Here is a 56400-nt window from a genome sequence, read left to right as displayed (position 1 = left end):
GCATAGGCCGACGCCCGACGCGGCTCAGGTCCGGCTCGGTGCCTCACACGTGGCGCACGGTCACTCCGCGGAATGCCACCGCGTGCATCAAGCGTCGATTCTTTCAACGGGCCGCCGTCCGGCTCGAGTTCACGCCTACGGCAGGCCCTCTCCCCGGCCCACCACACGTGGCCGAGTACTCTGCCGTGGCTCCGCCGCTGCCCGTGGCGCTCTGCGTCGAGGGCGTGGACCGTACCGGTCCGGTCCCTGAACCACAGTCCCGCCATCCCTCAATTCCGGCCCTCCCCGCAGCCCTTGAGCGTCCCCGGCCAGGCCCTGGGCGTGGCCTCGCGCAGGCGTCACGGGCTGCCCGTGTCGCCCTTGGGACATGTCACATCTGCGGCAGGTGATACCGGTGACATGCCCTGTGCCCCGACCCGATTCTTTCGTACGGCGCATGACCTGACGCTGTACGAAAGGTGCTCTACAGATGGCATGGATCCGCCTGCCGGCGGCGATATCGACCGTACTGGTGGTGACGATCGGAGGTGTGTCGCCCGTCTCGGCCGAACCCGGCCCGAAGGACGCGGCGGGGTTCACCGACGCGGACCGGGCGGTTTCCGCCACGGTGCGACTGCTGACCGGCGACCGCGTGACCGTGACCTCGCTGCCCGGTGGTCGCCGTACCGCATCGGTGCAGCCCGGCTCCGGGCGCGAGCACATCTCCTTCCGGACTCTCGAGGGGGACGACAAAGCACTGACGGTGCTGCCCTCCGACGCCGAGGCGCTGGTGACGGCGGGCACGCTGGACCGTCGGCTGTTCGATGTGACCGCCCTCATCGCGGAGGGCTACGACGTGGCCCATTCGCGCACGCTCCCGCTGATCGTCTCCTCCGAGCCGTCGCCGGACGCGACCAAGGGTGCCGCGCGGGCGACGCGAACGGCCGCGGCCACCGCCGACCGGCTGGTGGCGTACAAGGCGCCCAAGACCACCGCCCGTGATCTCAGCAGCATCGACGCCCGGTCGCTGCACGTCGCCGGTGCCGATCTCGGCGGATTCTGGAAGACGCTGACCACGAACGGGACCACGGACGTCTCCCGTGCCGCGGTCACACCCCGCGTCTCCCTGGACGGCAGGGTCAAGGCCGTGCTGGACCGCAGCACGGCTCAGATCAACGCCCCCACCGCATGGAAGGCGGGCTACGAGGGCCAGGGTGTCAAGGTGGCCGTGCTCGACACCGGTGTCGACGCCGACCATCCCGACCTTGCCGGGCGCATCGCGGACGTGAAGAACTTCTCCGGCAGCGCCGGCACGAACGACGTCTTCGGTCACGGCACACACGTCGCCTCGATCGTCGGCGGCACGGGCGCCGCGTCCTCGGGAACCCGGCGCGGTGTCGCGCCGCGAAGCGACCTGCTGGTCGGCAAGGTGCTGGGGGACGACGGCTACGGCAGCGAGTCGGCGGTCATCGACGGCATGGAGTGGGCGACCGCCCAGCACGCCAAGGTCGTCAACATGAGCCTGGGTTCGGACGGCGCGACCGACGGCACCGATCCCATGAGTCAGGCCGTGAACACCCTGACCGCCTCCACCGACACCCTCTTCGTCGTCGCGGCGGGCAACGCGGGCGAGTCCGGGCCGAGTACGGTCGGCTCCCCGGGCGCGGCCGACGCCGCGCTGACCGTGGGCGCCGTCGACCGCGACGACTCCCTCGCGCCGTTCTCCAGCCGCGGCCCCCGCCCCGGCGACGGAGCGGCGAAGCCCGACGTGACCGCCCCCGGTGTCGACATCGTCGCCGCCCGGGCGTCGGGGACGAGCATGGGCAAGCCGTTCGACGCGAACTACACCGCCGCGTCGGGCACGTCGATGGCGACCCCGCACGTCGCCGGTGCCGCCGCCCTGCTCGCCCAGCAACACCCGGGCTGGGGCGCCCAGCAGCTGAAGGACGCCCTGATCAGCACGTCGCGCACGGTGTCCGGCACCAAGGTGACGGAGCAGGGCGGCGGCCGCATCGACCTGGCCACGGCCATGGGTCCGGTGACCGCCACCGGTTCCCTGATCCTGCCGACGGTCGAGGCCCGTGCGGCGGGGCGGCAGCAGACGGCCACGGTGCACTACACCAACACCGGTGACCGTCCGCTGAAGGTCACGCTGGCGGTCAAGCTGGCGACCGACTTCGGGCGCGCTCTCGCCGACGGGGTGGTCAGTCCCGGCTCCGACTCGGTGGAGCTGGCGCCCGGTGCCACGACCGATGTGCCGCTGCGGATCGACGCGGCGAACGCCACGCGCGGCGTGTACTACGGCTACGTCACCGCCACGTCGTCCGACGGCACCGTGCTGGCCCACACCACGCTGTCCCTGCTGGTGCGCGGCAAGCAGCACCGGCTGACCGTGGTGTACCGGGGCCGCGACGGCCGGGTCGTTCCGGACGCGCTGCCGAACATCTGGGGTGCCACCGACTTCGGCAACGGATTCGTCGACTACACGGACAGAGCCGCGGGTGTCGCCGTCGTCGAGGAGGGCACTTACAGCGTCAACTCCGGCTTCTACGACCGGGCCGCCGACGGGATCGAAGCGGGCGAGATCGTCAACCCCGAGGTGAAGGTCACCAAGGACATGACGGTGACGCTGAACGCGGCCGACGTCACCGAGGTGAAGATCCGTACGCCTCGCCCCGCCGAGCAGCAGGGCATCCTCAGCGACATGTTGTACCGCCGGATCGACGGTCGTGGCCTGATCCAGGGCCACATGATGTTCGACGAGGTGAAGCGTCTGTACGTCAGCACCGTCGCCCCGGTCACCGACGGCACCTTCGAGTTCCACTCGCGCTGGCAGATGGTGGCTCCCCGACTGCGGGCGCAGGTCTCCCGCGGGCGACTGGGGCTCAGCCCCTACTACGAGCAGGACTCCGCCGTCTTCGACGATCGCGGCGCACACCTGACCGCCGTGGACGCCGGTACATCGGCGGAGCCCCGCTTCCGTGGCACGAGCGGCGAACTGGCCGTCGTACGTGTCCAGTCCATCGCCGACGACACCCGGGCTCTCGCGCAGGCCGCGGCGGCTGAGGGGGCCAAGGCGCTGCTGCTGGTGTGGCCGGAGCACGAACCCTCCTGGACGCGGTGGCGGCCGAACGGCGTACGGACGGCGGTGCCCGCCGTCCGCGTCTCCTTCGACGACGGTGCGGCTCTGCTGAAGCGGGTCGAGAAGGGCACCACGACGGTGGACTTCTCCGGTACGGTGCGCAGCCCCTACCTCTACGACGTGATGCAGGTCTCCAACGGCTCCATCCCCAAGAACCTGGTCCACACCGTCTCCGAGCGCAACACCGCCGAGGTCGACGCCACGTACACCCGCACCGGCGCCTCGGAGTGGGCGAGCGAGCAGCGCTTCGCCTGGCGGCCGTACCAGGAAACCGCCTGGAACCAGTACAGCCGCTACGTTCCGGTGGGCGGGGAACGCGTCGAGTACGTCAGCAGCGGGGACACTCTGTGGAGCCACACCGTGCGCCACAAGGTCGCCGACGAACCCGACGAGCCCCTGCGGGTCGGCATGCGGGACACACCCCACACCTACCGCCCCGGGCAGCGTGCGACGGAGCGGTGGTTCGCGGGGCCGGTCCGTCCGTCGATCCCGCGCGGTGCGGCCTGGCCGTCGGTACGCGAGGGCAACACGCTCTCGGTGTTCGTTCCCGAGTTCACCGACTCCGGCGCGACCCACTACGCGTACGCCGAGGATCCCCCCTTCGGTGGTCTCGGCCGACCCGACACGGCCACGGCGACCTGGTACCGCAACGGACAGCGGATCGCCGAGTCCGACTACGGCGCGTGGGGTGACGTCGAAGTGCCCGCGGGCAGCGCCGAGTACCGGCTCGACCTGGCCACCGGCCGCGACTCGGACGACTGGAGCTTCGGCCCGTCCACCCGTACGTCGTGGACGTTCCGCTCGGAGACGGCCGCCCAGAAGTCCCTGCTGCCGCTGCTCCAGGTCGACTACTCCGTACCGGTCGACGCCCGGAACGCGGTGAGCCGGGCCCGCAAGCAGCAACTCGGCCTGACCGTCCGCATGCAGGACGGCATGGCGGCACCCCGTGGGGTGACGCTGAAGGTCGAGACGTCCTACGACGACGGGCGGACCTGGGACACCGCGGCGACCACGGCCCGCAAGGGCAATGGTTTCACCGCCGTCGTGCAGCGCCCGGCCCGCGTGCACGCGGACGCGTACGTGACGCTGCGTGTGACGGCGCAGGACGCGGTCGGCCACACCGTCCGGCAGACCGTGGACCGCGCCTTCCTGCACCCCGGCGCACGGTGATCCCGGCGGCGGGTCGTCCTTCCTGAATGTGCGGTGGGTGCCGGAGTACGTGGCTACGGCACCCACCGCACACTGCGCAGCAGCCCCTATAGTTCTGCCCTCAATGATCGACGTGGTCCACACCTGTGTGCGAACCCGGCTCGGCCAGGAGGAACCCGCATGCTCGAGGCAGCCGGCCTCACGACGGTCGAGGAGACCGTCTACCGCCTCCTGATCACCACCACCACCGCCTCGTCCGACGAGATCGCCTCACAGACCGGACTGACGCCCGGCCAGGCCCAGGGCATCCTCGCGGCGCTCGCCACCAAGGGTCTCGCCAGTCCCACCGACCGGCAGCCACGTCACTTCACCGCGTCACCGCCCGATGTGGCCCTGCTGCCACGGCTGCAACGCAACGCCGACGCGCTCGACCAGGCCCGCTCCGCGGTCACCGACCTGCTGGAGACCTACCGCAGCACCCGACGCCGACAGGACGCGGGGCAGCTCATCGAAGTCATCACCGGCGCGGGCGCGCTGCGCCAGCACCTGCGCCAACTCCAGGACAACGCACGCCACGAGATGCTCTGGTTCTGCAAGGCCCAGTACGTCGCCATGCCGTCGGGGAGCAATCGCGCCGAGTTCGACGCGCTCGCGCGAGGGGTCCGCTATCGCGTTCTGTACGAGCGGGCCTTCTTCGACGACGAAAGAGCCATTGACAACGTTATCGAGGGGGTCCGCGCAGGTGAGATCGCGCGCTCCGTCCCCCACCTCCCGCTGCGACTCGCCGTCGCCGACCGGAGGATGGCCATCTGCCCCCTGGTGCCGGGCGGCCCGCAGGGCAGTCCCGGCGAACCCACGGCGGCCCTGCTGCGCGAGAGCAGCCTGCTGGACGCGCTGACGGCCCTGTTCGAGCGCTACTGGGAGGACGCGGTACCGCTGCACGTCAGCAGTTCCGGCACCGTCGACGACACCAACGACACGGCCCCTTTGTCGGAGACCGACCGCAAGTTGCTCTCCCTCCTCGTCGCGGGCATCGCCGACAAGGCCATCGCCAGCCAGATGGGTCTGAACCGCCGCACGGTCCAGCGTCACATCCAGCACATGATGACCCTCGCCGGCGCCGCGACCCGTATGCAGCTCGCCTGGCAGGCGGCGCGCCGCGGCTGGCTGTAGCCGGGAGAGTCCGCCGGACGGGCCGATCGCACTCGTCGGCGGGACACCGTCGTCACAAGTCCCCCATGGTGGCGGCCACTCCGGGCAGTACGGAGCCGGCCGGGGTCCGCATGCCGTCCAGGAACAGCTGGAGGTGCCGGTGCACGAAGCGGTCGATGCCCTGGCAGGCGATGCCGGGCAGCGGCCGGCTGAGCTGGCCGAGCGCGATCATCAGGTCGCCGAACTCGACGTCGGGGCGCAGTTGTCCGGCCTCACGGGCGCGCGACATCAGCACCGTGACGAGGTCGGTGAACCGATCGCGCGCGGCGATCAGGTCGGGTTGGGTGTGGTCGAAACCCTCGGAGAACAACAGGCAGNGGCGTCGCCGCCCTCGGCGAGCGCCCGCTCGACCCACTCCGAGGTGCGGTCCATCACCGCGCAGACGACCTCGCGGGCGAGGGCGTCGCGGTCGGGGAAGTTGCGGTACACCGTGGCGTTGCCGACACCGGCCCGGCGCGCGATCTCGTCGAACGGCACCCCGGAACCGGACTCGACGAACATCTCGCGGGCGACCGCGACGATCCGCTCCCGGTTGCGCAGGGCATCGGCGCGCGGCCGGGCCACTCGACGCTCCACAGGCGTGGTGGTGTTCATGTCGCGCTCCTCGGCATCGCTGGAAGTCGGCGCCCAGAAGTCGGTGCCTGGACGGACCGTATGCGATCCGGGACCCACTCCCTCACCTCGCCCCCGGCCGGACACTCGCCGGCCTGACGACCGACCGCCGACCGTCCGGCCGGGGCACTGCGGCTCACAGGCACCACCGGACGAGCCGTTCGTCGGCGGAATACGTGTCCTTCGCCGGATCCGGGGCCCCGGCGGGCCGCTCTTCGACCGTCTCAGGCCGGCGCGGTGCCGGAGGTGCGCCGACGGGTCATACGGGGACGCAACGCGAGCAGGACCGCGGCGACACCGGCCCAGAGGGCGAGGGTGATCACGGGCACTGCCGCGTGGGAGCCGTTGAAGTAGCTCAGGTCGGTGATGGTACGGACGGCCGCGCCGGGGGGCAGCAACGCGGAGACGGCGTGGGCCGCGGAGGGCAGCAGATCGGCGCCGACACTGGCGCCGCTCGTGGCGTTGCCCACGGTGAGCAGCAGCAGGGTGGAGACGGGCACACCGATCGGACCGAGGTAGGTGCCGAGGAGCTTGGTGGTGAAGGCGGCGGCGGCCGCCAGCAGGGTGAGCGTGGCCGTCAGCGGGAGCAGCGGAGCCGGCACGGCACCCATGACGGGTCCCGCGATGATCGCGGCGACGGTGCCGATGGCGAGGGAGGCGCCGCCCAGCAGCCAGAACCGATGCCGCAGATGAAGGACGTTCGCCAGGACAAGTGCGTTCGAGCCGAGGACGAAGCCCGCCAGGGTCACGCCGAACGCCATGTAGAAGCCGGCCAGCCCGCGGGCGTCGAACCGGGTCAGCGGGACGACGTCCTCGGTGACGACGTGCCGGCCCGCTCCATGGGCGTAGGCGCCGACGAGGCTCTTCACCGCGGAGGTGGTGGACGTCCCCGCGGCTCCGGCGATCTCCAGACGCAGACGGTCCGGGCCGTCGGCGCTGAGCGCGGCGACGACGTCATGACGCTGCACGGCGTCACGCGCCGCCGGCGCGTCGGCCATCGGGTGCACGTCGACGGAGTCGCCGAGGGCCTGACGTATCTCGTGCGAGAGGCCGGGGCCGCTGACGGCGAGAGGGACACGGTGGGGCTGGGGATCACGTTGCAGGCCGACATAGCAGCTGACGAAGGCGGCCACGACGACCAGGGCGATGAGTGCCGGCTGAAGCCAGGCTCTGACCGGCGGCCGGCCTGCGGCCCGATGGGACCGTGAGGTGGGGGCCTCGGCAGCGGCGTACGAGGTCGGCTCACTCGCGGGAGCGGATCCGGGGGACGTTTCCATGGGGATGCTTTCCTGTGAGGGCGAGGCTCGCGGGACGATCCGGATGACACCGCGACACCATTAGGAGCATATGCTCCTAATGGCTGGATCGCAAGACCGGCCGGTACATCCTCCCCCCCGGGTCGACGAACGCCGAGCCTGTCGCACTTATGAGTATCTCCTCGTATCATGGACCGGACAGCTTCGGAGGAGACCATGAGCACCGCACCAGTGAACCCCGGCGACTTGTGCAACAACCTGGCCCTGCGGAAGGCCGCCCGCTACCTCGGCGCGACCTACGACAAGGCCCTGGCCCCCGCCGGTCTTCGCGCGACGCAGTTCAGCATCCTGCAACGGCTCGCCTCGGAGGGGGAGATGACGATCACCAGCCTCGCCGAGGCGATCGCCATGGACCGCACGACCATGGCCTCCAATCTGAAGCCACTCGCCCGCGAAGGCCTCGTGACCGTCGAGACGTCGGCGGCCGACCGGCGCGCACGGATCGCCGCCATCACGCCGGCCGGCCTGGACCGCATGAAGACGGCACTGCCCCTGTGGCGAGCCGTACAGCGTCAGTTCGAGGAGAGCTTCGGCCAGGACGAGGCGGCCCGGCTGCGCGGCGCCCTCGAAGCCGTCCGCGACACCGGATTCGAGCCCTGGGCCGAGTAGCGGACGGCCACCCGGGCGGCGCCGGGACGGCACCCGCGGCCGCGCCGCCTCGTCCCGGCCGCGGCCGGCTCAGCCGAATCGCTACCCCGCGTGACCGGTCGTCTTGCTTCAGTGGCGATTCGTCCGCTCCGTATCGAAACCGCGCCTTCGACGCGTCAGCGATGCGCCGCCGACGCCCGCCCGGACCCGCACATGAGGCCTGCCGTACGGCGAGGCGGTACGGGCGACAGGCTCAGGTCGCCGGCGGCCCGGTGATAGCCTCTAAGACGATCGCCCGCTTTGAATGACCAGGAGGCTTGCCGATGGCCAGGCCGAGTCTGCGCGAGAACCTCATCGCCGCCGCCGTCGAACAGTTCCACGGCCGCGGCTATGCGGCGACGGGCGTGAAGGACATCACCGATGCGGCCGGCGCCCCCAAGGGGTCTTTCTACAATCACTTCAAGAGCAAGGAGGCCCTGGCGGTCGTCGCTCTTGAGCGGTACGGGGCGACCCGCGGGCTGGACAGCCTGCTTGACCCCGCGGTGCCACCTCTGACCAGGCTGCGGCGGCATTTCGAGTTCCTGCGTGACGAGAACATCGACGCCGATTTCAGCCGCGGTTGCCTGGTCGGGGATCTCGCGATCGAGGTGGCCGACCACAGCGAGGCCCTGCGCACGTCGACCCGCAAGAGCTTCGAAGCCTGGGCCGGAGCGCTCGCGCATGCCATCACCGACGCCCAGAGGGCGGGCGATGTGTCCAAGGCCCTCGACTCCTCCACCCTGGCCGGCTTCGTACTCGCCTCGTGGGAGGGAGCGTTGATCTCGGCCCGCACGGAACGCTCGGCCAAGCCGTTCGAGACGTTCTTCACCATCGTGTTCGGCGTGATCCTTCGCTGACGGGACCCCTCTCGCAGGACGTCCCGTCCGCCAACACCCGCAGACCGGCGTGACGTTCGGCGCAGGCGCCTGCGACCGACGCTAGAGCAGCGTCGCGACGGCGGTCCGCCGCAGGAATCCCTCGGCCCGGTCCCAGGACCAGCCGTTCTCGACCACCAGGGTGCGCCAGCCGGTGGGTCCGAACCAGAACCAGAGCAGGTCGGCCGTCTCCTCCACCGGACACGACGGCGGCGACGGCAGCGCGTGCAGATGACGGGCGACGCACCGCAGCGCGTCCCGGTAGGCGGCGGTGGCGCGCGCCCAGAGGGCTTCGCCGTTCTCGTGGACGGGAAGCGCCTTGCGGATCGCCTCGTGGACGGTGAACTGCCCCTCGTTGCCCCTGCGGGTACCGCGAGCCAGCGCTTCGAGCACCGCCTCCCCCGTCTCCAGAGAGAGCATCTGCCGCACCGACCGCTCGTAGTCGGACGCGACGACACCCTGGTCCACGATCTTGTCGAGGATGTCGCCCTTGCTGCCGACGCTGGCGAAGACGGTCTTCGAGGCGACGCCGGCCGCCGAGGCGATGTCCGCCACGGTGACCCGGCCGTACCCGCGCTCGGCGAACAGGTCGGTGGCGCACTGCAGGATCAGCGCGCGGGTCTGGGCTGCGGCCTGCTCACGCAGGGGGGAGACGTAGGCGCGCTTGGGAGACATGCCGTCATCGTATCCACGTCGATCCATCACATGGTTTCCCTATTCATTAGGCTATGTATAACCTCAATATCGTCGACCTCGGAGACCATCCGGACCGCCCGCTCGGGCGGTCGGTCCGATCTCGATGCCGCACACCAGCGCTGCACAGATGAAAGGCACAGCCGTCATGGGAATGGACGCCACAGCCCTGGCCCACGGGCTCTTCCGGATCCTCGAGTCGGGGGATCCGGACCTGGCCACCGAAGTGGTGCACGCGGACTTCCACAACCGCGAATCAGCCGTCTCGCCCACGGCTTGCGCGATCCCCGGCCCGGCCGGTGTTCTCGCTTCGGGCGCCTGGATGCGCTCCGCTTTCAGCGACCTGCGCTTCCCCGTCCTGGGCGTCGCCCACAACGACGACGAGGTCTGGGTGCGCCTGCGGATGCAGGGGCGCCACACGGGCGCGTTCGTGCTCTTCCGCGACGGGAGCCTCGACCGCGCCGTACCTCCCACCGGGCAGGAGATCGACTTCGAGCAGGTGCACGTCCTGGGCCTGCGCGACGGCAAGGTCGTCCGGCACGAAGCGGTGCGCGACGACGTCACCATGCTGGGCCAGCTCGGCGTCTTCCCGCCGGCCCCGGGCACCGCACTGTCGATACTCGCCTGGCGGGCGACCGGACGTGCGACGCGTGCGGCGGCCCAGGTCTCGGCACGGGCCGCCGAGGCGGCGGCCTCGGTGCGGTCCTGAACGGGCGCGGGCGGCAGAGCGGAAGCGTCCTGCCGCCCGCGTGCACCACCCCTCGCGCATCGGACCTGCCGGCGCCCACGAAGGCCGCCGAGTCCCGCTCGGACCGGAACTGCCGACGCGACGGAGTCCGTCGAGCCCCGCCTGGATACAGAACCGCCTACGCGCGGCACCCACCGCCCGCGCCCGGCGCCCGGCCCGCCCCTCTGCCACTCCCCCGGACCACTCCACCGGACACGCATACTGTGACGCCCCTCACGCGTCACCTGTTTGACCAGTGACGCAATCTCCGTCACCATTTGAACAGGTGACGTCGAGGTGCGCTCCCTTCCGGGAACGCCTCGACGGCACAGGACAGGTCACCGTTTCCCACTTTCAAGAGGGCATGTAATGACGCAGAGCTACACCGCCGCTGTGGACGTCACCGGAGAGGGCCGCAACGGCGGCCGGGTCAAGTCCAGCGACGGCCTCCTCGACACCACGCTGGCCTACCCCAAGGAGCTCGGCGGGTCCGGCACCGCCACCAACCCCGAGCAGCTCTTCGCCGCGGGATGGGGCGCCTGTTTCCTGGGGGCCGTCCGCAAGGCCGCGGCCGAGCGCAAGGTGAGGCTGGCCGACACGAACATCAGCACCGAGATCACCCTGAACGAAGTCGACGGCTCCTTCAGCCTCTCGGCCACCCTCAACCTCGAACTCGCCGGTGTCGACCAGGACATGGCCACGGAACTCGCCCACGCGGCTCACCAGATCTGCCCCTACTCCAAGGCCACTCGCGGCAACATCCCCGTGACCATCAACGCGACCGCCGTCTGACACCGTCGGGGAAGCGGCCCGCGAGGCCGTCCTTCCCACCCGACCGGCATGCCCCACGCCTCACCCCCGGCGTGGGGCATGCTGCCGTACAGGGCCCGCGGCTCGGTCCCGTCGGCACCGACGCCGCACGGCTCACCGCTCGATGGCGGGGTCAGAGGTCCGTCACCAGGAGCCGGTAGCCGACATCGACGCTGTCGAGCGTCAGCAGGTCGGCGTGACGGCTGTGCCAACGGCCGGTCGCCAGGTCCTCGTCGAGCCGGGCCAGACCCGGGGCGAGGACGTCTTCTCCCGCCTGGGCGAACATGGAGATTCCGGCGCGCACCTGAGGGTCGAGGTAGGCGTGGGGGCGGCGCCAGTACGCTGCGCCGAACCCGTCCGTGCAGTCGTGCGGGACGAGGACCTGCTCCCGGCGCGCGCCGCCGAGCAGAGCGACCAGCCGGTCGATCGGGACGGCGCGCACGTCGTCGAGGGCGACGGTGTGCGGGAGGTACTCGCGTACGAGCCAGAAGCGCTCACGGAAGACCGGTTGGTCCCAGGTCAGGATGACGATGCGCCGACGGGCGACCCGGCGGAGTTCAGCGATGCCGGCTTCGAGGTCGGTCCAGTGATGGACGGTCAGCACGGCCAGGACGGCATCGGCGGCGTCGTCGTGCAGCGGGAGCCGTTCGGCGACCGCGCACACGGCGGGTGCGGACCGGGGGGTGCGCTGGGCGAGCATGACGTGACTCGGCTCGATGGCGAGGACGGTCCCGGGTGGCTCGTAGGAGCCCGTGCCCGCACCCACGTTGACCACATCCGCGGCGTCCCCGAGCGCGGCGTGAATCTGTGCGGCGATCCGAGGATCGGGTTGCCGGGTCCGGCCGTACGTCGCGCCGAGCGTGTCATAGATGGCCATGTCCCTCAGTATGCGGAAGGACCGGCATTGCGGCAGCGGTCCGTGCAGGGACCGCCGTCGCCGTCGTACGGGGGCGGCTCCGGGGCCGCCGTGGACGCTGTGCCCGGTCCCCGAGTCGAGGACGGATCGCGCCGACTGCGACGCACACCCCGTACCGACGACAGGGTGGTGGACGGTCACCCACCGCGACCATCCACCACCCGGCTTGTGTGCCCCGACCCGCTAGCGGAGGTACCGGAGCGCGTTGGACCAGTTCAGGAGCTGGTCCAGCATCGTGTTGAGCCCGTCGAGGTGAATGTCGCTGGGCCGGAACACGCTGAAGTTCTCGAAGTCGGTGAACAGGGACAGCGCGACCTGGGAGCGCACGTCGGCCATCTGGAGTTCGCCCGCGACCAGGCGCAGGTGCTCCACCGCGCGCGTGCCGCCGGTCGAGCCGTAACTGACGAACCCGACCGCCTTGTTGTTCCACTCGGCATAGAGGAAGTCGATGGCGTTCTTCAGCACGCCGGACGTGGAGTGGTTGTACTCGGGGGTCACGATGACGAAGCCGTCGAAGGAACCGATCTTGTCCGCCCACTCCCTGGTGTGCGGCTGGCTGTACTGCCCCAGAGAGGGCGGCATCGCCTCGTCCAGGTGGGGCAGCTTGTAGTCGAGCAGGTCAACTATTTCGAATTCTGCGTCGGTGCGCTGAGAAGCGATCGCGTGAACCCAGTTGGCCACAGCTTCGCCATTGCGGCCCGGGCGGGTGCTGCCGATGATGATACCGATGCGCGTCATGACACAGATCCTTCATTTCGAGAGTGACAAACCCTGGCGATTGATTGACGAGTCAAGCACAACATATTTGACACAGCAAGTACATCCCGAATCGGTGAGACGTACGTCTCTGTGCGGCGGACACGAAGTCCTTGTGCGGCGACCCGCAATCTCTGTGCACCTGACACGCCATCGCGGCTCAGGGGGAGACCGAGCGGGGCCGACGGCCCGCGTCGGCGAGCCGGTCGGCGACGATGCGCGTCGACGACGGCAGCCGCAACCCTGGAGTGTGCGGTCCGGCTTCCGTCCCGCTGCCGTGCCGTCGGTCGGCGGCGCTTCCCGGCGCCTGAAGCCGCGCGCGGCGGGAAAGGTGAACCTGCTTCAGGTGGCGATGCTCTGAAGAGCGGCGCCGAGCCTCTTGAGGTCCATGCCTTTGAGGTGGTCCAGGAAATGGCGACGGACGGACGCGAGATTGGTCGGCCACGCCTCCTGCAGTCGGGCGAGGCCGAGGTCCGTGAGGGCCGCGTTCCAACCCCTGCCGTCCTCCTCGCACTTGACCCGCTGGACGAACCCCTGCTTCTCCATCCGGCTCACGATGCGAGTCATTCCGCTCAGGGACATCTCGCAGGCGACCGAGAGGTCGCTCATCCTCAGGCGCCGGTACGGAGCCTCGGAGAGATGCATCATCGTCAGGTACTCGATGAGGGAGAGCCGCCGCTCCCGGACCATGTCGGCGTCAATGGCCCGGGGCAGGCTGTACATGACGCGACCGAGCGCCCGGATGACGGTCTCTTCGTCCGGAGAGAGGGGCTCCACCGCCTCCGGGGACCGCGTGACGTCTGACATGGCGCGAAGTTTACTTGCACAGCGAAGGAAATTGAACGGGCGATGCCGTCGTTCTTTCGGAAACGGCACTCCGGGATTCCCGCACACACACCTCGCCACAGTGCCCTCTCCGCCCGCCTTCCCCGAGCCCGCGTCGCTCGTCCCGTGGCGCGGACCACGCAGGCCGGCAGGGATCCGCTCGACAGTGCCGTCGCGATTCCACCGCTCGAGCAGCCGCACACCATGGGTGACGGTGGACGGCCTTACGGAAACGCCGACGCGAACACCCGGTGCGATCGGACTACTTCTCCTCCCCCGGCCATTTGGAATGGTTCCGCATCACCCATTCGCGGCGGACGTGGCCGGTGCGCATTCCCAGCCGGGCCTCCGGGTCCTGATAGGCCTTCCTCATATGAGCGATCAGGACAAAGGTGATGCCCCACGCCAGACAGTCGTGAACGAAAATCGCGCTGGTGCGGGAGATGAACGGGAGCCATCCCGTGAACCACATCAGCAGGCCGGTCGCCATCATCACCACGACAGCGCCGGCGATCCAGCCCGCATAGATCTTCTGACCGGCATTGAATTTGCCGGCCGGACGCGCAGTCGGCGACTTGAGCCGCCTCCGGGCCGCGCGCAGCCACTGCCGGTCGTAGGGCGCGAACCGGTTGAGGCGGCGCAGGTCGGCGCGGAAGGCGGGTGAGAACAGGCCGAGGAGCGAGGGAAGCGGCAGTAGGATGCCCGACCATTCGTGGACGGTGATCATGAGGTAGCGCCGCCCGACCAACTGGGCGACGGGTCCCAGATACAGGCACGCCGCAGTCACCAGGCACACCAGCATCAGCCATCCCGTGGCACGGTGCACGAGCCGCTCCGCACCGGTGAACCGCTGGACCTTGCCGGCCGGTTCAGGACGCCGCGGCGCCGCGGCGGTCGGCTCCGTCGAGCCAGCCGTCGACCGCATATCCACGCTCCTCCCAGTATCCGGGCACAACTTCGTCGGTGACCGAGACCCCGGACAGCCACTTGGCCGACTTGTAGAAATACATGGGGGCCACATAGAGGCGGACGGGGCCCCCGTGCTCATGGGTCACGGGCTTGTCCTGCATGTCCAGGGCGACCAGGACGTCGTCGCGTTGCGCCTGCTCCAGGGTGAGACTCTCGGTGTACGCACCGTCGAAGCACGTAAAGCGAACGGCCTTGCCCTCGGGGTGGACCCCGGCGGCTTCCAGGAGGTCCCAGAGCCGCACTCCGGAGAAGGGCGTGCTGTCCACACGCCAGCCGTCGGTGCACAGCACGTCGTGGACGATCCGCTTCTGCGGGAGCGCGCGAAGGTCCGGGAGCGTGTAGGTCTTCGGCCGGTCGACCAGCCCGTCGATCCGCAACTCGTAGTTGGTCGCGTCCTTGCGCGGCACGGAACCGACGACGCTGTAGTACCGGAATCCGCCGGGATTCGGCAGCAGGCCCGAGAGCCCGGTCGAGTCGACCTGGGAAGCAGCGCTCAGGACTCGCTCCCAGCCGCTCTGCAGATAGGGAGCGGCGGCGAGTCCCGCGCCGCCCGCGGCCATCATGCCCAGCATCGCCCGCCGCCCGACGGGGGTGCCCCCGGTCGAGGCGTTCGACCGCTTTGCCATGTTCACCAGTCCTTCGGCGTTGTGGGGGTCTCGGCGGACCACCGCGCGACGCCCTGGACGTCGACGCGGCGGCGGGCATGCGGTGTCGGCACCTGCACGGCCTACGTCCCCGAGTCGTCACCTGTTGAACAGGTGGCTCTGATGGTGACAAAGAGCTTGTCACCTGTCAAACAGGTGACGCAGGATTCGAGCGAGTGCGGGCGCACGCCCCGAGCGGGCCGGATCGGTTCAAGACGACCGATCATCTTATTCAGCGTAACCGAGCCCTGGCGTTCAGGGCGGGGTGCCGAGTCGGCTCTCCCCCGCGGGAGCGCCCGCGGACCCGCGCGCCGAAGGCCCACGCGCGTCCGCGCGTGACTAGGACGCCACCTTGAGAGGGGACACGTCCGCCAGGGGCGGCATCACCACAGTCCCGGGCTCGACCAGGCCGCTCTCGTAGGCGAAGGCGATCAGCTGGCCCCTGTCGCGCGCACCGACTTTGCTCAGCATGCGACTGATGTGCGTCTTGACCGTGAGCGGGCTGAGCCGGAGGGCGTCGGCGAGAGCCGCGCTGTCGTATCCCCCTGCCAGCAGCTGGAGCACCTCCTGTTCTCGGGGTGTGAACGTGGTCTCGACGACGGGGCGTACGTCGCTGTTCCTCGACGGGCAGGCCGACAGGGCGCTGTCCAGGGTGACCGTGAAACCGCCGGCCAGGACCGTCTCCACCGCATCGACCAGTTGCTGCGCGGTGACGTGGGCGCCGAGGAGGCCCGTCGCACCCGCCCGCAGGGCCGCGTCGACGTCCTGGCCGTCCCCCGCGCCGAACACGACGACGCGCGCTCTGGCGGCGACGAAGTGAACGAGTCGGGCGAACTCGTCGTAGCGGCTCCGGATCGAGCGGTCGAGGACGACGACGTCAGGTTCGTGATCATCCAGGAGAGGAAGGAGTTCGTCGGCATCGCCCGCCTCGCCGAGGACCTCACTGCCGGAGAGCCGCCCGACGACAGTGGCGAGCGCCGCACGCACGAGCCTCGGCCCGCCGGCGAGCAGGACCGTGCTCATGGGCACCTCCTCATGGTGATCCTCCTCCGTTCCGAGACATGTAATTTCCTCTTCAACTACATGCTCGCGAGAGAAGTAGACACGAATATGCTTGACACGTCAAGTATCTGATCGGTGTCGCATCCCGTCGTCGTCCACGTCGCCAGGCTCGACGTACGAGCCTGGCGACGTGGACGTGGAGGAGCGCGCCCCTACCGGGGCCGCACGCACACGAGGGCGTCGGGCCCGGCCGGGCCCTCGTGCGCATGAGTCAGCCGGCCCTGCCGGAGTATCCGCAGGGCCGAACTCGTGCCCGCCGGGCCGCTTTCGCGCGGTCAGCCCTCCGTGCGGGCGGGCAGTCGCCAACCCGGACGCGGGAAGTGGCAGGTGTAACCGTCCGGGTACCGCTCCAGGTAGTCCTGGTGCTCGGGCTCGGCCTCCCAGAAGGGGCCGACCGGCTCGACCTCGGTGACGACCTTGCCGGGCCACAGCCCGGAGGCGTCCACGTCCGCGATGGTGTCCTCGGCGATCCGCTTCTGCTCGTCGTCCACGTAGTAGATCGCCGAACGGTAGCTCAGACCGATGTCGTTGCCCTGGCGGTTCTTGGTGCTCGGGTCGTGGATCTGGAAGAAGAGCTCCAGGATCTGACGGTAGTCGGTCTTCTCGGGGTCGAAGAGGATCTCAATGGCCTCCGCGTGCGTGCCGTGGTTGCGGTACGTCGCGTTGGGCACGTCACCCCCGGTGTATCCGACCCGGGTCGCCGTGACGCCCGGGTGCCGGCGGATCAGGTCCTGCATCCCCCAGAAACAGCCTCCCGCCAGCACGGCCCTCTGCGTCTGCGCTGCCATTTTCGGCCCCTCCAATATCTGTCGTACCGGTCACCGGGGCCGCTCGACTCGTACACCGCCGACGGCCCCTGGCCTCTCGGCTTCATCAGCGCATTCGGGCCCTCAGCAATTCCTTGCCCGGCCGCGAGACCGCGGACACCCACCCGTGTTCCGCCCGCCGACGCGTGATGTGACGCACGGCGACCGTGCGAGGTCCGTCCGTGACCGAGGTTCGCGATCCCGCACCGCCCGGCCGGCGCGCGGCATCGCGGCCACCTCGGAGAGCGGGCGCCCCGCGGTGAGCGCGCGCCCCGCGGTCAGCGGCGAAGGGGCTCTGGGTGCCGCTGATGTGCTGGAGCAGTATCGTGAAGAAGTCTTTCCACCGCGACATCTCCGCCGCCCGAGTGCGGGAGCGGATACACGACGACTGTGAGTCCCGTCCGTTCGGAGCCGGTCGGTTTCGCGCGCCTTCCCCGCGTCACAGGTCAGGACATGCACGGGCGCGAGGGCACAGACTTCCCGGCCTCGAAGCGCCTCCGGACCGGGACCGGCGTTCCCGTGCAGTGGTCGTCCCGTGAGTCGACCCCGCTCCCTCCGTTGCACGACAGGAGAGGAATCCATGTCCGTGACCTTCGCTTCGACGGACGAACTGGCCGAGGCCCTCAGGCGAGCGGAACAGGCCCATGGGCGCTTCGAGCAGACGCTCGGGCACCGGGACGAGGACTGGCCGAGTTGGTACGCGCGCTTCATGGAGGGAGAGCAGACCTCGGAAGGCGGTGCGGCCTCCGACCGCTCCGGCGGGTGAACGCCGGGCACAGGGCCGCCGCACACCAGCGATGGGAGACTCACGTATGACCGCCAGTGTGGACCCGGACCGTTCCACGTGGGACGTCGTCGTTCTCGGTGGTGCCGCAGCCGGCGAGAACGCGGCACAGTACGCAAGCCAGTTCTCCGGCCTGTCGTCGGTCCTCGTGGAGAACAGCCTGGTCGGGGGCGAGTGCTCCTATTGGGCCTGCATGCCCAGCAAGGCGCTGCTGCGGCCGGTCGAAGTGGTGGACGCGGCCGCACATCTGCCAGGAGTGTCGGCCGGACTGGAGGCCGCCGAAGTACTCGCCCTGCGGGACCGTGTGGTCAACCATCGCGACGACACCTCGCAGATCTCCTGGGCTCTGAGCACCGGTATCGATGTCGTGCGCGGGTACGGACGGCTGAGCGGTGAGCGGACCCTCGTCGTGACTCACCCCGACGGTTCGACCCGGACCGTGACGGCCGAGCACGCCGTGGTCGTCGACACCGGGTCCCGTCCGTCCGTTCCGGACGTGCCGGGATTGCGTGCGGCCCTTCCGTGGACGTCGCGCGACGTGACCTCGATGGAGGAGGTACCACGTCGCGTGCTCATCCTGGGCGGAGGCGTGGTCGCCTGCGAGGCGGCCACCTGGCTGCGCGGACTGGGGGTCGACGAGGTGTCGCTCGTGTACCGCGACAGACACCTGCTGGCCCGTCAGGAACCCTTCGCGGGAACACTGGTCGCCCAGACGTTGCAGGACAGCGGTGTGCGGCTGTACCCGGAGCGCAACCTGGCCCAGGTCAAGCGCGCCGACCCCCGTGACACGGGGCACGGGCACGTCCACGGCGGAGAAGTCAGCGTGACGCTGGACGACGGGGCGACCGTGGTCGCCGACGAGATCGTCGTGGCGACCGGCCGCGTCCCGAACACCGACGACATCGGCCTGGAGACCGTCGGCCTGCGTCCCGGCGGATACATCGGTGTCGACGACCAGCAGTGTGTCGAGGGTGTGAGCGGGAACTGGCTGTACGCCATCGGCGACGTGTGCGGCCGTGCGCTGCTGACGCACATGGGCAAGTACCAGGCCCGTATCGCGGGTGAGGCCATCGCCGCGCGAGCACGTGGGTCCTCCGCGGAACTGCCCTCGTCCGCCGCCGGTCACGTCGGGCTGCCGCAGGTCGTCTTCACCGATCCGGAGGTGGGCAGCGCCGGAATGACCGAACAGCAGGCGCGCGCCGCCGGCAAGGACGTGGAGATCGTGGAGTACGACCTTGCCGCCCTCGCCGGAACCTACGTCCTGCGCCCGGACTACCGGGGCCGCGCCAAACTGGTCGTCGACCGCGCGGACGACGTGGTGTTGGGGGCCACGTTCGTCGGAACGGGCATCGCCGAACTGGTGCACTCGGCGACCACGGCGATCGTGGGCCGGATTCCGCTCTCCACGCTGTGGCATGTCGTCCCGAGCTATCCGACGGTCAGCGAGATCTGGCTCCGGCTTCTGGAGACCCTCCGCGCGCAGCGGCACCAGGACGACGACCGGGCGTGAACTCGGCGCACACCGACGGGAATCGCACCGCGTGCCGCGTCTGTCGCGGTGGGCCGGGACGTGCAAAGGTGGCTGCCCATGAGTCCCATGGTCGGCCGCGAGGCGATGGAGTCGGTGTACGGATCCGGGGAGTTGGTGACTCTGGACGAGGCGACCCTCACGCCCGTCGGTCATGAGACCACCCGTGCGTTCCTGCGAGATGTCGGCCTGCCCTCGTGGATGGGCTGGTTCCAGATGGACCGCCTTCTGGAGGAAGGGGACGTGCGGGTCGGCGGTGAGGCATGGCGGAACGTCGCGCGCCGCTGTCCCAGTTGCCCGTTGGACATGTCCTCCTGGCTCTCCCTGGGCGGAATCGCCCTCGACGACGTCGCCGTCGACACCGTCACGGGAATCGTCTACTGCATCCCGGAGGACGGGGCCCCGCACCGGCTCAACAGCGGCGTCGACGAACTGGCCTTCTTCCTCCTGGCGTTGGAACGGGAGCGTCCTCAGTACGACCCCGAGTCCGACACCGTCGAGGTCGATCCGGAGGGAGCCGCCGAGCGACTGCTCCGTCTGATGAGGGACGCCGAACCAGGCGTGATGGAGAATCCCGACTGCTGCTGGTTCTCGGTCCTCGGACATGTCCGCGACCTGCTGCGGGTCTGACCGTCCGCCGCAGGCACGAGCGGACCCGCCTCGACACGCGGCTGGGGCGATCAGCGGCCGGTACTGCCCGGCGGCCGGCGGCGCAGCCACTCGGAGAGCGTCCGCCGCCGCGGCCGGGCCACGATGTCGCCGCCGCGGGAGCGTCCGGTCAGTCGCACCCGTAGGCCGACGGGAGTGTCGGGGCCGGACGCCGACCGGATCTTGATGTCGCCGCTGCCGCGTTCCAGGCCGTCGGTGTCGACCTCGATCCCCGGCCTGGTCACCAGCGTCAGGTTTCCTCCGATGCGCAGGTCGACATCGACGTCCAGGGTTCTGTGGGTGATCACGGCATGGGTGAAGTCGAGCTTCGCGTCGCAGAACATGAGGCGGACCTCCATACGGCGCGGAACCAGCCAGCGGCCGGTGCGGGTGACGTCGCCGAAACGCTGGTCGATCCGGACCAGTTCTCCGGCCTGCGGCGGCATGCCTTCCGAGGGCAGGTCGGCGGTCAGCCGGGCCAGGTCGCCGGTGGTGCGGGCCGCCAACGCGGCGTCCAGGCGCTCGTCCAGTTCGGTGGCGGTGATCCGCCCGTCGCCCGCGGCGACCTGAAGGATCTCCACGACCTGGTCACGCTCCCGGTCGGATGCGCGCAGTTCGGGGGTCGTGTCATGCCCCGCGGAGTCGTCGCCCGGTCCGAGTGCACCCGTCATGTCCGCATTCTGGTGGACGGACCGGAGTCCCGCAACGGTGGTGATCTCCACCGGACGACGTGTCGGACAACGGCCGTTGGGCCCGGCCGTCGCGCGTCGGCCGGGCCCGGGGTGTCACGCTCAGCAGCGCTTGGACGTCGAGGCCTGCCCGGCCACCGGGTCACCAGGGGCACGCAGGGTGCCGATCGCCGCGGTGCACTCGCTCACCGTGGCGGCGGGGTAGGACCAGAACTCCTGCTGGTTGGTGGCGTTCCACCAGTCCTGGCCGACGACCTGGTCGCGCGAGTAGCTGTAGACGCCGGTGCTGACGTCGTAGTCCTTGATCTTGTCGCGGAAGCTCTGCCACACCCACACGTAGCCGTAGTTGCGCTTGCACGTGGGCGAGTAGAACTGCTTGACGGAGGCGACGTGCGCTCCCGCGCGGTTGATGTAGGCGGTGGCACCGATCTGGTACGCGTCGGAACACACGCCGGCGGCCTGTGCCTTGACGCTGAGCGGGTTGCCCGCCTCGGACGGGGCGGCGGAACGGGCGGTCAGGCTCTGCTTGCCGGGCGACGGGGCCGGGCCCGTACCGGCGACGGCCGAGGCCGCGGGGATCAGAGCGGCGGCCGACGCCGCCGCCACGACCAGGATTCTGCGAGCGCGCATGAGAAAGCTCCCCCTTGCTCTGGGTGTATGACTCCACGGGTGCCGATGGGGCACGCCGGACAGCGAACAGGGCAGGGCAAACCACCACGAAACATCGTCTAACCCTGTGAAGAGCACTGTCCACGCGTATCGGTCATCAAGTCAGACAGCCCGAGATACCGGATGGTTGTAGCGCAGACCACAACTGCTTCTCGGGAAGCCGTAGTTGCGCACGCGAGGGCTCCCACCGGCGACGCAGCCGGACACGTCGCGCCGAACGAGCGCGCCGTCCGGGCCGCCCGGACGCCCCTCGGCCCCGGGTGTGCCGCCGACCATGCCGACAGCCCCCGACGGACACCGTCACCCCGTACGCGGCAGCCGACGGGCAGGCACCGACGGTGGTGAACCGCCGATCCGCGACGGAAACACCGGCGATGCGGAGGGCCTCGGCGCCTTCTCCTCTCACTTGCCCGCCACGACTGGATATTCATCAGTCGCCGAATATTCTGGACCGCAGGCGGAGGAAATTCCTCCGCCTGCGACAAGGGGCGAGGAGGTGGGCAGGCGGTGCGCGTCGACGCCCAGCTCAACCGGGACAAGATCATTCAGGCGGCACGGCTGATCTTCGTGCACGAGGGCCCGGACGCGCCGCTGGAGAAGATCGCTCGCCGTGCGGGGGTCGGGATCGCCACCCTCTACCGGCGCTTTCCCAGCCGCGAGGACCTGGTCATGGCCGTCGCGACGGACACCTTGCGGAGTCTGAACACGGCGGTCCGCACGGCCGCCGAGGAGCAGCCCGACGCGTTCGGGGCCCTGCGTGTGTTCATGCACGCGGCTCTGGACCTCAAGGTGGGCGCGATCATGCCGTCACTGCTCGGCCGGATCGACGTCGAGGACATCATCGAGCGCTCCGGAGATGCCCTCGACCACGTCACCGAGCTGCTTCAGGCCGCCCAGGCGGCCGACGAGGTGCGGGCCGACGTCCTGCCCGGCGACGTCATCTTCATGGTCGTACGACTGACCCGTCCGCTGCCCGGCCGGGCAGTCGCGGAGGACGCCGCGCTCGCCCACCGCCAGCTGGAGATCTATCTCGACGGTCTGCGCTCCCCCGGGGCGTCGCCACGCCACGACGCTCTTCCCGGACCCGCGATCGGTTCCGCCTGGTTCCGTCGCATCCGGGCCCGCATGGCGGGCGTGGCGCCCTCGGCGGCACGCAAGGCGACGCGCGCCGCCTGACCCCCTGCCACCCCACCCCCCGACACACCCTTTCCCTGTATTCGAAGGTGAGTTCGTCATGTCTTCCGCCCCCCGACCCGCCGAGGCACGCACCCCGGTGCCGACTCCCGGGGACAACCCTCGGCGCTGGCTGGGCCTGGTGTTCATCGGCCTGGCCCAATTGATGATCGTCCTGGACATCACCGTCGTGAACATCGCCCTGCCGTCCGCCCAGCAGGACCTGGGCATCTCCGCGGGCGACCGCCAGTGGGTCATCACCGCCTACACCCTCGCCTTCGGCAGCCTGCTCCTGCTGGGAGGCCGGATCGCCGACTACACCGGACGCAAACGCGCCTTCCTCATCGGCCTGATCGGCTTCGCCTGCGCCTCGGCCCTGGGCGGTGCCGCCACCGGCTTCACGCTCCTGCTGGCCGCCCGGGCGCTCCAGGGGGGCTTCGCGGCACTGCTCGCTCCGGCCGCGCTGTCCCTGCTCAGCATCAGCTTCACCGAGAGCCGTGAGCGCGCCAAGGCCTTCGGCGTCTACGGTGCGATCGCGGCCGGCGGCAGCGCCATCGGACTCCTGCTCGGCGGTCTGCTCACCGAGTACCTCGACTGGCGCTGGTGTCTGTACGTGAACGTGCCCATCGCCGTGATCGCCGCCTGCGGCTGGTCCGTGCTCCCCGCGGACCGGCGCGCCACCGCCCGGGCGCGACTCGACCTTCCCGGTGCCCTGCTCGCCACCTCGGGCCTCGTCGCCGCCGTGTACGGGTGCAGCAAGGCGGAATCCGACGGGTGGGACTCCCCGCTCGTCATGGCGCTGCTGACCTCCGGCGTCTGTCTCCTCGTGGGCTTCGCCCTCTTCGAGGCCCGTTCCCCCCGGCCGCTGCTGCCGCTGCGGGTGGTCACGGACCGGACCCGGGCCAGTGCCTATCTGGCGGTCGCGCTGGCCGTGATCGGCATGTTCGGGATGTTCCTCTTCCTCACCTACTACATGCAGGTCGTCAAGGACTACTCCGCCGTCCTGACCGGCGTCGCGTTCCTTCCGCTCACCGCGGGTGTCCTGGTGTCCGCGGGCGGCATCGCCTCCCGGCTGCTTCCCCGTGTCGCTCCGCGCGCCCTGGTCGTCCCGGGGCTGCTGCTCGCCGCCGTGGGCACCGGTTGGCTCATCCCTCTGGAGGCCGACACCTCGTACGCGACCGGTGTCCTGCCAGCCGAGATCATCGTCGGTCTCGGCATGGGCCTGGTGATGGCGCCGGCGATGAACTACGCGACGCACGGTGTCCGGCCGGAGGACTCCGGAGTCGCCTCCGCCATGGCGAACACGTCCCAGCAGATCGGTGCCTCCATCGGCACGGCGCTGCTGAACACCATCGCCATCGACGCCAGTACGGACTACCTCGCCGGCCGCCGGCACACTCCGGACGTACTGCGGGAGGCCCTGGTCGAGGGCTTCTCGACCGCCTACTCGGTGGCCACCGTCATCCTCGTCGCGGCGGCCCTCGTCATCGCGGTCCTGATGAACGCACCCCGTCCGGCCACCGTCGGCGAAGCCCGCAGGGAGCCGGCCCCGCACATGGGCTGACCTTCCGTCCCACGGCCCGGACCTCACATGTCGCGCGCCGTCCGGTCGGCCGTCGGGCGTCGGCGCCCGACCGGACGGCACTCATACGGCGGGCGGACTGCCGGTGGGCCGGCGTACGGCGGCCGGACTGCCGGGCGCGGCCGTGATGCGTCCAGGGTCTCCCGCTCGGCCGTCGTGACTCCGGTCAGTGGTCACTCGTCACCGGTCGGCGTGTCCCGTCCCCGCCCCTCCGTCGTCCACGGACGGAGTTTCTCGGGGTTGCGCACCACCCAGATGTGCTTGATCCGGTGGCCCGTGACCTCGAACGCGTACACCGCGACGGTGACGCCGTCGTACTGGGCCACCAGGCCGGGCCGTCCGTTGACCGTGCGTTCCAGGATCGTCAGCGCAGGTGTCCTGGCCAGGATGTCGACCAGGTAGCGGGCGATCCGCTCGCCGCCGTCGATCGGCTGGAGCCTCGCGCTCGCCAGGCCGCCACCGTCGGCGACGGTCGTGGCGTCCGGGTCGAGGAGGGCGATGAGGGTCTTGATGTCCTTCGCTTCCCATGCCTGTTTGAAGCCCCTGACGAGGGCGGCGTGCTCGGCGGTCGGTCCTGCGGGAGCCTGCGAGGCGCGGACGCGGCGGCGGGCCGAGGAGGCCAGCTGCCGGCAGGCCACCGGAGTGCGGCCCACGATCTCGGCCACTTCGGCGAAGGAGTAGCGGAAGACGTCGTGCAGGATGAACGCGACGCGCTCGGCGGGGGTCATCGATTCGAGCACGACGAGGAAGGCCATGTTGACCGACTCGTCGAGGGTGACCCGGTCCGCAGGGTCGGTCGTCGTTCCGCCCGACGGCCCGACCGTCCACTCCGTGCGTTCCGGCAACGGCTCGGGGATCCATTCGCCCACGTAGCGCTCGCGGCGCGCCCGCGCGGAACCGAGCACGTCCAGGCAGATGCGGCTGGCGACCGTCGTCAGCCAGCCGCCGACCGACTCGACGGCGTCCCGCTGCCGCTGGGGCAGGGCGTACCAGCGTGCATACGTCTCCTGTACGACGTCTTCGGCCTCGGCCAGCGAGCCGAGCATCCGGTACGCCAGATTGATCAGCCGGCGCCGCTCGCTCATGATCGCGTCCAGGCTCGGGTCGGCCCTGCCGTCTCCTGGCTCGGACGGAGTGCTCATGGTGCGGTCAGCTCCCTCGGTCGCATCTGCTCTCACCGGTCCGACGACGCAGCGCACCGAATGGTGAGGCCGACCTGACACGGCGGCCCGCGCCTGATGCGGATGATGTGCCGGGTACCCCGGCGGATCCCGCCCGACGCGCGGTGACCGCGTGTCCGACGGGCCTCGGCGCGCTCAGTGCCGTGCCGCCTCCACCAGGCCGGTCAGCTCGGCCACCGTCATCGAGCCGGCGGCGCGGCGCTCCCGGGCGAAGGCGTCCGCGACCCGCTGCAGCACCTCGTTCACCGGGGTGGGAATCCCGTGCACGCGGCCGAGCAGGACGATCTCGCCGTTCAGGAAGTCGGCTTCGATGGTGCCCGTCCCGCGGCTCAGCGACTGCCAAGAGGACCCGCCGCGCGGGGAAGCGTCCCCGGGCTCGAAACGGAGCCTGGACCGCAGCTCGGCGGCCTCCGCGTCGGTCACGGTCTCCAGGCCCGCGGCGGCCAGGACCGTACGGCCCTCCGCCCGGGCCGCGCGGCACACGGCGCGTGCCTCCTCCGTGGTCACCGCGCCGGTGACGGCCTCGACCGAGTTCGCCAGATTGCCGAGGAGTTTGCCGTACTTCCACCGCATGACATCGTCGACGACGGGCGCGTCGAAGTGCGACTTCTCCAGGGCCGCCGAGATGCTCCGCACGGTCTCGTCCGTTCCGGAGGGGAAGCGCCCCAGGTGCAGGACGCCGGTGACGGGGGCGGACACCGCGGTGACCGAACCCGGCTCGACGTGGGTCGCCGGCAGCCAGACACACATCCCGTAGACGCGGCGGAAGCGGCGCAGCGCCAGGCGTTCGCTCTCGACGCCGTTCTGGGCACACACCAGCGGCAGCCTCTCACCGGCCGTGCCTCCGCCCGCCACCGGCCGCGGAGCCCAGGCGTCCAGGGCGGCGATGCTGTCCTGCGTCTTCACCGCGAGCATCAGGACGTCGCCCTCGCGCAGGTGCCCGAGCTCTTCGGGATGCCCGACGACGGGCAGTCGGTGGATGTGCGGCCCCTCCGCGGTCGTGAGCCGCAAGCCGTGGTCGCGCAGAGCCTCGTGGTGCGCTCCCCGCGCCACGAGGACCACCTCGTGCCCTGCCTCGGCCAGCCGGCCACCCAGCGCACCGCCGACGGCTCCGGCCCCGATGATGATGTAGCGCATGCGTCAAGACTCCCACGGCTCGGTGCCGGGCCGCGGCGATGTGAGCACGAGTCCTCAACTCCGGTGGCCGGCAAGGGATGTGCCAGACTCGGGCCCATGGGCCTTGATCAAGAACTCGTCGACGCCGCCGTCGACCTCATGGACCGGCGTTGGCCGTCGGGCGAGCCGGGCGGTGCGGCGGCCGTACGGCTGGCCGACGGCGGCATCCTGACCAGCGTCGGACTCGACAACCTGCACGCTTCGGTGGCCCTCTGCCAGGAGACGGGCGCCTTCATACAGGCGTACACGCAGGACCGTGCCGTCGTCGCCTCGGTCTGTGTGAGCCGGGACCTGGAACGGGACAGGGTACTGATCCTCCCGCCATGCGGTGTCTGCCAGGAGCGACTTGCGCTGTGGGGACCGACCGTGGAGGTCGCGGTTCCGCGGGAGGACGATCCGACCGTCTGGACGGCACGGACCCTCGCGGAGGTGAACCCCTACTACTGGGGGCGGCAGTTCGCCGACGGCGCATGGCCCTCGGTGGAGCAGCACACCGAGTGAGGACCACGTCGTGCTCACATCCGCCGGCGTCCTCGGCACCGCTGATCGAGGGGGCTCCTCGAAGCCGCGATCAGCGGTGCCGGATCCCGGGGTCCGTTGCGGCGACGGTGCTCAGCGCCGGGTGAGCCGGGTCTCGGAGGCGACGCGGGTCAGCTTCTCCGGGTTGCGGACGTAGTAGATGCCGGTGACGCGGGCGTCCTCGACGCGGACCGCCAGGACACCGTCCACCTCGCCGTCCAGGTGGAGGACGAGCGCCGGGTTGCCGTTGAAGACGGTCGTGACGGTGGTGATCTCGGCCTCGGCCCTGCCGCTGCCGCCGATGATGAAGCGGGCGACCTTGCTGGAACCGACGACCGGTCGCAGCGCGGCCTGCTTGACTCCGCCGCCGTCGCTCAGGAGGACGACGTCGGGCGCGAGGACGTCGAGCAGTCCCTGCAACTCACCGGTGTCGAGGGCACGTCGGAACGACTCCAGAACCGCCCGGGTCTCACTCGCGGAGACCACCTCTCGCGGTCGGCGGGCCTCGACGTGCCCTCGGGCCCGGTGCGCGATCTGGCGTACGGCGGCCGGGCTCTTGTCGACCGCGGCCGCGATCTCGTCGTAGCTGACGTCGAAGGCCTCACGCAGCACGAACACGGCGCGCTCCGTGGGCGACAGGGTCTCCAGGACGAGCATCATCGCCATCGACACGCTCTCGGCGAGCTCGACGTCCTCGGCCACGTCCGGCGCGGTGAGGACCGGTTCGGGCAGCCACGGGCCGACATAGGCCTCCTTGCGACGCGTCATCGTGCGCAGCCGGTTGAGCGCCTGCCGGGTCGTGACGCGGACCAGGTAGGCGCGTTGGTCGCGCACCTCCGTCAAGTCGACCTTGACCCACCGCATCCAGGTCTCCTGGAGGACGTCCTCGGCGTCGGCCGCCGACCCGAGCATCTCGTACGCGACGGTGAAGAGCAGGTTGCGGTGGGCGACGAACGCCTCGGTCGCCCGGTCGGTGGCCTGGTCGCTCATGTCTCGACTCTTCTCCTTCGCTGCCGGCACTGGTCGCCGATGATCTTCAACAGGGCACCCACAGTACGGGCGGCCGTGGCTCCGGCCGCCCGTTCGACGTGATCCGTCCGTCCCCGCGTGTGCGGCCGGTCCCGCGGCCGGTCCTGCGGCGGCGCCCGCGATGAAGGCGCCGCCCCACCATGGGAGTTCGTGGCGACGGTGGGCGGGAGCCGCCGTCGACGGCCGCCGCGGGTCGCCCGTTCAGCGGGCGACCGGTGTCGCGTCCCGCAGCGCCCGCAGCGACTGCTCGCGCGTGTCGTCCTTGGCCCAGGCCCAGCTGAGCGAACCGGGCTTGTGCGCCTCGTCGACCAGCTGCTTGACGGTTCCCCAGCACACGAGCTGCTTGAGCTTCGCACCGGCGCGTCCACCGACGTGGAGCCGCATCGCGGTGTCGTTCCGGTGGGCGAACTGGAAGATGCCGCCGCGGCGCCCCAGGCTGATGCACTGGCCGACGAAGCCGAGGGCGATGGGTTCGGGTCGCTCGCCCGCGATGCGGTGGAGCACGGTGTCGGCGGCGTGCGCGCCCAAGGGTCCCGCGGCCTGGCAGCTCATCCGGAACGGCAGGTCCGACGGCGCCGCCGAGTCCCCGCCCGCGACGATCCGCTCGTCGTCCACGCTCGTCAGCGTCTCGTCCGTGAGCAGGCGGCCCTCGGCATCGGTGCTCAGCCCGCTGCGCGCGGCCAGGTCCGGAACGCCGAACCCGACGGTCCAGACGGTGACCTCGCTCGGCAGGTCGCGGCCGTCGGCGAGCCGCACAGCCTCGTGCGTCACGCCCGTCACCTTCGTACCGGGACCGTCGAGAACGGTCACACCGAGCCGGGCGAGCCGCCCGGCGACCGAGCGTCGCCCCCGCGGGTGCAGGTAAGGGCCGAGCTCCCCGCCGCACACGAGGGTCACGGCGCGCCCCTCCTCGGCCAGTTCGGCGGCGGTCTCGATGCCGCTGGGGCCGGCGCCGACCACGGTCACCGCGGCCGTGGCGGGCGCCGCGGCGAGGACCGACCGCAGCCGTTCCGCCTCTTCGAGGCCGCCGAGCGGGTAGGCGTGCTCGGCCGCTCCGGGTACGCGCGGGACGGCGCTGCCACTGCCCACCGCGTAGACGAGGTAGTCGTAGCGGACCGTGCCACCGCCCGCCAGCGCCACGCTGCGCCCGGCCACGTCGATGCGTGCCACGGTGTCGACCACGAGCCGGACGTCCTTGCCCAGCACCTTCGTGTACTCGACGACGGCGTCGTCCGATCCGGCCACGAGCTGGTGCAGGCGGATGCGCTCGACGAAGGTGGGGCGCGGGTTGATCAGGGTCACTGTCACGTCTGCGCGCTGTGTCAGGCGATTGGCGGCCATGACACCGGCGTAGCCTCCGCCGATCACGACCACATCGGTGTTCTCGTTCATCGTCTCTCCTTGGTTCCAGGGGGTCCGGCCTCAAGACACCGCGCGGTCGGCCGCTGTGACAGCCTGTGACTCGGATCACTCCGAGGCCGGGGTCGATGGATGGATCTGCCGGTCAGGCGGTGAAGGACTCGGGGCCGAAGCGCCCCCATGCGATGAAGGCCGCGAGGGCGAGGTAGACCAGATTCAGGGCGACGAACCTGTCGAGGCCGCCGTGGCGGAAGTGCGTGATCATCGCGCCGATCATCAGCAGGACCCAGCAGACGGCTGTCACGGGCACCAGAACCGGTGCGATGTCGACCACGGCGGGGAGTATCAGGCCCACCGCGGCGGCGAGTTCGAGGAATCCGAGTCTCCGGACGAAGCCGGCGCCGGCGTCCGCGGTCCATTCGCCGCCGGGCGCCTCCGCCAGTCTTTCCCTGGGCACGAACACCTTGGTGATGCCGCCGGCCAGGGCGACCACGGCGAGCAGTGCGGTGGCGATCCACAGCGCGAGATTCATGAGGTGCTCCTTCGTGTCCGGTGTCCGGCCCGCTCCACGGGCCTGCCGTTTCCATGGGTGCGCCCTCAAGACACCGCGTGCTCGGCCGCTGTGACAGCACGTGACGCGGATCACTGCGCCGGCAGTGGATCCCGTACGGGACGGCCGTGGGCCACCGTCACGGGGCGGCTACTCATCGGACGTCACGGGAGCCGCGGGTACGCTCACGCAGGCCGGAGCCACGCCTCCGCCCTGATCGCGCGAGATCCGGCGGCAAGGGCGTCGGCCTGCGAGCGCGCGCCGGTCGATCCGTCGTGAGAGGCCGTCGCGCATGGACGAGTGGAGTCGCGAGATGGCAGGCAGCGTCACCGTATTCACCCTCGGCGGAACGATCTCCGCTGCCCGCGGGGGTGCCGGCCGGCTGACCGGCGCCGAGGTCCTGGCGCAGCTCGCGCCGTCCCCCGACATCGACGTGCGCCTCCACGATTTCCGGAGGATCCCGAGCTCGAACCTCACCGTGGACGACCTGGCCGAACTCGCCGCACTGATCGACTCGGCGGGGGCCGGGGGCTCCGGCGCGGTCGTGGTGCAGGGGACGGACACCATCGAGGAGTCCGCGTTCCTGCTGGACCTGGTGTGCGCGCAGCACCGTCCCGTGGTGGTCACCGGCGCGATGCGGCGTCCCGATCTGCCGGGCGCGGACGGCCCGGCGAATCTGGCCGGCGCCATCGCCGTCGCGGGCGACAGCGGGTGCCGGGGCCTCGGTGCGCTCGTGGTCCTCGCCGACGAGATCCATGCGGCGCGGCACGTCCGCAAGACCCACACCACGTCCGTCGCCACTTTCGCCTCACCCGGGGCCGGTCCCCTCGGTTCGGTGGTCGAGGGGCGGCCGCGCGTCCTGCTGCGGCCGCCCGCCCCCCTCGTCGATCGCCCTCTGCGACTGCTCCGCGCGGCGCGGGTCGCGCTGCTCACGGTGTCGCTGGGCGACCGCGGGGAACTCCTCGAGGCGATCGACGACCGGTTCGACGGCCTGGTCGTGGCGGCGTTCGGCGCGGGTCACCTTCCCGAGTGGTTCGTGGAGCCCCTGGAGCGGCTCGCCGCACGCATGCCGGTCGTCCTCGCCTCGCGCACCGGCGCAGGCCCGTTGCTGAGCCGCACCTACAACGGTCCGGGCTCCGAACACGACCTGCTCGGCCGGGGACTGCTCTCGGCGGGGTCCCTCGACGCGCCGAAGGCACGCCTGCTGCTCCAGGCATTGCTGTCCGACGGCGCGGACCTCGCGCGCATCCGCCGCACGTTCGCGGCTCTCGTCGGCTGATCTCCACCCGGATCGCGGGTTCGCCTCCGCGGCGCCGGGGGCGTGCCCGCGACACTTCGGTGAGGGCCGAACCTTCGGGTACCTAGATTGGCGGTCATGAGCCGGAACCAAGCGACCCTGTCACGCACGGGTCACCGTCCGAGCGGCCATGGTGACCGCATCACCGTCGAGCCGCGCATTCTCTACTTCGGTACGCCTGTCGTGCTGCTGTCCACCGAGAACGAGGACGGCTCGTTCAATCTCGCGCCGATGTCCTCGGCCTGGGCCCTGGGGCAGGTCGTCGTCCTCGGCCTCGGGGCCTCGGGGCAGACGGCCCACAACCTGCTGTCCAGGCCGGACCTGGTGATCAGTCTCCCCGCTCCGCATCAGTGGCGGGCGGTCGAGCGGCTGGCTCCGCTGAGCGGGCGTGACCCGCTGCCCGAGGAGAAGAAGGCTGCCTTCCGCTTCGAGCGCGACAAGTTCGGTGCCGCGGGACTCCATCCCGCACCCTCCGAGACGGTCCGTCCGCCCCGCGTCGCCGAGTGCCCGCTGCAACTGGAGGCCCGCGCCGTGCGGGTACGGCGCGACGCGGGCGGCGACTTCCTGATCGTGGAAGCCCAGGTCCTCACCGTGCACGCCGATCCGGACCTGGTCGTCCCCGGAACAGAGCACATCGACCCGGCGGCGTGGAGCCCCCTCGTGTACAACTTCCGTCACTACTTCGGGCTGGGCGACGAGCTGGGTCATTCGTTCCGCTCGGACACACCGCACCCACCGGGATCCTCCGGCATCGGCTGATCGTGCGGCATCACCGCGTCCCGTGAGGCCCATGGCCCGGCGCGCCGTCGATCTCCCCGAGTCTCCGCCCAGCGGCCGAGGAGGGACCGGGTGTTCATACCCGCCCCGTCGCCCGCCCCGTCGTGCGCAGGGTCAGGGCGAGCAGGAGCGCGGCGAGGACGCATGCCGCGGCGTTCACGGTCAGGGCGACGCTCACCCCGCTCAGTACGGCGTGGGCGTCCTGGACGTCGAAGCCGTGGATCCGGGCGGTGGCGACGGCCGACATGATCGGGATGCCCATGGTGATGCCGATCTGCTGGCTCATCGTGGCCAACCCGTTGGCCAGGCCCTGTTCCTCGTCGGGGAGGCCGGAGGTGGCCGTGACCATGAACCCGACGATGGCCACCAGGTTGGCGACGCCTCCCGCGAACGTCGTGACCAGCAGGACGTAGATCCATCCCGACCCGGCGCCGAGGAAGACGAGCGGGACGGTGGCCGCGGCCTGGACGAGGAACCCGGCGACGAGGGCGTTCCTGGTGCCGACGGCACCGATGACCTTGGGGCCGATGACTCCGCCGACGACCGTGCCGAGGCCGAGCACGGCGAAGGACAGGCCCGAGGCGAGGGGCGAGTAGCCGAGGACATCCTGCAGGTAGAGCGTCAGCAGGAAGACGACCGACGTCTCGGTGGCGAAGGCCAGCAGGCCGGCGACGTTGCCCCAGCGCACGCTCCGTCGGCGCAGGACCCGTACGGGGACCAGTGGTTGCGCCACGCGCTGCTCGACGAACCAGAACAGGACGAGCAGCACGGCTCCGGCGGCGAGCGGTGCGTAGGCCTGGGGGCTTCCCCAGGACCGCTGTCCGGCCTGGGTGAGCCCGTACACGACGGACAGCAGGGCGAGGGTGACGACGACGGCTCCGGGAACGTCCAGTGCGGGACGGTGTTCGGGCCGGCTCTCGGACAGGACGGCGGGGGCGAGGACGAGCACCAGCACGGCCACGGCGACATTGATGAAGAACGCCCAACGCCAGCTCAGGAGGTCGGTCAGGACACCGCCGAGGATCGCGCCGGTGGTGAACCCGGCCGCCATCAACGCGCCGTTCAGCCCCAGGGCCTTGTCACGGACCGGCCCTTCCGGGAAGGACGTGGTCAGCAGGGACAGGGCCGCCGGTGTGACGGCCGCCGTCGCCAGCCCCTGCGCGACTCGTGCCGCGATCAGCACCCACGGTGTACCGGCCGTCCCTCCGGCCAGGGACGAGGCGCCGAGCACGGCGATGCCCACCAGGAACAGCCGACGTCGACCGAACAGGTCGGCGACACGGCCGAAGAGCAGGGTGAATCCGGCGGCGCACAAGGAGAAGGCGGTCGCGATCCACTGGAGGCCGCCGAGCGACAGCCCTACGTCGTCGCCGATGGCGGGCAGCGCGACATTGAGGATCGAGAAGTCGACGGCGAGAGTGAAGCTCGCCGTCAGGAGCACCGCCAGGATCAGCCGCTCGCGGCCGGTGACGGCCGACCGGGGCGGTGACACCTCTCCCGCGGCACTGCGTACGGTCAGGTCGTCGCCACTGAGGGTCTCCCCGCTCGGGTTCGTCATGGCGCACAACTCCTTTCACCAGTGGGTCCGGCGACCGGAAAGTCGCTCGGCACCCGACTCTGGAAGAAGCCCACGGCCGCTGCCACGCCCTGATCGACCGACCCCTGGGCTGCCTGGCACTCGCAGGGGCAGGCACAGCGGCGCACGGACCCGGCACCATGGACGGCATGAACGAGGCGGATGTGTCATCTGTGGGCGCTCTCGGCGACTTCCTGCGCAGCCGGCGGGCGCGGCTGAGCCCGGAGGCCGCGGGCATCGTGTCGTACGGTGCCCGCCGGGTGCCGGGGCTCCGGCGGGAGGAACTCGCCCAGCTCGCCGGCATCAGCGCGACGTACTACACGCGGCTCGAACAGGGGCAGAGCACCAACGCGTCGGAGTCGGTCGTCGACGCGATCGCCCGCGCGCTGGGCCTGGACGAGGACGAGCGCACACATCTGCACGACCTGGCGAAGCCGGCTCCCCGCGTGCGGCGGCGTCCCTCGCGTCCGGAGGCGGCGCGGGCGAGCACGGTCCGGTTGATCGACGCGATGACGGACGTGCCCGCGGTCGTCATGGGACGTCGCACCGAGGTGCTGGCCTGGAACAGGCTCGGACACGCCCTGCTCGCCGGGCACTACGACTTCACCGCTCCGGGCCGTCCCGCCGACCGGCCCAACATGACGCGGATGCTCTTCCTCGACTGCCACACCCGCGAGCTGTACGCACGCTGGGACGAGGAGGCCGCTCGTGCCGTCGCGTCGCTGCGCCTGGTGGCCGGCCGGTTCCGCGAGGACCGGGCGCTGGCCGGGCTCGTGGGCGAACTGACCCTGGGGAGCGACGAGTTCGCCGCCCTGTGGTCCGAGCATCCGGTGCTCGACTGTCTGTGCGGCACCAAGCACTTCCGTCACCCCGAGGTGGGCGATCTGGAGCTCGGGTTCGAGATGCTCCACCTCGCCCAGGACACGGGGCAGCGCATCCTCACCTTCACGGCGGCCCCCGGAACGGGCTCCGAAGCCGCTCTGCGGCTGCTCGCCGCGCGCACGGCGGCGGCCCGGACGACAAGTCCCGCAAACGCTCACGACGCACCCTCTGTCGCCGCGAACCGACTGACCGTACCCTGACAAGTCATAGAACTTCAGGCGTGATCGACCGGGGGAGCCGTCATGTCCTGGAACCACGATGGCGCACGTGACGATTTCGTCGTTCCACCGATGCCGGCGGCGCCGCCGCCCGCGCCCGCGGACCCCTGGCGTGCCGTCGCGGTGGGGTTGCTGAACCTCTGCGGACTCGGTGTCGGATACGCGTTGGTACGCCGCTGGGGGCTGATGGCCGCGTGCTGGATCGCGACGGCGATCCTGCTCGTGGTGGCGCTGCCCGCGGACCCGGACGGGGTCCCCGGTGCGGTGGTCGTCCTCTACCTCGGCTTCCTGGTGCTCGCGGCCGCGCACGGTGCGCGCGTGGGGCTGCGGACCCGGCTGTCGTGGTTGCCGAACGCGCTGCTCGCCGCCGCGCTGGGCATCGTGCTGCTGGCCGTCCCGGCGGGTGGCGCGGTCCTGTACGACGGGTCGCGCGACGAAGCCGTCGAGCGGATGCTGCTGGACCGGCTCGACCGGGCGGACAAGTTGGTCAAGGCGTCCGGGAAGCAGCCCTTCCAGACGGCCGAGGCCGACTACCGCAGGGCCCTCGCGGTCTACGACGGGCTGAGCGACGACCATCCGGGGTCGCGGGCGGCCCGACGGGTCCCCGCCCGGCTCCAGGCCTACTACGCCACCGTCGCCGCGCCCTACGAGGAGAAGAACTACTGCGACGCCGTACCGCCGCTCAAATATCTCCGCACCGTCCCTCGCACGATGGGTGAGAAGGACCTCGGAGACCTGGCCACCTGGCCCGACGACCGGCTCGCGACATCGCTCTACGAGTGCGCGGCGGACTCGCTCGACGACGGAGCCGCCACCTGGACCACGCAGTTCGGGGAGCTGCTGTCGACGTTCCCGAAGTCCGAGCAGGCCGGGAAGGTCGAGCCCGCCGTGAGATCCGCGGTCGACAAGGCGGTGAAGTCGGTGGGCGGCGACGAGCCCTGCGCGGCCGTCGAGCGCCTGAAAGGTCTCTCCGGACAGGTCCGCGGGCTGCCCGGAGAGCAGGCGGGCCTCGCCGACGCGCTGGGCAAGGACGCCGACCGGGCGGAGAAGAGCGCCAGTTCGGGTACGTACAGCTGCGGTGTGGACCAGTACAAGGACGGCAGCTTCAGCGAAGCCCTCACCACGATGAACGAGTTCGTCAAGAGCAACCCGCACCACAGGAACCGGGCGCGCGCCAAGAAGATAGCCATCGCCGCGGAGGTCGCCGAGACGGTGCCCGCGGCCGGCAAGCGCCTGCCGACCACGGCGTCGGGCGGCAGCATCACCGTCACGGTCAAGAACGACAGCCCGGACGACATCACGGTCCTGTACACGGGACCGGTGACCGGCAGCCTCACCCTCAAGGCCTGCGGCAGCTGCACCTCGTACTCCCTCGGCAGCACCCTGGGGATCGGCTTCGAACCGTGCAGCGACAGCGGCAAGCACTATCCGCAGCGGACCATCCGGCTGCCCGTCGGCACCACCTACTTCGTGCACAAGGCCCGGACCGGGGTGGGCAGGACCCCGGCCTCCGACACCGCCAAGCTGTCGCCGGGCTACACGTACACCGAGTGCGCGTACACGACGAGCTTCGGGTACTGAGGCACCCCGGCTTCCGCACGGCCCCGCTCACGGTGTGCGCCGCCGCCGCGCGCCGTCTCCCACACCTGCGGCTGAAGGCCGACGCCCAACGCCGGACGGGCCCTGTCTGCACAGCGATGTGCAGACACGGGTAGTGAATTGCTCACCAGTGTGCAAGTATCGGACTGCCCTCACCCGCCGGCCGGACGGCGGACATGTCCAGCAGAGGCGCCTCAGGCAACGCACGCCGCGGGCGCGTCAGGAGCACCATGCGCCCGTCGCCGCACGTCCAGGAGCCCCGCCACGATGCGCCGTACGGCGCCACCGCCGCGCAGAGGGGATCCCGGGCTCCGCGGAGACGGCGGCAGGTCGTGGCCGGCACCGCGCTCCTTGCGCTGCTGGCCGGCGGCGTCCTGGCCGACCGGGTCACCGCGGCCCGCGCGCAGAGCCGGACGGCCGAGGCCTTTCAGGACGGCATGGGGACTCCAAAGCGGCCCACGGTGCATGTCGGCGGCTTCCCCGTACTGACGCAGCTGGCCGAGGGCAGTCTCCGGCACGTCGACATCACCGCCGACGACATACCCGCCCGCGGCTCCGCTCGGCCGCTGCCGGTGACGAGACTGTCCGTCCGCCTCGACGGCCTGAAGACCTCGGGCCCCGCCGACGAGGCCCGCGCCGGCAGCGTGACGGCGAGCGCCTTCCTGTCCTACGAGGACCTGTCGGACGCCCTCGGCCTGGACCTCTCACCGGGCGACGCGCCGGGCCGGATCGACGCGACGGCCGGTCTGCCACTGGTCGGCGACATCGCCGTGAGCACGGCCCTCTCGGCGGCCGACGGCAACCGCATCGCCTTCACGGACGTCCGCGTCACCCAGGGCCGGCTGATGCCGCCCGCGAGAGCACTGCTCGACAAGGCGCTTGCCGAGCCCCTCCCCCTCCCGAACATCCCCGACGGACTGCGCCTCCGGTCGGTCACCACCACGGAGAAGGGGATCACCGCCCGCTTCACCGGAAAGGCGGTGACCTTCCGCCCGGACTCGACGACGGCGTGAGCGGCCCCGCCTATTCGAAGACGTGCACCGGGAACTCGGTGGACGTGTTCAGCTCGGCCCAGACCGTCTTGCCGCGCCGGGCATGACGGGTCCCCCACTGCTCGGCGAGCTGGGCGACCAGCAGCAGGCCACGCCCGCCCTCGTCGAAGGTCCGTGCCCGGCGCAGATGCGGTGTGGTGCTGCCGGCGTCGGACACCTCGCACAAGAGCGTGCCGTCATGGATCAGGCGCAGGCCGATCGGGGGCAGGCCGTACCGGATCGCGTTGGTGACCAGTTCGCTGACCACCAGCTCGGCGGTGAAGTCGAGCTCCGCCAGCCCCCACTCCCGCAACTGCCGGGACACCTCCGAACGGGCCCGCGCGACGACCGCGGGGTCGGCCTCCAGATCCCAGGAGGCGACCCGGTCGGCCCCCAGGACGTGGGTGCGCGCGAGAAGCAGGGCGACGTCGTCGTCGGGCCGGTCGGGCAGCAGGGCTTCCAGCACTCTGTCGCAGATGCTCTCCAGGAAGGGATCCGGCTGCACGAGCGTCCGCCGCAGCGTGGCCAGTCCCCCGTCGGCGTCGTGGTCGCGGCCCTCGATCAGACCGTCGGTGTACAGGGCGATCAGGCTGCCTTCGGGCAGCTCGACCTCCAGGGTCTCGAACGGCAGACCGCCCAGTCCGAGCGGCGGGCCAGGAGGCAGGTCCAGCACGTCCGCCTTCCCGTCCCGGACCACCACCGCCGGCGGCACGTGCCCCGCGCGGGCAAGGGTGCAGCGGCGGGCGACCGGGTCGTAGACCGCGTACAGGCAGGTCGCCCCGATGTCGCCTTCGGCCTCCTCCGCGTCCGGGTCGGTGGAGGCTTCGGCCGACAGGTGGAGCACGACGTCGTCGAGATGGGTGAGGAGCTCGTCGGGCGGGAGGTCGATGTGCGCCAGGGTGCGTACGGCCGTGCGCAGCCGGCCCATGGTGGCGGCCGCGCGGATGCCGTGGCCGACCACGTCGCCCACCACGAGGGCCACCCGGGCGCCGGACAGCGGGATGACGTCGTACCAGTCGCCGCCCACCCCGGCCTCGGAACCGGCCGGCAGGTAGCGGTAGGCGACCTCCGCGGCCGACTGCTGCGGCGCGTGGCGCGGGAGCAGGCTGCGCTGGAGGGTGAGGGCGGTCGCGCGGGCGTTCGTGTAGCGGCGGGCGTTGTCGACGGCGACCGCGGCCCTGGCGGCGATCTCCTGGGCCAGCAGCAGATCCTCGTCGTCGTAGCGGACGGGATTGCTGTAGCGGAAGAACTCGGCGACGCCCAGGATGGCGCCCCGCGCCTTCAGCGGCACCACCAGCGTCGAGTGGAACCGCCGGGGGTCGCCCGGCCGGTCCATGTGGTGCCGACAGGGGCGCCCGGTGGCGAGGGCGTAGGCCGTCGGCGATCCGTCAGGGCAGGTGTGGTGCTGCTGCGGCGCGATGCCCGACCGGGGCCCGGCCCTGGTGACCGGGCCCTCAGCGGTCCGGCGCAGGTCCAGCGGGCCCGGCGGCACGGTGTCCTGCCCGCTGAGCGCGGCGTCGAGCAGGTCGACGGTGACGAGGTCGGCGAAGCGCCCCGTGGCGAAGTCCGCCAGTTCCTGCGTGGTGCGGGCGATGTCGAGCGTGGTCCCGATGCGCATGCTCGCCTCGTTCACCATGGTCAGCCGCCACCGCAGCCGACGGTCCCGCTCCTCCCGGAACGCCGCGGCGCCCTGCTCCGCGGCGCGGTCCACGTACGTCGTCGACAGCTCGACCAGCTGGCGCGCCGCCGCGGCGACCTGCACCGGATCGCGGGTGAGCCGGGGGATCTCGGCGAGCAGCCTGTCGTTGACGATCCGCTGCCCCAGTCGGAGGGCCCGCAGTGTCGTGCTGAGGGGCATGCCGTAGCGGGCCAGCCGGCGCGCCCGCTCCGCGTCGGCGGCCGGCGGTTCGAGGCGGCTCGACTCGACGGAGGTCTCCAGGGCGAACAACGAGGCGCGTACGTGGTCGATGATGTTCGCCGAGACCATCCGCGCCACGTCCGGGTCCTCCCACAACGCGGGAAGTTCGCGCCGCAGGCATTGCTCCACGTCGGCTGTCAGCTCGTCCACCTTTGATCCGAGCTCGTGCGCCGCACGTGACAGAAGGCCGTCGGCCGGGGGCTCCACACTGACGACGGTACGCCGGTCGCCCGGATATCTCCGACCGGCGTCGGCCCCACCGGCATCGGCGCCCACCTCATGATCAAGGCCTTGTGTCCGCCGGAGACCGCCGACACGTCCGCCGGAGACCACTGACAGCGCCCTGCCACGCTCATGTGCGAGTCTCCGACGGGCACGGCGGGCTACCTCGCGAGCACGTCCACCAGCGCCACGAAGGCACCCGCGCCGACGACGGCGAGGAGGACGAGCCCGACGACCACCAGCGAGCAGCACGAGGCGACCGCCACCATGAGCCGGGACCGCTTCACGGCCCGGCGGTATTCGGTGTCGTCGTCCCAGTTCCGGTCGGCCACCCCACACCCCCTCGCCACGGAATGTACAGAGCGGTCGCCGGAGCGGATCAGCCGGGATCCCTCGCCCGCGGGCCTCGCGACGGGCCCCGCCGGGACACTCGTGACACGGCGTTGCGGCACATGACGGGCGGCGAGCGGTACGGCGTGCGACGGTGCGGCCGGAACTACTATGGCGTCATGTCCGTCGAACTGTTCGCAGGCATCTCGGTCAACGACTACGAATCGGCGCTCACCTGGTACGGGCGGCTGCTCGGCTTCCCGCCGACACTGATCCCGAACGACCGGGAAGCCGTGTGGGAGCTGGCGGAACACCGCTACGTGTACATCGAGCTGCGGCCCGGACACGCCGGCCACGCCATGCACACGCTGTTCGTCGACGACCTCGACACCCGCGTCGCCAGTATCTCCGAGCGCGGCCTTGAACCCATGAACCGCGAGACCTACGCCAACGGCGTCCGCAAGGTCACCTACCGGGATCCCGACGGGAACGAGATCGGGTTCGGCGGCGCCCCGGTGTGACACGTGCGTGCCCGTGCATCCCCCGGACCGGCCGGTGCGCCACGAGTGGCAGGTATGACGCGAGTGGTTCCGGCAACTCCGGCCACGTGATACACACAAGCGGGTCACACTCCTGTCCGCCAGCAGGAAGGTTGCCCCATGCCCGAAAACGGCCGCACGGCGACACGACGTCAAGTCTTCGCCCGCACCGCCGCGTTGAGCGCGTCGATCGCCTTCGCCGGTGACCTCTCCGAACTCTTCGCGGGCACCGCCGCCGCGCAGAGCCTCGGCCACCGCGGGTACGGCCCGCTGATCCCCGATCCGAACGGCCTGCTCGACCTGCCGAAAGGATTCCGCTACCGGGTCCTGTCCCGCGAAGGAGACCAGCTCCGCTCCGGCGAGGGCCCGGTGCCCAGCAATCACGACGGCATGGCCGCGTTCGCCGCACGTCCCGGCGACCGTCACGGCCGCGTCCACCTGGTCCGCAACCACGAGAACCGCGTCACCGCGACGATCCCGGTCCCGACCGTCGAGGGTCTCACCTACGACCCGATGGGCAAGGGCGGTTGTACGTCCCTGACGCTGGACCGGCACGGAGAGGTGCTCGCGGAGCGCGTCGCCATCGCCGGCACGGCCGTCAACTGCGCCGGTGGGCCCACGCCTTGGGGCACCTGGCTGACCTGTGAGGAGACCGAGGACCAGGCCGGCACCAACGGCTACACCAAGGACCACGGCTTCATCTTCGAGGTCGACCCCGCGGATCCGCACCGCACCGGAGCCGTACCGCTCACCGCGATGGGGCGTTTCCAGCACGAGGCGATCGCCGTCGACCCCAAGCTAGGCATCGTCTACGAGACGGAGGACGCTTTCCTCAAACCGTTCGGCCTCTTCTACCGCTTCCTGCCCGCCAAGCCGCACGGCGGCACGGGTTCACTGCGGGCGGGAGGTCGGCTCCAGGCGATGCGCGTTCCCGGCGTACCGGACCTCTCCTCCGTACAGGAGCCGGGCGCGGCCTTCGACGGCATCGAGTGGGTGGACGTACCGGACCCGCTCGCCACCCGGACGCCCGTCCGCCTCCAGGACTTCGGTCCGAAGGGCATCACGCACGCGCAGAAGCTGGAGGGCTGCTACTGGGGCGGCTCGTGCGTGTACTTCGTCTCCTCCTTCGCCCGCAGCGCGGACGGCTCGGCCGCCGACCACTTCGGTCAGATCTGGCGCTACGACCCGTCGGCCCGCCGCCTCACCCTCGTCATCGTCTTCGGGCCCGGCACCGACGTACAGCTCCCCGGCGAGTCCCCCGACAACATCTGTCTCGCCCCGAGCGGCGGGCTCATGGTCTGCGAGGACGGCAACGGCGCGCAGCACGTGTTCGGGGTGACGCGACGCGGCGAGGTGTACGCCATGGCGCGGGGCGCCCAGAACATCGGCACCCCGCAGGCGCCGGAGTGGGGCGAGTTCGCGGGCGTCACGTTCTCGCCGGACGGCGGGACGATGTACGTGAACTGCTACACGCCCGGGACGACCTTCGCGGTCACGGGGCCCTGGCGCGGCTAGGTTCGCGTCCGCCTGATCCCGCATCCGCTCCGGCCCGCCACCGCGGTCGTCACTGTGACGATCGCGGTGGCGGGTGGCGGTCGATTCCCGTGCGGCCTGCTCAGCCGACGAGCTCGGACGCGAGCAGGCGATAGCGCGGCAGAAGGACGTAGAGCAACGCGATGACGAGGACCGCGGCGGCGATGACGAGCAGTGCCCGGCCCGTCCCCCAGGGCGTCATGAGCGTGCCGAGCACGCCGCCGACGAAGATGCCGGCGACGGTCGCGACGAAACGGAGACGCGTCATGTGCCGGTGCGGAGTCGCGGGTGCCGGTGCCGCGAAGTCGAGGATGAGGCGGACCAGCGACATCTGGATGAGCAGGGTCGGCATGCCGGGGACGGCCGCACGCACGGCGGTGTCCGCGCGCAGGCCCATGGTGAAGGCCACGATGACGATGACGAGCATGTCCGGGTGCGCGGTCAGTGACCCGTAGCCGTGGCGCCACAGCGCTGCCGCGCCGGCGAGCGCGAGGAGTGCCCCTTCGACGACGAGAGCCACGGCGAACCAGTGCCGGTGGCGGGCGACGAGCCGGCTCGTGCCCAGCCCTCCGACGGCGGCCCCCAGCGCGAAGGCGATCAGGGCGAAGGCCGGGCGCGCCACCGGCAGCTGTCCCGCCTCGGCGACGGCGAAGGCCAGGAACAGCAGGTTTCCCGTGGCGAGCGCGGTGAAGACGTGTCCCATCGTGAGGAAGCTGACCGCGTCGACCGCGCCCGCCAGGACGGTGAGCGTCGCCATGACGACGATCTGCTGACGTTCGCGTCGGTCGGCCGACTCCGGTGGTACGGATTCTTCGCGCATGGGGTCAGTCTCGGCATGGCGGCTCCTCATCGGCGGGTGCCGGGGCCGACACGCGACCGACGTGCCGCCAATGGACGTCCGGTTGAGGCCGCCGGCGAGCGGGACCTCCGGGGGACCCGTGCCGCCGGAGCGGTACGGGGGTGTCCGGGTACGATCACCCGGTCCCCGTACCACTAGGAGTTCCGCCCGGTGACCGCCGTCGTCCCGCCTCCCCGTACCGCCACCGGCCTGCGGGCCCTGCAACAGCTCGACCGGGTCGAAGAGGGCGAGCGGCTGCACGCCCTCCTCTGGCGGGCGGGCGCCGGCTGGCGGATGATCAGCAGCGCCGTGCTCGGTGGAGGCATCGGGGAGCGCGCCTGGGTCCTCAACGCCCAGGTCTCCCACGGCTACCGGCGCACCGACCCCGAACGGCACCTGGCCGACCTGGCCCGTGAGGCGGGCGCGCACGGCCCGGGAGTCGGTCTGATGACGGCGGCCGACGTCACCGGCCACGGCCGCGCGGACGACGGTGGCGCCGAGGCGGTCGCCACCGCCGGGCTAGGGGTCCGCGGGTGGGCCGCCTCCCCCGCCGGGGGCACACCGGTGCCCGACCGGCCGGGCACGATCAACATCGTGGTGGCGCTGCCGGTACCGCTGACCGACGCCGCGCTGGTCAACGCCGTGGCGACCGCCACCGAAGCCAAGGTGCAGGCCCTTCTCGACGCCGGCTACGACTGCTCCGGCACTCCCACCGACGCCGTCTGCGTCGCCGTGCGCGTCGCCCGCCCCGGCGAGGACGTCCACTCCTTCGCCGGGCCGCGTTCCCTGTGGGGCGCCCGCCTCGCCCGAGCCGTGCACGGCGCCGTACGCACCGCGGCCATGCCCTGACACCCACGCCCGACCGGCCCGTGCCCGCACGGCAGTTGCCGTCGCGGGAGCGTACGAGGCGCCTCGCCCCGCCGGGGTGCGCTCAGGCGTCCTTCCGTTCGAGCCGGCGTACGTCGCGCAGGAGGGTCGAGAGCAGCGCGGACCCGCCCATCACCGCGGCGACCACGACCAGCCAGGCGTGCAGGCCGACGGCGGTGGCGATCGGACCGGTGAGCAGCAGGCCGACCGGGCGGGCCACGAACGAGCCCACCATGTCGAAGGAGTAGACCCGGGCCAGCTTGTCCTCGGGGACGTTCTCCTGGATCGACAGCTGCCAGAACACGTCGAAGATCTGGAGCCCGAACCCGTGGACGAACGCGCCGGCGAGTACGAGCACCAAGGTCGGGTGCACGGCCATCGCCAGGGGGAACGCCGCGGTGAGCGAGAGCAGCAGGGTTCCGGCGAGCAGCGCGCGGCGCGGTCGCCAGCGCAGGCAGACGAGTCCGCCGACCACAAAGCCGACCATCATCGCGCCCATCGAGAAACCCCAGGCGGAGCGGCCGATGTCCTCGCCGACCACGATCGGCCCGAGCACGGACTGCGCACCGCCGAAGAAGAGGTGGTAGAGCAGTGCCTGCACGAGCAGCAGGACCAGCCACCGGTGGCGCAGCACCTCGCGGAGCCCTTCTCCCAGGTCCGCGAGGATCGCGCCGCGCGCACCCTCGGCACGCGTCTGGGGGACGGTCAGCCGGGAGAAGCAGTACGCCGCCACCGCGAAGGTCGCCGCGTCGACCGCTATCGCCCACCCCGCGCCGACGGCCGCGACCAGGACTCCGCCGACGGCGAAGCCGATCACCTGGGCCGAGGTCTGCAACAGCGAGCGCAGCGCGACCGCAGGGCCGAGCAGCGTCTCGGGCACGGTGGCGCGGGTCATCGCCGACGAGGAGGGCTGGGCCAGTGCGCCGAGGCATCCGTTGACCGCGCCGATCACCGCGAGCAGGGGCACCGTGGCCCACCCGCCGATCACCAGCACGGCGACGAGCCCTTGTGTGAGCACGCACGCGGCCGAGGAGCCCTCCAGCATCAGCTGTCGCTTCACCCGGTCGCCCAGCACCCCGCCGAACAGGGCGGTCACGACCTCCGCGGCCGCGTACGCCGCGACCACGATGCCCAGTTGGGCGGCCGAGCCACCGAGGTCGAGCACCGCGAAGGCGAGCGCGATCGGCGTGATGGCGTTGCCCAGGGCGCTGGTGGCGGTGCCGGTGACCAGCAGACGGAAGTTGGAGTGCCGCAGCGGCGTGAACCGCCCGACGGCGGGCGACGTAGCTGCGGCGGTGGTGGTGGACATGCCGCGGAGATTACTTCGCTGGCGAATTATTCGTCAACGTAATATTCGCTAGAGTAGGACCATGGCCGACAAGGAGCCCCAGGACTGGACCGACCGACACGTCGCCCGGTGGCGCGACCACTGGATCGACGTGGGGTTCGAGGACGACGTAGAGGCGATCGTGACCCGCTGCCAGCGGCTGGTCCGGCACTGGAAACTGGCCTCGCAGGCGGCGCTGTCCGAACTCGGCCTCCAGGAGTACGAGTACGTCACCCTGCACATGCTGATGATCCGGGACACCCCGGGCCGTGCCAGCCCGACGCGGCTGGCCGGGGACCTCGGCATCAGCAACGCCGGGATGACCGGACGGATCGACGCGCTGGAGAAGGCGGGCTGGATCCGGCGCAAGCCCTCACCGGACGACCGGCGCCGCGTCGAGATCGAGGTGACCGAGGCCGGCGTGGACCTGTGGCGCAAGGCGATGCACGGGCGCGGACGGTCCGAGGACGAGGTGGTGCACGTCCTCGACGCCGACGAACGGGCCACCCTGGCCGCGCTGTTGAAGAAGATGACGCTCAGCGTCGAAACGGCGGGCGGGGGGTCCGCGGACGGCTGAGCCGCGGCCGGGGCGGTCGCCGCGTGGTCCGCGTTCCGTCTCCGCACGTCGCCTTCTCCGGCGACCGTGTCCCCGGCCCGCCCTGCGGTCGCCGACGGGCTCGGCACTGATGCCGACCGCGCCCGGCGGTCGGCCACCGGCTCCCAGCCGATCCCGACGTGTCTCGACGCAGGTCCGCTTCCCGTGCGCGTCCGTGATGTCGATGACGGCCTTCTCCCGCTCCTCGGCGGGCTGCTCGGGCACCTCGCCCGTCCGGTACCCGGACTCCGCCCCACAGCGCCTCGGTCACCCCGACGCCGGTGAGGCGCTCGGCCGGTGCGAACCCCCCGCCCTGCGGTCCGCGTCGGTTGCCTCGTCGTCGGGCAGCTCGCGCAGCGTACGAAGCGGCGAGAGGAAGCACGGGAGCATGCTCAGCGTCATGCCCACGGCGCCGATACCGAGCGTGGCCCTCGCTCCGAACACCGCGCCCGAGGCTCCGCCCAGGACCCCGCCCAGCGGAAGGCCGCCCCACGACACGAACCGGGCTGTCGCGCTCATCCGGCCCAGGAGCCGATCCGGGGTGAGGCCCTGCTGGAGGCTCGACTGAGCCACCACCCGGACCACTCCGCCCAGCGAGAGAGCCGCGAGTCCTGCCGCCGCCACGCACAGGCTCCAACCAGGTCGCGCGAGGGGCATCAGGGCCGTCGTCGGACAAGTGACCAGCGGCGCCAGCCAGATGACCGGCCCCTGTCCGACCCGTTCGGAGAGCCTGGTCGCCAGCAGCGCGCCCAGCAGGGCACCGCATCCCATGCCCGACAGGACGAGCCCGATCCCGTAGGACCCGAGGCCGATCTCCCGCTCCAGGAAGACCAGCAGCATGGCCTGGTACATGACCAGGAAGAGGTTGAAGATCGCGTCCCCCAGAATGGTGGCGCGCAGCACGGGATGTCCGAGGACGAACTTCAGTCCCTCCTTGATGTCCCGGCGCAGAGGCGGGTGTTCGCTCGCCTCCGGCTTCCGTTCGCGCTTGCGGATACCGGTCGCGAGGAGCCCCGACGCGGCCATTGCGGCCGAGCTCGCCAGAAGCGTCGCGGGCGCGCCCACCAGGCCGACCAGCGGGCCCGCCAGCGCCGGCCCGCTGATGCTGGTCACCGACCGTACCGCCGAGAGTTTCGAGTTGCCCTCCACGAGTGTGCCGCGCCCCACCAGGTGCGGCAGGTAGCTGACGTACGCCACGTCGAAGAACACCGTCAGCACGCCGTGGACCAGGGCCACCGCGTACAGCCACCAGATCGTCAGGAGACCCGCCCACCACGCCGTCGGTACCGTCAGCAGGACCAGCGCCCTCACGAGATCGGTGCCCACCATCACCGAGCGCTTGCGCATGCGGTCCACCCAGGCGCCCGCCGGGAGCCCGACCAGGAGCGAGCCCGCCGTGGTCATGGCGGTGAGCAGCCCGACCCGGAACTCGTCGGCGTGCAGGGCCACGATCGCGACCAGCGGCAACGCCAGGAAGATGATGCGATCGCCCAGCTGGCCGATCGCGGTGGCGGCGAACAGCCGCCCGAAGTCCGGATCGCGCAAGAGCCCACCACCGGCAGAGGAGGACAAGGGGCTCACCTGCCGTCGTCCGGTGTCGGCCGCGAGAAGTGGCCGCGTGGCACCGGCAGTTGGCGCCGGTCGATCCCGAACTCGTAGGCCACCTCCCGGCGGGCGTCCGGAATGACCATGTCGGCTGTCTCCACCGGGCGTCCGCCGGTGTCGTAGAGGGTCCGCTCGATCCGGAGCACCAGGTCCCCGACGCCGATCCCCAGGAGGTTCGCCTGCTCCTGAGTCGCCCGAGCCGGGCGCGGCACCTCGACCACGGTCTCGACCTCCACGCCGATGGAGCGCATCCGCGCCACCACCCCCTTGCCCGCGAGGGGGCCCGCCTCGGGCAGCACGACGGGCGTTCCGCCCGTGATCGCCATCGGTTCCCAGGAGTCGGAGAGCTGGACGGGGTGCCCGTCGGCGAGGAACTCGTAGTGCGTGCGGACGCAGAGACCGCCGGTGCCGATGGCGAGCCGCTCGGCGATCGCCTCGGGGGCGGGAACACGCACCTGGCTCTGCGTGTCCCAGGCGCCGGCCCTGCCCCGCTCCTCCACGCCGACGAGGGTGGGGGTGTCGCCCCGTCGTTCGCGGTGCCGCGAACGCACCATCAGCAGACGTTCGCGCGGCACGCACACGAAGGTGCCCGAGCCCGCACGCCCTTCGAGGAGGCCCTTGACGATCAAGTGGTCCACGGCCCGCTGCGTGACGTTGCGCCCCACGCCGTACTCCTCGGCGAGTCGGGCCCGGGACGGCAGACGCTCTCCGGCCCCCCACTCCCCCGCGAGAATCCGCGCGCTCAGCGCGTCGGCCACTGCAAGGTACGGCGCCTCTCTGGGCATGTGCGACTCTCCGCTGCTCGACCGGGCCACACCTGGGCGTTCCAGGCGGCGTTGGAAAGCTACTGCACCGCGTGAAAGCTACTGGAGCAGCAATACGCAGGGCGCTCGGGCGGCTACGGGGCGACCTGCCAGCGGCTTGATCGAACGCGGGAGGGGCCACCCTGAGCTGGGACGACGCGGCCTGCCCCGGCCCGGGCGGATCTCGGCGGACCTCAGGTGCGCTCGTGGCCGTGCGTCCTCGGGCCGCACACCTGCCCGCGACAGCGGGGCCGCGCCCGACGGCGATATCCGTCTCGCCTGGTCGGGGTCGGCCGGTGGTGCGACGCTTGAAAGGAGAGGTGTCCGAGGAGGGGAAAGCCGGGAGGGCCGATGGGACGGGACGTCCCGGCGCTGGTCTTCACCCGCGAGGACCGCCGCCGGTATCGGATCAAGATGCACGAGTGCCTCGACGCGTTCGCGCAGATGCTGCGCGACGAGCGGTTCGAGGCCGAGCGGCCCCAGGTCGGACTGGAGATCGAACTGAACCTGGTCGACGACACGGCGGAACCGGCGATGCGCAACAGCGACGTGCTCGAGGCGATCACCGATCCCGCCTGGTCCACCGAGCTGGGCCGCTTCAACCTGGAGATCAACGTCCCGCCCCGCCATCTGACGGCGGGCGGCCCCGATGCCTGGGAGTCCGAGATCCGCGACGCGCTGAACCACGCGGACGAACGTGCCAAGTCGGTCGGCACGAACCTGATCATGGTCGGGATCCTTCCCACGCTGAGGGAGCAGGACGTCGGCGAGGCCGCCCTGTCGGAGAACGCCCGCTACCGGCTGATCAACGACCAGGTCTTCGCCGCCCGGGGAGAGGACCTGCTGATCGAGGTGGACGGTGTCGACCGGCTGCGGACCTACTCGGACACGATCACTCCGGAGGCGGCGTGCACCAGCACCCAGTTCCATCTCCAGGTGTCCCCCGAGGAGTTCGCCGACTACTGGAACGCGGCGCAGGCCATCGCCGGGGTCCAGGTCGCGGTGGCGGCCAACTCGCCGTTCCTGCTGGGCAAGGAACTGTGGCACGAGACCCGCATCCCGCTGTTCGAGCAGGCCACCGACACCCGCCCGCAGGAGATCAAGGTGCAAGGAGTGCGCCCCCGAGTGTGGTTCGGCGAGCGCTGGATCAACAGCGTCTTCGACCTCTTCGAGGAGAACCTGCGCTACTTCCCGGCCCTGTTGCCCCTGTGCGACGAGCAGGACCCCGCGCAGACGCTGGACCGCGGCGACGTCCCCGAACTGGCCGAGCTCACCCTGCACAACGGCACGATCTACCGCTGGAACCGGCCCGTCTACGCCATCGCCCACGACCTCCCGCATGTGCGCGTGGAGAACCGTGTGCTGCCCGCCGGCCCGACCGTCGCGGACACTCTCGCCAACGGCGCCTTCTACTACGGGCTCACCCGCGCCCTGGTCGAGGAGGACCGGCCGGTGTGGTCGCGGATGTCCTTCTCGGCCGCCGAGGACAATCTGCACACGGCGGCGCGGCACGGCATCGACGCACGGCTGTACTGGCCGGGGATGGGCGAGGTCCCGGTCCCCGAGCTCGTCCTGCGCCGTCTGCTGCCACTGGCGCACCGGGGACTGGAGCACTCCGGCATGGACGAGTCCTGGCGCGAGCCGCTGCTCGGCATCATCGAGCAGCGGTGCGTGGCCGGCCGCAACGGGGCGGTCTGGCAGAAGGAGATGTGCCACCGCATCGAGGCGTCCGCCCGTTCGGGCCGGCATGAGGCCCTGCGCCGGATGACGCAGATGTACATCGACTACATGCACCTCAACGCCCCGGTCCACACCTGGCCGGTCGACTGACGCAGGGCGCGCCGGGCAGACCCGCGGAGCCGGAGTCCGCCGAGCCGGTGGCACACCCGAAAACCCCGGTGCGCCGGCTCACACGGCTCTGCGAACATGCCGGAATGGCGCTGAGTCCTGAGTCGCTGGTCGTCCGGCACACCCACCGCATCCCTTTCCCGGCAGGTCCCACCGGGGAAGGCGCCGTCGCGGCACGGCAGTTCGACGCCGCCTTGCTGTCCGTCGGCTTCAAACTCTCGGCGGACCTGCTGGCACACCTGTCGCAACGGACCGTGGGCACCGTGGTCGACAACGCCGTACGCACACTCGGCACCGTCCGCGAAATGGTCGGCGACCACGTGCGGCACAACGTCTACTTCATCGACTTCCCGGCCAACGTGCCCGACACCTTCGACTTCTGGATGCGGTGTGTCGCCGAGGCGCTGGACGACGACACCTCACGTGCGGGCACCCTCGCCCAGCTCCGGGACGGTGTGCTGAACCTGCTCACCCTGCCCTCGTACGGCACCTACCGGCACACGTACGAGGAGATGCTCGCCGCCCACGACGAGCTGATCGCCGCGGCCGGTGACCGCGTGACCGTGCTGCACCTGGGCGACGGCCTGGACGACGAGGTCACCGCCCTGTACCTGGCGCTGGCGGGCAGCACCACACCACTGAACGACGACGACCTCGGCGACCTGCGCACCCTGGCCGAGCTCTGCGCCGACGGCCCGCAGCCCGAGGCGATCCCGATCCGGGAGAGCCGTGCCGTCGTCAACCGGGCCCGTCTCGGCGTCGGTGCCGATCTGCTCCTGGACACCGTCACGGACGTGCTTCGCCTGGCCTGCGCCCTGTCGGACGGCGACGTGACCCTGCGAGAACCGACCCGCTTCAGGGGACTGTCCCGCCCTGTCCGGCGCGCCCTGCTCGCCGGACTCGACTCCGTCGTCGCGGCGGCGCCCGCCAAGCTCGCCGACGTCCACGCGCATCGCGAGGCCTTCAAGCGCCTCGGCGAGCGCCTCCATCCGCACGAGTACCCGCGCCTGCCGTACGCGGCCGAGGTGTTCGCCGTCGCGCGGGGCGAGAAGGAGGCTCGGTCCTTCGACAGTCATGTCGAGGAACTGCTGGGCATGAACGACGTGACGGGGGCGACCCGGTTGCTGAAGTCCGCCCCCGGAAAGCTGTTCCGCTCCCTGGACCGCCTGCTGCGCCTCGCCCTCACCCAGGAGGAGCGCGAGGCCGTCGTGGCCACGGCGGAAGAGGTCGTCCCGCTGGTCTCCGGACGAGTCGTGCTGTCGGTGCGCGAGCACTTCCACAACCGTGCCGGGGACACCGGCGAGCGCCGGGTCTTCGTCAACCGGCTCGGCAGCGCCTGGGTCACCGCCGACTCCCGTCCCCCCGTGCTCCCGCCGGAGCGCGGTCGCCTGATCGACGCGCTCGACGCCGAGATGCGTCGCCGACTCCCCGACCCTGGTCACCTGTTGATCGATCCGGACGTGCTCGATGTCGCCCTCCCGCTCAGCGGCCGGGCGACCGCCGGCGGCTTCGGCGTACTGCCCCGCGGCTCCGTCTCCCACGTCGACGGCGAGCTCCTGCGCTTCTTCGTGTATTGGAAACAGGCCGCGCACGACACCGACTACGACCTGTCGGCACTGCTGCTGGACGACGCGTACCGGACCGTCACCTGGCTGTCGTACACCGCCCTCAGCGACGTCGAGGGCGAGCACTCGGGGGACATCACCGAAGCACCCGACGGTGCCTCGGAGTTCATCGACCTGCGTCTCGGTGCCGCGCGCGGCAGCTGCATCGTGCCGCAGGTCAACATCTTCTCGGGCGAGGGCTTCGAGGAGGTCGAGGAGTCGTTCTTCGGGTTCATGCTGCGCGACGCGGAACAGCGGGGCCGTCCGTTCGAGCCGCGGACCGTGCGGATGAAGTCCGAGCTGCGCGGTCCCGGCCGGGTCGCGCTGCCGCTGGCCTTCCGGCGCGGGAGTGACGGCCGCTGGCACGCCAAGTGGCTGCATCTGTACCTGAGGGGCACTCCGTCGGCCAACCGGGTCGAGGAGAATCGCGTGTCGGTCGCGACACTGCTGCGTGGCATCGTCGAGCGCGACCAGCTCACGGTCCGGTACCTCACCGGCCTGATGGCCGAAGGCGCCACGACGGTGACGACGTGGGACGGCACCGCGGTCCCCGACGGCCCCGTCACCTTCGTCGGCCTGGAGCGCCCCGACGGCCTGCACCGAGGCTCCCGGGTCATCACTCCCGAAAATCTGCGCGACCTGATCCCGGACTGACTGCTAGCGTTGATCACGGCGAGGCCATGAAGGGGCTTCCTTCTCAAAACTCCTTGAAATAGTCCCTTCGCTCTCCTCGCCCTCGACGTCGTGCCGGGCGGCGCCCGCGGATCAGCCCGCGGACGCCGCCCGTGCCACGGCGAGGGCCTGCTCGGCGTAGCCACGGCCGAAGAGCACCGCGTGCACCAGCAGCGGGAAGAGCTGGTGCAGTCCCACCCGGTCCGCCCAGCCCTCGGCGAGCGGCGCCGCCTCCTGATAGGCGCCCAGCACCTGGTCCAGGTGCGGGCATCCGAAGAGCTGGAGCATCGCCAGATCGGTCTCACGGTGGCCGCCGTGTGCGGCCGGGTCGATCAGCCAGGCGTCCCCGTCGGCGCCCCACAGCACATTGCCGCTCCACAGGTCACCGTGCAGCCTGGCGGGTGGCTCGGCGGGACCCGCGAGTTCGGGCAGCCGTTCCGCGACGCGTTCGACGACGGCGGCTTCCGTCACGCGGACCGAGCCGTCGTCGACCGCACGACGCAGGTAGGGCAGCACCCGGTGTTCGGCGTACCAGGCGGGCCAGTCGGTGCCGGTGGCGTTGCGCATCGGGGCGCGACCGATGTACGCGTCGCGCGGTCCGCCGGGGGGTGCGGCGCCGAACGCGGGCGCGCCGGCCGCGTGCAGCGCGGCCAGGGCCGTACCGAAGCGGGCCGCCGCCGCGGCGTCCGGGCGGCCGGGCGGAACCCGGTCGGTCACCAGCCACCGCTGGTCGTGGCCACGGACCGTCGGGACCGGCACCGTGCCCGCCTCGCTCAGCCATCGCAGTCCGGCCGCCTCCGCCCGCACCGCGCCGGGACCGTCACCGAGCTTGGCCATCACCGACTGCCCGCCGTCGAGGGTGACTTCGGCGAGCGTCGCCGAGAGCCGGTGTTCGCCGGTCACCGGCCGCCCGGTGATCCGTGCCACCGCGGCGCTCGGCCCCTCGGCGGTCATGGGCGCACCGGGGCCGACGGGGCAGGACGCGGGACTGCGTTCATGGGCAACCTTCCGTGGTCGCACCGAGCGTATCGCCGCGGCCCGCACAGCCCACGTTCGACGGGGCCGGATGCACCGCACCCAGGCACACCGGCCGCGGCACTCCCGGAAGGACACGCACCGCACCTCCGTACGGGTACGCCACCGTACCGGCCGCCGCACTTCGCGAAGGGCACGCACCGTGCGGGCCGCCGCTCCCCCGTGCCGGCGGCCCGCACGGAGTCTGCCGGGCACACCGGAAGCAGGGGTCCAACAGACCTCCCCGCCTGGCCTGTTGAACCCCGCCGCAGGTGCCGGAGCTGCGATGTGCTGGAGTACATCCGTGACTTCGGTGTTGCCCGGTTGAAGTCTGGAGCAGCGGTGGCCGCTCCGGTATGGGCAGAACTGCGTACGTCGACGAGCGGAGAGGACACGTGGCGAACGGGCTGGACGGAGCCTACGAACGCATGGTGTCGCTGGCCGTGGCGGCACTCCACGAACGCGAACCCGACCGCCTCTGGCCGCTGCTGGCGGACGCGTTGCCGCGACTGCTCGGTGGGGACACACTGATCTACAAGCTCGACGACTGGAACGAGAGCAGCGGGACGCTCGGTCTGTCACCCGGTGTCGCCGCGGAGTTCGACCGGCTCGGGGACGAGGCCCTCGGTCTGCTGCGCGCGGGTTACCCGTTCGCGCAGCACTACGGGACCGGGGACGACCGGGAGCCCGTCACGGCGCGTCGGGCTGCGGGACGCGCATGGTCCGCGAGCCGGACCGCCGGCCTCCTCGGCGAGATCATGGACCTCGATCACGTGCTGGCGATTCCACTGCCGCGGTCGAAGACCCCCGTCACGGGGTGTCTCATCTACCGCTCCGGTGCGGACTTCACCGACGACCAGGTCCGTGTCGCCCGTCAACTCCAGCCGCTGCTGGCGGCGGTGGACGAGCAACGGCAACTGCTGGAGAGCTGGCAGCGGCTGGCCGTCCCGGACGCCTCCGCGGGCCCGTGCGGCGCGCCCTCCGCGGCCGGTGCCCTGACACCCCGCGAGACGACCGTTCTGCTCCTGCTCGTCGACGCCCTCACGGCGTCGGCCATCGGCCGCCGCCTCGGCATCTCCGAACGCACGGTGCACAAGCACATCGAGAACATCTACCGCAAACTGGGCACTCGCGACCGCATCAGCACGGTGCTCCGCGCGCAGCGACTCGGCCTCGTCGGCACCCGCTACGCAGTGGAAAACCGCTGGTGAGACACGCGCGCCGGATGTGAGGATCACGCCCACGGGAACTCCCCAACAGAGCGCGGTGGACACCGAGGACCGGTTCACCCGGCGGCAGGTGCTGCGGGACGAGGACCGGGGTGACGTGTGGACGGTGATGCGCACCCTGGCGAAGCGCCACGGCGCGGAGAACGTCCGCCTGGTGGCCTGTTTCGACAACTAGGCCCAGGAAAAGCGGAGTTCAGCAGGGACGGACGGAGCCCCGCTGCCGGCCCGGCGAGCGGGTGGACGGCCCCGCGGTCCCGGGCGGCGCGGAGCCGGGGCGACGCCGGAGCGGGCGTCCGCCCCGGCTGCCGCCCGGCCCGCCCGGCGATCAGCGTCCGGTTTGCAGGGCGCTCCAGGTCGCGGGCCCGACCTGACCGTCGGCGTCCAGGGCGCGACTGCTCTGGTAGTCCCGGACGGCCTGGTCGGTCGCCGGTCCGAACTCGCCGTCCGCGGAGACGGTGCGTCCCAGGGCGGCGGTGAGGGCCCTCTGGAGACGCTGGACGGCGGAGCCCGTGCTGCCCTGGCGGAGCGCCGGGGTGCTGCCGGCGGCGTGCAGCGCGGTCCAGGTGTGGGCGCCCACGACTCCGTCGGTGCCGAGGCCGCGGTCCCGCTGGAAGGCGGTCACGGCGGCGGCCGTCCTCGACCCGAAACTGCCGTCCACGGTGCCCGCGTCGAATCCCTGCTGGTCGAGCAGCCACTGCGCCGCCGACACCTGGGGACCGGAGGAGCCGGAACGCAGGGTGTCGTAGGCCGGGAAGGTCAGCTGGACGCCGCCGTCTCCGGTGCTGCCGCCGACCAGCTGCATGTAGTAGGTCCAGTTCCAGTTCGGCCCCGGGTCCGTATGGTCGTTGCCGGGCACCTCGGAGTGTCCGACGATGTGGGCGCGGTCCTTGGGGATCCCGTAGCGGTTGCAGAGGAACGCCGTCAGCGTCGCGGAGGAGCGGTACATCGTGTCCGTGAACCAGCTCGGATCGTCGATGTACCCCTCGTGCTCGATGCCGATACCGGACGCGTTGCCCGAACGGGCGTGCCAGGCGGTGTCCTTGTCGCGGACCGTCTGGGTGATCCGGCCGTCGGAGGAGCGCACCACGTAGTGGGCGCTGACCTGGGACGCCGGGTTCTGGAACCAGCTGATCGTCCCCGCGTACGAGCCCTGGGTGACGTGTATGACGACCTTGCTGATCGATGCCGAGCGGCCGACGGCGTAGTTGGCGGGGTCGGCCGGGACCCACAGGGCCGACGGGTAGTCGGGGCTCTGGACCTCCGATGCCGCGGCGCTCCCGTAGCGGCCGCGTTCGGGTGCGACGGGGCGGGCGGGGACGGTCAGTGTGTCGCCGTCCTGGGTGCGGGCGGTCAGACCCTCGGCCAGGTAGGTGTAGACGGTGTCGGCGTAGAGCCGCGCCCCGGAGGCGTCGGCAGCGCCCCCGTACCGGGCCACCAGGGGGTACCACGCGTCGGTGTCGCGCCGTTCGGCCCGGCTGAGCCCGGCGTCGTCGGCGTAGGCGCGCAGGACGGCCGCGGCACCGCGGATGTTGGCCGCGGTGTCCGTGCGCAGCCTGCGGGGCGCGACACCGGTCAGCCGGGACGCCAGCTCAAGGGTGTGCCGGTCGGGGTTGCTCACCAGGTGCATCACCCCGTAGCCGCCTGCCTGACTCGGCCGGCCGGCGTGGTCGTCGAGGTGGGTCTCGCCGTATCCGGTGGCGATCAGGAGGTCGCGCGGCACCCCGTACTCGGCCGCCGCGCTGCTGAAGGCGTGGCTGACGGGGCCCGGGGCCGGTGAGCCGGCGGAGGGGGGCGCGGCATCGGCGGGCTGCACGGCGGCGACCAGCACGGCGAGGACGCCCAGACCGGACAGGGCTGCGCGGCCCAGGGGCACGCGGGGGGATCTGCGGAACATCGGTGGGGCCTCCGGGGGCTGGACTGTGGCTTCGGGCCTCGGGGCGAGATGGCCTGCCCGGGCGGGTGAGGTGACGCGGGGTGGCCTGATCACGGGCGCCGGGCGCGAGGCAGGGCGGCCTGATCACGGGCGTCGCCGGCCGGGGCCGGGCACCTCAGGTGGGGTGCCCGGCCCC

50 protein-coding genes and 1 pseudogene are annotated in these 56400 nt (G+C 71.3%); 25 read left to right on the top strand and 26 right to left on the bottom strand.

The window, feature by feature from the left end:
* The first annotated feature begins 469 nt into the window (after positions 1–469).
* Both ABEB03_RS24710 and ABEB03_RS24705 read left to right on the top strand, forming a co-directional pair.
* Positions 470–4291, top strand: a complete 3822-nt coding sequence (locus ABEB03_RS24710) for a S8 family serine peptidase (protein WP_345653458.1) — start codon at positions 470–472, stop codon at positions 4289–4291.
* Between the two features lie 159 nt (positions 4292–4450).
* Entirely contained in the window at positions 4451–5443 is a 993-nt protein-coding gene (locus ABEB03_RS24705) for a helix-turn-helix domain-containing protein (RefSeq protein WP_345653455.1), read from the top strand.
* A 52-nt stretch (positions 5444–5495) separates the two neighbouring features.
* Here the strand turns inward: ABEB03_RS24705 and ABEB03_RS24700 are convergent.
* A pseudogene (locus ABEB03_RS24700) lies at positions 5496–6076 on the bottom strand (TetR/AcrR family transcriptional regulator).
* A gap of 242 nt (positions 6077–6318) precedes the next feature.
* Complete coding sequence (locus ABEB03_RS24695; protein WP_345653452.1) at positions 6319–7371, bottom strand: hypothetical protein; 1053 nt, start codon at positions 7369–7371, stop codon at positions 6319–6321.
* Positions 7372–7566: 195 nt separating this feature from the next.
* Between ABEB03_RS24695 and ABEB03_RS24690 the strand changes: the two genes are divergently transcribed.
* Positions 7567–8019 carry a MarR family winged helix-turn-helix transcriptional regulator gene (locus ABEB03_RS24690; protein ID WP_345653449.1) on the top strand — a complete coding sequence of 151 codons (453 nt, stop codon included), beginning with the start codon at positions 7567–7569 and terminating at the stop codon, positions 8017–8019.
* Between the two features lie 302 nt (positions 8020–8321).
* Positions 8322–8894 carry a TetR/AcrR family transcriptional regulator gene (locus ABEB03_RS24685; RefSeq protein WP_345654742.1) on the top strand — a complete coding sequence of 191 codons (573 nt, stop codon included), beginning with the start codon at positions 8322–8324 and terminating at the stop codon, positions 8892–8894.
* A gap of 81 nt (positions 8895–8975) precedes the next feature.
* On the opposite strand, the gene ABEB03_RS24680 is transcribed toward ABEB03_RS24685, so the two are convergent.
* Positions 8976–9587, bottom strand: a complete 612-nt coding sequence (locus tag ABEB03_RS24680) for a TetR/AcrR family transcriptional regulator (protein WP_345653446.1) — start codon at positions 9585–9587, stop codon at positions 8976–8978.
* Positions 9588–9735: 148 nt separating this feature from the next.
* Between ABEB03_RS24680 and ABEB03_RS24675 the strand changes: the two genes are divergently transcribed.
* Both ABEB03_RS24675 and ABEB03_RS24670 read left to right on the top strand, forming a co-directional pair.
* Complete coding sequence (locus ABEB03_RS24675) at positions 9736–10314, top strand: ester cyclase (RefSeq protein WP_345653443.1); 579 nt, start codon at positions 9736–9738, stop codon at positions 10312–10314.
* 387 nt (positions 10315–10701) lie between these two features.
* Entirely contained in the window at positions 10702–11124 is a 423-nt protein-coding gene (locus ABEB03_RS24670; protein WP_345653440.1) for an organic hydroperoxide resistance protein, read from the top strand.
* A 151-nt stretch (positions 11125–11275) separates the two neighbouring features.
* Here ABEB03_RS24670 and ABEB03_RS24665 read toward each other — a convergent pair whose 3' ends face one another.
* The 7 genes from ABEB03_RS24665 to msrA all read right to left on the bottom strand — a co-directional run bounded on the left by ABEB03_RS24665 (position 11276) and on the right by msrA (position 17102).
* On the bottom strand, positions 11276–12019 hold the full coding sequence (locus ABEB03_RS24665) for a class I SAM-dependent methyltransferase (RefSeq protein WP_345653437.1): 744 nt from the start codon (positions 12017–12019) through the stop codon (positions 11276–11278).
* Between the two features lie 222 nt (positions 12020–12241).
* Positions 12242–12796: an NADPH-dependent FMN reductase gene (locus ABEB03_RS24660; protein ID WP_345653434.1), complete on the bottom strand. Its 555-nt coding sequence runs from the start codon at positions 12794–12796 to the stop codon at positions 12242–12244.
* A gap of 360 nt (positions 12797–13156) precedes the next feature.
* The gene (locus ABEB03_RS24655; RefSeq protein ID WP_345653431.1) at positions 13157–13621 is read right to left on the bottom strand and encodes a MarR family winged helix-turn-helix transcriptional regulator; all 465 of its coding nucleotides are present in this window, start codon (positions 13619–13621) and stop codon (positions 13157–13159) included.
* Between the two features lie 280 nt (positions 13622–13901).
* Complete coding sequence (locus ABEB03_RS24650; protein ID WP_345653428.1) at positions 13902–14564, bottom strand: cytochrome b/b6 domain-containing protein; 663 nt, start codon at positions 14562–14564, stop codon at positions 13902–13904.
* On the bottom strand, positions 14509–15234 hold the full coding sequence (locus ABEB03_RS24645) for a molybdopterin-dependent oxidoreductase (RefSeq protein WP_345653425.1): 726 nt from the start codon (positions 15232–15234) through the stop codon (positions 14509–14511). The genes ABEB03_RS24650 and ABEB03_RS24645 overlap by 56 nt, the downstream gene beginning before the upstream one ends.
* Positions 15235–15591: 357 nt before the next feature.
* Positions 15592–16275, bottom strand: coding sequence for a response regulator transcription factor (locus tag ABEB03_RS24640; RefSeq protein ID WP_345653422.1), 684 nt, complete (start codon positions 16273–16275; stop codon positions 15592–15594).
* 314 nt (positions 16276–16589) lie between these two features.
* Positions 16590–17102, bottom strand: a complete 513-nt coding sequence (msrA, locus tag ABEB03_RS24635; RefSeq protein ID WP_345653419.1) for a peptide-methionine (S)-S-oxide reductase MsrA — start codon at positions 17100–17102, stop codon at positions 16590–16592.
* Positions 17103–17700: 598 nt separating this feature from the next.
* On the opposite strand from msrA, the gene ABEB03_RS24630 reads away from it, so the two are divergent.
* The 3 genes from ABEB03_RS24630 (at position 17701) to ABEB03_RS24620 (ending at position 20062) form a co-directional block, all read left to right on the top strand.
* Positions 17701–17886 carry a hypothetical protein gene (locus tag ABEB03_RS24630; RefSeq protein ID WP_345653416.1) on the top strand — a complete coding sequence of 62 codons (186 nt, stop codon included), beginning with the start codon at positions 17701–17703 and terminating at the stop codon, positions 17884–17886.
* Between the two features lie 46 nt (positions 17887–17932).
* Complete coding sequence (locus ABEB03_RS24625) at positions 17933–19414, top strand: dihydrolipoyl dehydrogenase family protein (RefSeq protein WP_345653413.1); 1482 nt, start codon at positions 17933–17935, stop codon at positions 19412–19414.
* Positions 19415–19492: 78 nt separating this feature from the next.
* Complete coding sequence (locus tag ABEB03_RS24620; protein WP_345653410.1) at positions 19493–20062, top strand: SUKH-4 family immunity protein; 570 nt, start codon at positions 19493–19495, stop codon at positions 20060–20062.
* 50 nt (positions 20063–20112) lie between these two features.
* Here ABEB03_RS24620 and ABEB03_RS24615 read toward each other — a convergent pair whose 3' ends face one another.
* Together ABEB03_RS24615 and ABEB03_RS24610 are read right to left on the bottom strand one after the other, a co-directional pair.
* Positions 20113–20751 (bottom strand): DUF1707 SHOCT-like domain-containing protein, encoded by a 639-nt coding sequence (locus ABEB03_RS24615; RefSeq protein WP_345653407.1) that lies wholly within the window; start codon positions 20749–20751, stop codon positions 20113–20115.
* Between the two features lie 120 nt (positions 20752–20871).
* Complete coding sequence (locus tag ABEB03_RS24610; protein ID WP_345653404.1) at positions 20872–21399, bottom strand: hypothetical protein; 528 nt, start codon at positions 21397–21399, stop codon at positions 20872–20874.
* A 546-nt stretch (positions 21400–21945) separates the two neighbouring features.
* Between ABEB03_RS24610 and ABEB03_RS24605 the strand changes: the two genes are divergently transcribed.
* Positions 21946–22614 carry a TetR/AcrR family transcriptional regulator gene (locus ABEB03_RS24605; protein ID WP_345653402.1) on the top strand — a complete coding sequence of 223 codons (669 nt, stop codon included), beginning with the start codon at positions 21946–21948 and terminating at the stop codon, positions 22612–22614.
* A 58-nt stretch (positions 22615–22672) separates the two neighbouring features.
* Positions 22673–24175, top strand: a complete 1503-nt coding sequence (locus ABEB03_RS24600) for an MFS transporter (RefSeq protein ID WP_345653399.1) — start codon at positions 22673–22675, stop codon at positions 24173–24175.
* A gap of 191 nt (positions 24176–24366) precedes the next feature.
* On the opposite strand, the gene sigJ is transcribed toward ABEB03_RS24600, so the two are convergent.
* Together sigJ and ABEB03_RS24590 are read right to left on the bottom strand one after the other, a co-directional pair.
* The gene (gene sigJ / locus ABEB03_RS24595; RefSeq protein WP_345653396.1) at positions 24367–25335 is read right to left on the bottom strand and encodes an RNA polymerase sigma factor SigJ; all 969 of its coding nucleotides are present in this window, start codon (positions 25333–25335) and stop codon (positions 24367–24369) included.
* Positions 25336–25509: 174 nt separating this feature from the next.
* Positions 25510–26511 carry a ketopantoate reductase family protein gene (locus tag ABEB03_RS24590; protein ID WP_345653393.1) on the bottom strand — a complete coding sequence of 334 codons (1002 nt, stop codon included), beginning with the start codon at positions 26509–26511 and terminating at the stop codon, positions 25510–25512.
* Between the two features lie 96 nt (positions 26512–26607).
* Here ABEB03_RS24590 and ABEB03_RS24585 point away from each other — a divergent pair, with 96 nt between their 5' ends.
* Positions 26608–27051 (top strand): cytidine deaminase, encoded by a 444-nt coding sequence (locus ABEB03_RS24585; protein WP_345653390.1) that lies wholly within the window; start codon positions 26608–26610, stop codon positions 27049–27051.
* 111 nt (positions 27052–27162) lie between these two features.
* On the opposite strand, the gene ABEB03_RS24580 is transcribed toward ABEB03_RS24585, so the two are convergent.
* The 3 genes from ABEB03_RS24580 to ABEB03_RS24570 all read right to left on the bottom strand — a co-directional run bounded on the left by ABEB03_RS24580 (position 27163) and on the right by ABEB03_RS24570 (position 29989).
* Positions 27163–28059: an RNA polymerase sigma-70 factor gene (locus tag ABEB03_RS24580; protein WP_345653387.1), complete on the bottom strand. Its 897-nt coding sequence runs from the start codon at positions 28057–28059 to the stop codon at positions 27163–27165.
* A gap of 240 nt (positions 28060–28299) precedes the next feature.
* Entirely contained in the window at positions 28300–29490 is a 1191-nt protein-coding gene (locus tag ABEB03_RS24575) for an NAD(P)/FAD-dependent oxidoreductase (RefSeq protein ID WP_345653384.1), read from the bottom strand.
* Positions 29491–29602: 112 nt separating this feature from the next.
* On the bottom strand, positions 29603–29989 hold the full coding sequence (locus tag ABEB03_RS24570; RefSeq protein WP_345653382.1) for a DoxX family protein: 387 nt from the start codon (positions 29987–29989) through the stop codon (positions 29603–29605).
* Positions 29990–30320: 331 nt separating this feature from the next.
* Here ABEB03_RS24570 and ABEB03_RS24565 point away from each other — a divergent pair, with 331 nt between their 5' ends.
* A complete protein-coding gene (locus tag ABEB03_RS24565; RefSeq protein ID WP_345653379.1) occupies positions 30321–31286 on the top strand; it encodes an asparaginase in 966 nt (321 codons plus the stop codon).
* A 96-nt stretch (positions 31287–31382) separates the two neighbouring features.
* A complete protein-coding gene (locus tag ABEB03_RS24560; RefSeq protein WP_345653376.1) occupies positions 31383–32063 on the top strand; it encodes a flavin reductase family protein in 681 nt (226 codons plus the stop codon).
* Positions 32064–32157: 94 nt separating this feature from the next.
* On the opposite strand, the gene ABEB03_RS24555 is transcribed toward ABEB03_RS24560, so the two are convergent.
* Positions 32158–33639 (bottom strand): MFS transporter, encoded by a 1482-nt coding sequence (locus ABEB03_RS24555; RefSeq protein ID WP_345653373.1) that lies wholly within the window; start codon positions 33637–33639, stop codon positions 32158–32160.
* A gap of 167 nt (positions 33640–33806) precedes the next feature.
* Here ABEB03_RS24555 and ABEB03_RS24550 point away from each other — a divergent pair, with 167 nt between their 5' ends.
* The 3 genes from ABEB03_RS24550 to ABEB03_RS24540 all read left to right on the top strand — a co-directional run bounded on the left by ABEB03_RS24550 (position 33807) and on the right by ABEB03_RS24540 (position 37369).
* Positions 33807–34739: a helix-turn-helix transcriptional regulator gene (locus tag ABEB03_RS24550; RefSeq protein WP_345653370.1), complete on the top strand. Its 933-nt coding sequence runs from the start codon at positions 33807–33809 to the stop codon at positions 34737–34739.
* Between the two features lie 42 nt (positions 34740–34781).
* Complete coding sequence (locus ABEB03_RS24545; RefSeq protein WP_345653367.1) at positions 34782–36338, top strand: hypothetical protein; 1557 nt, start codon at positions 34782–34784, stop codon at positions 36336–36338.
* 350 nt (positions 36339–36688) lie between these two features.
* A complete protein-coding gene (locus ABEB03_RS24540; RefSeq protein WP_345653364.1) occupies positions 36689–37369 on the top strand; it encodes an LmeA family phospholipid-binding protein in 681 nt (226 codons plus the stop codon).
* Between the two features lie 10 nt (positions 37370–37379).
* Here the strand turns inward: ABEB03_RS24540 and ABEB03_RS24535 are convergent, their stop codons facing one another.
* Together ABEB03_RS24535 and ABEB03_RS24530 are read right to left on the bottom strand one after the other, a co-directional pair.
* On the bottom strand, positions 37380–39455 hold the full coding sequence (locus ABEB03_RS24535) for an ATP-binding SpoIIE family protein phosphatase (protein ID WP_345653361.1): 2076 nt from the start codon (positions 39453–39455) through the stop codon (positions 37380–37382).
* 233 nt (positions 39456–39688) lie between these two features.
* Positions 39689–39859: a hypothetical protein gene (locus ABEB03_RS24530; RefSeq protein WP_345653358.1), complete on the bottom strand. Its 171-nt coding sequence runs from the start codon at positions 39857–39859 to the stop codon at positions 39689–39691.
* A gap of 177 nt (positions 39860–40036) precedes the next feature.
* On the opposite strand from ABEB03_RS24530, the gene ABEB03_RS24525 reads away from it, so the two are divergent.
* On the top strand, positions 40037–40378 hold the full coding sequence (locus ABEB03_RS24525) for a VOC family protein (protein WP_345653355.1): 342 nt from the start codon (positions 40037–40039) through the stop codon (positions 40376–40378).
* Positions 40379–40516: 138 nt separating this feature from the next.
* The gene (locus ABEB03_RS24520) at positions 40517–41911 is read left to right on the top strand and encodes an alkaline phosphatase PhoX (protein WP_345653352.1); all 1395 of its coding nucleotides are present in this window, start codon (positions 40517–40519) and stop codon (positions 41909–41911) included.
* 100 nt (positions 41912–42011) lie between these two features.
* On the opposite strand, the gene ABEB03_RS24515 is transcribed toward ABEB03_RS24520, so the two are convergent.
* On the bottom strand, positions 42012–42749 hold the full coding sequence (locus ABEB03_RS24515) for a YoaK family protein (protein WP_345653350.1): 738 nt from the start codon (positions 42747–42749) through the stop codon (positions 42012–42014).
* A gap of 189 nt (positions 42750–42938) precedes the next feature.
* Here ABEB03_RS24515 and ABEB03_RS24510 point away from each other — a divergent pair, with 189 nt between their 5' ends.
* Positions 42939–43616, top strand: a complete 678-nt coding sequence (locus ABEB03_RS24510; RefSeq protein WP_345653347.1) for an adenosylcobinamide amidohydrolase — start codon at positions 42939–42941, stop codon at positions 43614–43616.
* Between the two features lie 82 nt (positions 43617–43698).
* On the opposite strand, the gene ABEB03_RS24505 is transcribed toward ABEB03_RS24510, so the two are convergent.
* Positions 43699–44943 (bottom strand): MFS transporter, encoded by a 1245-nt coding sequence (locus ABEB03_RS24505; RefSeq protein ID WP_345653344.1) that lies wholly within the window; start codon positions 44941–44943, stop codon positions 43699–43701.
* Positions 44944–45004: 61 nt separating this feature from the next.
* Between ABEB03_RS24505 and ABEB03_RS24500 the strand changes: the two genes are divergently transcribed.
* Entirely contained in the window at positions 45005–45538 is a 534-nt protein-coding gene (locus ABEB03_RS24500) for a MarR family winged helix-turn-helix transcriptional regulator (RefSeq protein WP_345653341.1), read from the top strand.
* A 285-nt stretch (positions 45539–45823) separates the two neighbouring features.
* On the opposite strand, the gene ABEB03_RS24495 is transcribed toward ABEB03_RS24500, so the two are convergent.
* Both ABEB03_RS24495 and ABEB03_RS24490 read right to left on the bottom strand, forming a co-directional pair.
* Positions 45824–47101, bottom strand: a complete 1278-nt coding sequence (locus ABEB03_RS24495) for an MFS transporter (protein ID WP_345653338.1) — start codon at positions 47099–47101, stop codon at positions 45824–45826.
* Positions 47102–47133: 32 nt separating this feature from the next.
* Positions 47134–47946 (bottom strand): GntR family transcriptional regulator, encoded by an 813-nt coding sequence (locus tag ABEB03_RS24490; protein WP_345653335.1) that lies wholly within the window; start codon positions 47944–47946, stop codon positions 47134–47136.
* Between the two features lie 369 nt (positions 47947–48315).
* Between ABEB03_RS24490 and ABEB03_RS24485 the strand changes: the two genes are divergently transcribed.
* Complete coding sequence (locus tag ABEB03_RS24485; protein WP_345653331.1) at positions 48316–49794, top strand: glutamate-cysteine ligase family protein; 1479 nt, start codon at positions 48316–48318, stop codon at positions 49792–49794.
* 104 nt (positions 49795–49898) lie between these two features.
* Complete coding sequence (locus tag ABEB03_RS24480; protein WP_345653328.1) at positions 49899–52070, top strand: TerD family protein; 2172 nt, start codon at positions 49899–49901, stop codon at positions 52068–52070.
* 111 nt (positions 52071–52181) lie between these two features.
* Here ABEB03_RS24480 and ABEB03_RS24475 read toward each other — a convergent pair whose 3' ends face one another.
* On the bottom strand, positions 52182–53042 hold the full coding sequence (locus ABEB03_RS24475) for a fructosamine kinase family protein (protein ID WP_345653325.1): 861 nt from the start codon (positions 53040–53042) through the stop codon (positions 52182–52184).
* Positions 53043–53530: 488 nt separating this feature from the next.
* Between ABEB03_RS24475 and ABEB03_RS24470 the strand changes: the two genes are divergently transcribed.
* Together ABEB03_RS24470 and ABEB03_RS24465 are read left to right on the top strand one after the other, a co-directional pair.
* Positions 53531–54313: a helix-turn-helix transcriptional regulator gene (locus ABEB03_RS24470; RefSeq protein WP_345654739.1), complete on the top strand. Its 783-nt coding sequence runs from the start codon at positions 53531–53533 to the stop codon at positions 54311–54313.
* 55 nt (positions 54314–54368) lie between these two features.
* Positions 54369–54506 carry a hypothetical protein gene (locus ABEB03_RS24465; protein ID WP_345653322.1) on the top strand — a complete coding sequence of 46 codons (138 nt, stop codon included), beginning with the start codon at positions 54369–54371 and terminating at the stop codon, positions 54504–54506.
* 150 nt (positions 54507–54656) lie between these two features.
* Here ABEB03_RS24465 and ABEB03_RS24460 read toward each other — a convergent pair whose 3' ends face one another.
* Positions 54657–56225, bottom strand: coding sequence for an N-acetylmuramoyl-L-alanine amidase (locus ABEB03_RS24460; protein ID WP_345653319.1), 1569 nt, complete (start codon positions 56223–56225; stop codon positions 54657–54659).
* Positions 56226–56400 lie beyond the last annotated feature (175 nt).

The sequence above is a fragment of the Streptomyces siamensis genome (genome assembly GCF_039543605.1).
Classification (GTDB): Bacteria; Actinomycetota; Actinomycetes; order Streptomycetales; family Streptomycetaceae; genus Streptomyces; species Streptomyces siamensis.
The sequence above is the reverse complement of the archived record's forward strand: the minus strand, read 5'-3'. Positions and strand labels throughout refer to the sequence as shown.

Coding starts and splice junctions, on each gene's coding strand:
- ABEB03_RS24710 (WP_345653458.1), top strand. CDS start 470: ATGGCATGGATCCGCCTGCCGGCGGCGATATCGACCGTACTGGTGGTG.
- ABEB03_RS24705 (WP_345653455.1), top strand. CDS start 4,451: ATGCTCGAGGCAGCCGGCCTCACGACGGTCGAGGAGACCGTCTACCGC.
- ABEB03_RS24695 (WP_345653452.1), bottom strand. CDS start 7,371: ATGGAAACGTCCCCCGGATCCGCTCCCGCGAGTGAGCCGACCTCGTAC.
- ABEB03_RS24690 (WP_345653449.1), top strand. CDS start 7,567: ATGAGCACCGCACCAGTGAACCCCGGCGACTTGTGCAACAACCTGGCC.
- ABEB03_RS24685 (WP_345654742.1), top strand. CDS start 8,322: ATGGCCAGGCCGAGTCTGCGCGAGAACCTCATCGCCGCCGCCGTCGAA.
- ABEB03_RS24680 (WP_345653446.1), bottom strand. CDS start 9,587: ATGTCTCCCAAGCGCGCCTACGTCTCCCCCCTGCGTGAGCAGGCCGCA.
- ABEB03_RS24675 (WP_345653443.1), top strand. CDS start 9,736: ATGAAAGGCACAGCCGTCATGGGAATGGACGCCACAGCCCTGGCCCAC.
- ABEB03_RS24670 (WP_345653440.1), top strand. CDS start 10,702: ATGACGCAGAGCTACACCGCCGCTGTGGACGTCACCGGAGAGGGCCGC.
- ABEB03_RS24665 (WP_345653437.1), bottom strand. CDS start 12,019: ATGGCCATCTATGACACGCTCGGCGCGACGTACGGCCGGACCCGGCAA.
- ABEB03_RS24660 (WP_345653434.1), bottom strand. CDS start 12,796: ATGACGCGCATCGGTATCATCATCGGCAGCACCCGCCCGGGCCGCAAT.
- ABEB03_RS24655 (WP_345653431.1), bottom strand. CDS start 13,621: ATGTCAGACGTCACGCGGTCCCCGGAGGCGGTGGAGCCCCTCTCTCCG.
- ABEB03_RS24650 (WP_345653428.1), bottom strand. CDS start 14,564: ATGCGGTCGACGGCTGGCTCGACGGAGCCGACCGCCGCGGCGCCGCGG.
- ABEB03_RS24645 (WP_345653425.1), bottom strand. CDS start 15,234: ATGGCAAAGCGGTCGAACGCCTCGACCGGGGGCACCCCCGTCGGGCGG.
- ABEB03_RS24640 (WP_345653422.1), bottom strand. CDS start 16,275: ATGAGCACGGTCCTGCTCGCCGGCGGGCCGAGGCTCGTGCGTGCGGCG.
- msrA (WP_345653419.1), bottom strand. CDS start 17,102: ATGGCAGCGCAGACGCAGAGGGCCGTGCTGGCGGGAGGCTGTTTCTGG.
- ABEB03_RS24630 (WP_345653416.1), top strand. CDS start 17,701: ATGTCCGTGACCTTCGCTTCGACGGACGAACTGGCCGAGGCCCTCAGG.
- ABEB03_RS24625 (WP_345653413.1), top strand. CDS start 17,933: ATGACCGCCAGTGTGGACCCGGACCGTTCCACGTGGGACGTCGTCGTT.
- ABEB03_RS24620 (WP_345653410.1), top strand. CDS start 19,493: ATGAGTCCCATGGTCGGCCGCGAGGCGATGGAGTCGGTGTACGGATCC.
- ABEB03_RS24615 (WP_345653407.1), bottom strand. CDS start 20,751: ATGACGGGTGCACTCGGACCGGGCGACGACTCCGCGGGGCATGACACG.
- ABEB03_RS24610 (WP_345653404.1), bottom strand. CDS start 21,399: ATGCGCGCTCGCAGAATCCTGGTCGTGGCGGCGGCGTCGGCCGCCGCT.
- ABEB03_RS24600 (WP_345653399.1), top strand. CDS start 22,673: ATGTCTTCCGCCCCCCGACCCGCCGAGGCACGCACCCCGGTGCCGACT.
- sigJ (WP_345653396.1), bottom strand. CDS start 25,335: ATGAGCACTCCGTCCGAGCCAGGAGACGGCAGGGCCGACCCGAGCCTG.
- ABEB03_RS24590 (WP_345653393.1), bottom strand. CDS start 26,511: ATGCGCTACATCATCATCGGGGCCGGAGCCGTCGGCGGTGCGCTGGGT.
- ABEB03_RS24585 (WP_345653390.1), top strand. CDS start 26,608: ATGGGCCTTGATCAAGAACTCGTCGACGCCGCCGTCGACCTCATGGAC.
- ABEB03_RS24580 (WP_345653387.1), bottom strand. CDS start 28,059: ATGAGCGACCAGGCCACCGACCGGGCGACCGAGGCGTTCGTCGCCCAC.
- ABEB03_RS24575 (WP_345653384.1), bottom strand. CDS start 29,490: ATGAACGAGAACACCGATGTGGTCGTGATCGGCGGAGGCTACGCCGGT.
- ABEB03_RS24570 (WP_345653382.1), bottom strand. CDS start 29,989: ATGAATCTCGCGCTGTGGATCGCCACCGCACTGCTCGCCGTGGTCGCC.
- ABEB03_RS24565 (WP_345653379.1), top strand. CDS start 30,321: ATGGCAGGCAGCGTCACCGTATTCACCCTCGGCGGAACGATCTCCGCT.
- ABEB03_RS24560 (WP_345653376.1), top strand. CDS start 31,383: ATGAGCCGGAACCAAGCGACCCTGTCACGCACGGGTCACCGTCCGAGC.
- ABEB03_RS24555 (WP_345653373.1), bottom strand. CDS start 33,639: ATGACGAACCCGAGCGGGGAGACCCTCAGTGGCGACGACCTGACCGTA.
- ABEB03_RS24550 (WP_345653370.1), top strand. CDS start 33,807: ATGAACGAGGCGGATGTGTCATCTGTGGGCGCTCTCGGCGACTTCCTG.
- ABEB03_RS24545 (WP_345653367.1), top strand. CDS start 34,782: ATGTCCTGGAACCACGATGGCGCACGTGACGATTTCGTCGTTCCACCG.
- ABEB03_RS24525 (WP_345653355.1), top strand. CDS start 40,037: ATGTCCGTCGAACTGTTCGCAGGCATCTCGGTCAACGACTACGAATCG.
- ABEB03_RS24520 (WP_345653352.1), top strand. CDS start 40,517: ATGCCCGAAAACGGCCGCACGGCGACACGACGTCAAGTCTTCGCCCGC.
- ABEB03_RS24515 (WP_345653350.1), bottom strand. CDS start 42,749: ATGCGCGAAGAATCCGTACCACCGGAGTCGGCCGACCGACGCGAACGT.
- ABEB03_RS24505 (WP_345653344.1), bottom strand. CDS start 44,943: ATGTCCACCACCACCGCCGCAGCTACGTCGCCCGCCGTCGGGCGGTTC.
- ABEB03_RS24500 (WP_345653341.1), top strand. CDS start 45,005: ATGGCCGACAAGGAGCCCCAGGACTGGACCGACCGACACGTCGCCCGG.
- ABEB03_RS24490 (WP_345653335.1), bottom strand. CDS start 47,946: ATGCCCAGAGAGGCGCCGTACCTTGCAGTGGCCGACGCGCTGAGCGCG.
- ABEB03_RS24485 (WP_345653331.1), top strand. CDS start 48,316: ATGGGACGGGACGTCCCGGCGCTGGTCTTCACCCGCGAGGACCGCCGC.
- ABEB03_RS24480 (WP_345653328.1), top strand. CDS start 49,899: ATGGCGCTGAGTCCTGAGTCGCTGGTCGTCCGGCACACCCACCGCATC.
- ABEB03_RS24475 (WP_345653325.1), bottom strand. CDS start 53,042: ATGACCGCCGAGGGGCCGAGCGCCGCGGTGGCACGGATCACCGGGCGG.
- ABEB03_RS24470 (WP_345654739.1), top strand. CDS start 53,531: ATGGTGTCGCTGGCCGTGGCGGCACTCCACGAACGCGAACCCGACCGC.
- ABEB03_RS24460 (WP_345653319.1), bottom strand. CDS start 56,225: ATGTTCCGCAGATCCCCCCGCGTGCCCCTGGGCCGCGCAGCCCTGTCC.